Consider the following 57,671-nt stretch of genomic DNA (forward strand, 5'->3'; position numbering starts at 1 on the left):
ATACGGTAGCGCTCGGGTCACGCAGATGGTCGAAAGTTCTGCGTTCCTTCGGTCGACTGGGTAAGGTTGCCCCGCGAATCTGGTTGGTGGGATCGTGCTACCGAGGTAGTGCCGATCCTTCCGATTCTTCGTGGATCGATGAAGGGGAATCTCGAGTGTCGAAGGCATTGACGAAAAATGGCTCCGCAGTACGAGTTGCAGCAATATTCATGGGTGTTGCCGCGACCGCCGCTTCGGTGGCGGGCTGTAGTACGACGGACACAGCTAGCGAGGGGTCGCTCCTGGAGCAACTCCAAGCAGAGGGTGCGGTAACTGTTGGGTTCGCCGGCGAAGCGCCGTACAGCTTCGAGGAGAACGGACAGTTGACCGGTGCGACGGTCGCGCTCCACCGCGAGATCTTCAAGAATCTCGGAATCGATAACGTTGAAGGTGTGAACACCGACTTCGGTGCGCTGATCCCGGGGCTGCAGGCCCGGCGTTTCGACGTGGTCAGTGCCGGGATGTCGATCCTCCCGCAGCGATGCCAGCAAGCCGCGTTCAGTGAACCCGAGTTCAACTACACGACTGCGCTGATGGTTCCGGAGGGCAATCCCGAGGGCCTCACCGATATGCAGTCGGTAAACGACAGCGGTGTACGGTTGGCCACCATGACCGGTGCTATCGAATCGGACTACGCGCAGGCGCTGGGTATCGATGCCATGCAGGTGGCGTCACCGCAGGACGGAATGGACGCCGTTGCCAACGGGAGGGCCGACGCGTTCGCCCTTACGGGCATCTCGTTGAACTGGCTGGATAAGAACAGCCCCACGGTCCCCGTGGATGTCACCGAATCCTTCGTCGCAGTGATCGACGGCGTCCCCCAGGTCGGCGCCGGTGGTACGGTGTTCCGCACCGAAGACACGGAACTGCGCGATGCCTACAACGAGGAGCTAGCAAAGATTACCTCTGACAAGGGCAAGTACCTGTCTATCGTCGGCGAGTTCGGGTTCACCGAGGCAGAGTTGCCCGACCCGGCATTGACGACCGCCAAATTGTGCGACGGAGTCAGCTGAGGTCGCCCGGAGGCTTAGGTAAGTGAAGGACAATTTCGACGCTCTCCTGGATGCCTGGCCAGGCATCTGGGAGGGCCTCGTCGTTACGCTCGAACTGACTGTCGGTGGCGCGCTCGTCGCCTTCGTACTGGCCGTGGTCCTCGGACTGGCGGCCCGCGCACACAACGTGCTGATCAGAGGGTCCGCTAGGGCCTTCATCGAGTTCTTCCGCGGGACTTCCCTGTTGGTTCAGCTCTTCTGGCTCTTCTACGTAGTACCGCTGTTTGGCGTCCTGATTGAGCCCCTCGTCGTGGGGATCTTGGCCTTGGGGCTGAATTACGGCGCGTATGGCGCGGAAGTGGTACGTGGCGCGGTGAATTCGGTTCCTCAGCCACAGTGGGAGGCGGCAACCGCGCTCGATTTCAGTCACTGGCAAAGACTTCGGCGAGTTATCCTGCCGCAGGCATGGGCCGAGATGATCCCGTCGCTGACGAATCTCTTGATTCAGCTCCTCAAGGGCACGGCCTTGGCAAGCTACATCCTTCTGCAGGACCTGACATTTGAAATCGATCAGCTCCGGCGAACCACTGGAAATACACTTTTCGCATTCGGCGTCGGACTCGTCATCTACTTTGTCGTCGGATATCTCCTCACGCTGTTGATGAACGCACTAGAGGTGCGGGCAAAGAACCGTCTGGGAATCGGGCCGTCCTTGCGTGAGGTCTTCAGCCTCGCACCGAGTGATCCTCGCGGAATGGAGGTCGCGGAACGATGACCGCTCAATGGAGTTGGGACCGTGCGTTCGAGGCTTTGCCGATGCTCCTCGACGGATTTAAGATCACATTGCTGGCAACTGTCCTTGGGTTTGCCATCGCCGCGGTCCTCGGACTCGCGATCGCGCTGATCCGGCAGTCAGCCCCGTGGTGGGTCAGCGCACCGGTCCGTGCAGTCAGCGAGTTCATCAGGTTGACACCGCTGGTGGTGCAACTGTTGTTCGTCTACTATCTGCTCACGGACTTGTCCGCCCTCCAAATCGGTGTCGTGGTTCTGGGGATTCACTATTCGACATACATGGCCGAGGTCTACCGGGCGGGAATCGATGCCGTACCGGTCGGGCAGTGGGAAGCGGCCCGCGCGCTGTCTCTTGCTCCGGCCCGAACATGGCGTGCGATCGTGTTGCCCCAAGCTATTCGGCGGGTGGTTCCAGCACTGGGCAACTACGCGGTGTCGATGTTCAAGGACACCCCCTACCTATTCGCGATCACCGTGGTGGAAATGGTCACGGCGGCCCAGCAGTTCGGTGCGAGGAACTTCCAATATCTCGAGCCGTTGACGTTGGCCGGTGTGATTTTTCTGATCGCCAGCTATCCGACCTCTCTGTTGATACGGCGATTGGAGAAACGCCTTGCCTGATGATCTGAGTACCGATATGCCGATGATCCAATTCGACAATGTTGTGAAGCAATTCGGGGATCACGTCGTCCTCGACCACCTGAAGTTCGAGGTTGCGCGCGGCGATCGTGTCACCTTGATCGGGCCGAGTGGGTCAGGAAAGACCACGATTCTGCGCCTGCTGATGACGTTGGAGACAGTGAACCAAGGAGTCATCTGGATCGAGGGCGATCGGCTGACGCACGAACAGAAGGGAAGCAGACTCGTTCCGGCTTCGGAGAAGTATCTTCGGAAAGTTCGACGTCGGATCGGTATGGTCTTCCAGCAGTTCAATCTGTTTCCGAACATGAACGTGATCGAGAACATCACCGAAGCGCCCATCCATGTCCTCGGTCTCGACAAGGCAGCGGCGACGAAGCGTGCCCGCGAACTGCTCGATATGGTCGGACTCTCCGACAAGGAGACCGCTCATCCGACGCAACTGTCTGGCGGACAGCAGCAACGGGTCGCGATTGCCAGGGCGCTGGCGATGGACCCCGACATCCTGTTGCTTGACGAGGTCACGTCCGCGCTGGATCCGGAGTTGGTTGCCGACGTCCTCGATGTATTGAGGAATGTCGCTGAAACGACAGACATCACCATGCTGATCGTGACCCACGAAATGCAGTTCGCAAGGGACGTCTCGAACCGCGTAATGATGTTCGATAAGGGCCGGATCGTGGAAGAAGGCGATCCCACAACGATTTTTACCTCACCGCAGAACGAGCGGACCAGAACCTTCCTGAAGGCGGTGCTGGCCGACTAATTCTAGTTGCTAGACGGTCACTCATACCGTCTAGCGGGATGCTGTCGCGAGTTCCGCCTCGGCGGCGGCCCTGCGGCCCAGTCGGCCCGCCATCCATGCGCACACCATCAACTGCAGTTGATGAAACAGCATGAGCGGCAGCACTATCAAGCCAATCGGCTGGCTGGCGAAAAGTACCGTCGCCATCGGAAGTCCGGTGGCGAGGCTCTTCTTCGAGCCGCAGAAGGTGATAGTGACCTGGTCTTCTCTACTGAACCCGAGACGCTTCGATCCGAACCAGGTGACAGACAGGACGATCGCGAGCAGTATCGCGCAGACGGCGAGCAGCGCAAACAGTCGGCCGACAGACAGCGTGCCCCAGATCCCTTCGTTCATTCCTTCGCTGAACGCGACATAGACAACCAGCAGGATCGATCCACGATCGACGAACTTGAGGGGTGCGCCGTGTTCCTTTATCCAGGTGCCGATCCAACGTTGTACCACCTGGCCGGCGATGAAGGGGAGTAGCAACATGAAGAGGATGCCGACCACTGCGGACGTGTCGAAGCCAGACCCCTCACTTGTCATCAGTAACGCCACGAGCAGTGGCGTGACGAAGATGCCGAGGATGTTGGAGAACGAGGCGCTGACTATTGCGCCTGGGATGTTGCCGCGGGCGATGGACACGAAGGCGATCGAGGACTGGACCGTTGACGGCAAGAGGCAGACGTACAGGATTCCCAAGTACAACGGTTGGGTCAGGATCGATGGGACCAGTACACGGGCCGCGATTCCGAGGATCGGGAAGAGCACGAACGTTGCCGCGAGAATGGTGATGTGCAGACGCCAGTGGCGGAGTCCGTGAAGTGCCTCCCGTGAGGACAGCCTTGTTCCGTAGAGGAAGAACAGGAATCCGATGGCCACTTTGACGGCCCATCCGAACGCCGTCAATGCTGTACCGTCTGCGGGCATCAGGCTGGCAATCGCGACGGTAATCAGGATCCCGAGAATGAAGGGGTCGAGCCTTCCGAGTAGCGGGATCTTTGTCAGCATGGTTCGACAGTATGGAACTTTCGGATATTCCGAAAGGCGATATTCGCGTTTACTGTGATTCGAAATTGTGATAACAAGAGGTATGTTCGATCCCGTTCATCTTCGAAGTTTTCTCGAGGTCGCACGAAGCCGAAGTTTCACAGCGGCGGCCCGGCGACTGAATTTGCGGCAATCGACCGTCAGTCAACATGTGGGAAAGCTGGAACTCGCCGCCGGACGCCGTCTGTTTCTACGTGATACACACTCGGTGGAGTTGACCTCGGACGGTTCCGTCATGGTCGGTTTTGCCACCTCGATACTCGAGCGGCACTCGGATGCCGAACGCTACTTCACGCAGTCCGGTGTCCGAGGCAGGGTGCGGTTCGGTGCGTCGGAAGATCTGGTTCTACACGAACTGCCTCGAATCCTCTCCGAGTTTCGCCGTAGCCATCCGCTCGTCGATTTCGAACTCACCGTCGGCTTGAGTGAGGTGCTGTTCCGTCAACTGCATGACGGGAAATTGGACTTGGTCTTCGGGAAGCGTCGTACAGGCGAACGCCACGGGGAACCGGTATGGACCGATCGGCTGGCGTTCTTCGCGGCGCCCGATTTCGTCCTGGATGCCGGGGGTCCGGTTCCGTTGGTGACGTATCCGCCGCCGTCGATCACGAGGGAAGCGGCACTAGATGCTCTGGAAAAGTCCGGCCGCGGCGCGCACGTGGCCTGCGTGACGGGCAGTTTGAACGGATTGCGGGCAGCTTGCCTTGCCGGTCTGGGCGTCGTATATCACGCCGAGACGCTTCCACCTGCTGGATTGGTGCCGGTACGGACTCGGTTGCGCGAAGAATTAGGTCCTGCGGTAGATGTCGAATTCGTGCTGGAACCCCGGCGCAGTGTCCTCAGCGAACCGGAGCAGGCGCTGCGCGCGGTCATCCTCGAGAATGCGGATCGATTGCGCGCGTGACCTGTTGGTCTTGCCGTCTACCTCCACCGCTGGACTGAGGCATACCCTGAAGAGGCAGATGATCGAGAAGGCTATGGAGCCACGGGTCTCAATGGGAAGGTATCCGGTCGATGAACGAAACGGTCAGAACTTCGACGAGATCGACCCGGACGGCACCAGTTCGTTTCCGCGCCGGCGTGCCGCGCGGTGGTGCGCGAATATGAACCAGCGGCCTGTGACACTCTCCGTCGACGGAATGGTCTCGTCGAGTCATCCAGCGACGAGCACGGTGGGAGCCCGAGTACTGACCGACGGAGGCAACGCGATCGATGCAACCCTGGCCATGGCCTCCATGGGCTGGCTGACTTTGCCGGGGCGATGCGGAATCGGCGCCGACGCTTTTGCCGTCGTCCGCGAGCCCGATGGCTCGGTGTGGACAGTCAGCGGCAGCGGCTTCGGGCCTGATGGCGGCGATATGGGGTTCTTTGCGGATCGGGGTATTCGGTCGATCCCGCTCGACGGCGCACTGGCCGTAACTGTTCCCGGTGCCCCGGCTGCCCTGGGTGCGCTCCACGCTGGTGGGGCTAGTCGCCCGCTCATCGATCTCTGGGCACCGGCGATTCGGGTCGCGGAGCGCGGTCTGCCGTGCTCCGCCAGTACCCGGGCGGACATCCGAGAAGCAGAGAGGGCCATCTCCGCCGATGCCGAACTTGGCGCCGCCTACCTACCGGGTGGGCGGTTGCCCCAGGTAGGGCAGTTGCTGCCGCTTCGCGAACTGGCCGAGTCGATCCGCGCGCTGGCCCGTGACCCCCTAAGCTTCTATTCGGGCTCTTTCGCCGAGCGAGCTGTCGACGCATTGTGCGCGGGCGGTGCACCGTTCAGTGGTGACGAGTGGGCGGCCGGTGCGCAGGTGCAACCAGAAGCCGCGATCAGCGGACACTACGCGGGTGCGGTGATCCATCAAACCCCCCTGCCTGCACCCGGGTGGATGGTGCTGCAGCAAGCAGCGCTGTGTGACGGAGTGGTGGGCGCTTCGCCGTGGCTTACGGCGCCGGCCATTGATCGGATGGCCTGCGCGGCACGGTTGGCCTTCGAGGATCGGTTCGCGACCTGCGGCACGAGCAACGACGCCTGGAAGAAAGTTCTCGAGCCCGCTGCGATCAAGGCGGCGAGAAACACGCTCGACGGACGTGTGGCATCGACGGGCACCTTCGGTGTGAGTGACGGGGACACCACGTCGACCGTCGCAGTCGATTCGGAAGGCCGGGCGGTGAGTTTCATTCACTCGCTCGCTTTCACCTTCGGTTCCAAGATGACCGTCCCTGGCACCGGGGTGGTTCTGAACAACCGATTCGGACGAGGGGCATACCTCATTCCGGGGCATCCCAACTCTGTAGCTCCGAGGCGTAAACCATTGAACACGCTCAATGCCTGGGTAATCACCGATATGTCGGGGAATCTGCTGCACGTCGGGAACACCCCGGGCGGCGACGGTCAGGCGCAGTGGAACATGCAGCTGATCTCACATCTCCTCGACCACGGTCTCGACCCAGCCGAGGCTGTTGCGGCGCCGCGGTTCACAGTGTTCCCCGGCAGTGACGCCAATGTTGTGGGTAGTCCGGCCGAACTGCGATGCGAGTCGAGGATTCCGGAACGTGTGCGTGGCGAACTGCGCACCCTCGGACACGACATCGCCGTGCAGGGTGCGTGGGAGGCAGGAGGAAGCGCGCAGATCATCTCGGTCGACAACGCGCGCGGTGTGCTGTCCGGTGCCGCCGATCCTCGTCAAGAAGGAATAGCTCTCGGTGTCTGAACGGCTGACGCAGATCGCTCCGAATGCGCAGGTGTGCAGAGAAATCACGAGAAATAGCTGCAGAAGTGCGCACTCAGCGGGGAGCGACGGGAAGGGTCTTCTCGCCCAGCCAGGTGTCCCAGAGGTGGCGCAGCGAGTCATCGGTGTAGTGGGCGGCCAGGTCCGTGAACTGCTCGGCCGTGACGGTGGAGTGCAGATGAGTCTGCGTCCACTCACGTAGGAGAGCGAAGAAGTGGTCGTCGCCGAGTCGGCGACGCAGCGCATGCAAGGTGAGCGCGCCGCGCTTGTAGACGCGGTCGTCGAACATCAACTGTGGCCCCGGATCCCCGACAATCAGATCCTGCGGTTTGCGGGCCAGACCCTGATGTGCCTGTAGGGCGAGTTCGTGTGCAGAGGGCCCGCCCGAGTTCTCGGACCAGATCCATTCGGCGTAGCAGGCGAAACCCTCATGCAACCAGATGTCCTTCCAACGGCCGAGCGTCAGGCTGTTGCCAAACCACTGATGGGCGAGTTCGTGCGCAACCAGACGCTCGGATTCGTGCTGACCGCTGCAGTGGTTGGCGCCGAAGATCGAGAGTCCTTGTGCCTCGAGCGGGATCTCCAACTGGTCATCGGTCACGACCACCGTGTACTCGGGGAACGGGTATGCACCGAACAGTCGGCTGAACACATCCATCATCTGAGGCTGCCTGCCGAAGTCCACGTCGAACGCCGATCGCAGCCGCGGTGGGTGGACGGCGAACATCGGAACGCTTCCGGAACCGATGTCGCGGCGCTCGTACGGTCCGATCTGGATGGTTGCCAGGTAGCTCGACATCGGCTCGGTCTGCTCGTACACCCACGTCGTCTGGCTTGCCCGAGTCCGCTTGCTGACCAACGCACCGTTTGCCACTGCGTAGTACGGCGAATCGGCGGTGATCGAGATGCGGTAGCTGGCTTTGGAACTCGGGTGGTCGTCGCACGGAAACCAGGAAGCTGCGCCGTTCGGCTGATTGGCAACCAATGCGCCCTCGGTCAGTTCCTCCCAGCCCACCTCGCCCCACATGCTGTGGATCGGTTTCGGAGATCCCCCATATTGGACGGTGAGAACCAGCGCTCCGCCCACGGGGATCTTCTGCGCAGGCGTGACGATCAGTTTTCCGCTCCTGTGTAGCCACTTGGTGTTGCGGGAACCGTTGGTGACAACCTTCGTCACGTGCAGGTTTGACGCCAGATCGATTGTGAACCGGGAGCGCGGCTCAGTGGTGACCGTCGTGATCGTGGCCTTACCTGTCAACCGGTTGCTGTGCACCTTGTAGGTGAGGTCGAGTTCGTACCGCGACACCCGGTATCCCCGATTGCCGTTCTCGGGGAGGTAGGGGTCGATTGGGTCATCGTCGATCCCCTTGCTGGACTTCACGTCGATGCCCACGGTGCGATCGGGTTGCCCTGCCAGCGTGTGGACGGTGGCACGGTATCGCCGCGCATGACGAGTGAGGCCGGACCGACTGTGCCGCCCGCACCTATTCCGGCGGCAGGCAGCGCGACGCAGTGCGGGCCGAGTGTCGCGCCGGCTCCCAGAGTGACGGTGTCCATGGACATGATCCGATCATGGAACAGGTGAGTTTGCACTACGCACCCCCGTTCGACGGTCGCGCCGTCTCCCAGCGTCACGAGATCAGCCTCGGGGAGCCAATAGGTTTCACACCACACACCCTTGCCGATGGTTGCGCCGAGTCCGCGTAACCAGAGGTTCAGAACGGCGGTCCCGGTGGCTGCGCGGGCGAACCACGGGGCGGCGACGGTCTCGACGAAAGCATCCGACACCTCGTTGCGCCACACGAACGAACTCCACAGCGGATACTCGGTCTTGCCGATACGGCCGACCACAACCCATTTCGCGATCACGGAGACCAAGCCCGCGACAGCCCCAGCGAGCAGGAGGACGATTCCGCCGGTCAGCGCCGCGAGCCAAAAGCCTACGCGGCCGGCCATCACTTCCAGGGTGAACAGCACACCGAGTCCGATCCCGAACGTCACCATCACAGGGAGCAAACGGCAGGTCTCCACGAGCGCCCGCGCTACCTTGAGCCGAGACGGCGGACGGAACGTGCGGGAGGCGTCCGTGTTCGTGGGGGCCCGGCGCAGCCGAACCGGTGGACTGCCCAGCCAGGATGAGCCGGACTTGGCCTTCGAAGGCGTCGCCGAGAGCACTGCGACCAGGCCGTTCTTCGGGACTCGACGACCCGGGCCGGTCATCCCGGAGTTTCCGAGGAAGGCGCGTTTGCCGATCTTGGCGTGCTCGATGTGCATCCAGCCGCCGCCGAGTTCGTAGCTCGCCACCATCGTGTCGTCTGCGAGGAACGCGCCGTCCGCCACGGTGGTGTACTTCGGCAGCAGCAGGACCGTCGACGCCTCCACGTTCTTGCCAATCTTGGCGCCGAGTAGCCTCAACCATCCCGGCGTCAGCAGGCTGGCGTAGAGCGGGAATAAGAATGTACGCGCGGAGTCCATGAGCCGTTCCGTCGCCCACACCTGCCAGCCGATGCGACTGCGGACGGGGTGATATCCCTCGCGCAGCCGGAAAGACAGCAGTCGAACGGCGGCGACGGTCAGGATGGCGAACACGCCAAGACTGACGACAGTGGCGACAGGGAGGATCACCAGCGACGCCGTGATTGCGGCGCCGATCGTGTCGGCGTTGCGGATCCACCAGCCGATCACGGAGATGCCGGCGACGAGCGCGACGATCGGTAGTCCGGCCAGCAACATCGACGTCACGCCGAATGTAGGCACCCAGTAGGAGGCACGGCGGGGAGGTTCGTCCGGCCACGGATGAGCGGCCTTTCCGACCTTCACGGCCGGGGAACCGGCCCACTGTTGTCCGGACTTGACCCGGCCGAATACCGCCGAGCCGGCCACGACCTCGGCGTTGCGTCCGATGCGGGCCCCGGGCAGCAGTGTGGACCGCGCGCCGACGGTGGCTCCGGCGCCGATCTTGATCTCGCCGATGTGCACGACATCGCCGTCGATCCAGTGCCCGGACAGATCGACCTCTGGCTCGACCGAGCAGCCGTCGCCGAGTTCGAGCATGCCGGTGACTGGCGGCAGTGTGTGCAGGTCGACGGCCTTGCCAACCGTCGCGCCGAGCGCTCGGGCGTAGTAGAGCATCCAGGGCGCACCCGACAGGTTGGCCGCACCGCTGGCCTCGTTGAGCCTCAGCGCCACCCACAGTCGAAGGTGCTCGCTGCCGCCGCGGGGATACGTGCCGGGCTGGAGGCCGCGGAGGAGGATGCGCGAACCCGCCACCGAAATCGCCATCCGTCCTACCGGGCTGATAAAGGCGACGAATGCGATCAGGATCCACCACCATGACACGGTCGGCGCCCAGGGAACGTGCGTGAACCACGAGAAGACGTTGTTCGCGATCGCCAGCCACGTGACCCACTGGAGTCCGGTGAGCGTTGTGAGCGGAACGGTGGCCGCGATCTGCAGTAGTTGGCTGCTGCGCGGTGTGGGCGCGACGATGCGAGGTTCGACCGTGTCGGTAGGGGCCAACTCGTCGAGGTAATCGGCGAGGGAACCGAGTCGGGGATGGTCGTAGAGTTGCGCGACCGTCACTTCGGGGAACCGCTCGCGTAGAGCCGTCACCAACTGGGCGGCAGAGAGGGAACCGCCGCCCAGTTCGAAGAAGTCGTCAGTCGAATTCGTGATCCGAGCACCGAGGATCGACGCCCACAACCCCGCCACCCACGCGGTCGTACCCTCGAGCCCGAGTTTCTCCGCGGCGTCGTCCACTCCCGGCGGAGGCCAGGGGAGAGCATTCCGGTCGACCTTGCCTGACGTGCGGGTGGGAAGGTCCTCGACGAGGACGAGACGCGGAACCAACGCCGCCGGAAGCTGTTCGGTGAGCGTCGCGTGCGCGGCCCTCAGGTCGAAGTCGGGTTGGGTACCGGCCAGGTAGCCGACGAGGATCTGTTGTCCGGCACCGGACCTGCGCACGGCCGCGGCCGCGCCGCCGACGCCGGGAAGGTTCTGGAGCGCGTTGTCGACCTCGCCGAGTTCGATCCGCCGGCCGCCGAGCTTTACCTGGTCGTCGGCGCGGCCCTGAAACAGCAGGCCACCCGGGTCGAGTCGGACGAGGTCGCCGCTGCGGTAGGCGCGATCCCAGCCGAGCGTCGGCATCGGCGCGTACTTCTCGGTGTCCTTCACGTGGTCGAGGTAGCGGGCCAGACCGACACCTCCGATCACCAGTTCGCCCACATCACCCTCGGTGACGGGTGCACCGGAACCGTCGACCACCGCGAGATCCCACCCGTCCAGCGGCAGGCCGATGCTGACGGGACTCTTCCCGTCCAACAACGCTCCGCAGGCGACGACCGTGGCTTCGGTCGGTCCGTATGTGTTCCACACCTCGCGTCCGTCGACGGCCAAGCGTTCCACCAGTTCGGGTGGGCAGGCCTCACCGCCGAAGATCAACAGGCGCACGGCCTCGAGTGTCTCTGCGGGCCAGAGGGACGCGAGGGTCGGTACCGTCGACACGATGCTGACGTCGCGTGCGACGAGCCACGGGCCGAGGTCAGTTCCGCTGCGGACCAGGGACCGGGGCGCGGGAACGAGGCAGGCTCCGTGACGCCAGGCAAGCCACATCTCCTCGCAGGATGCGTCGAATGCCACCGACAACCCGGCCAGTACCCGATCACCGGGCCTGATGGGGTCTGCCTGCAGGAACATCCGGGCTTCGGCGTCCACAAAGGCTGCGGCGCTGCGGTGACTGACCGCGACACCCTTGGGGGTGCCGGTAGATCCGGAGGTGAAGATGATCCAGGCGTCGTCGTCGACTGTCGGTGGACGTGTGGTGGGAGACTCAGCTCCGGCTGGGGCGGTGCCGGCAATGACTCCAGTCCCGGTCACCACGCATCGAACCTGAGCCTCTCCGAACACGAGTTCGGCGCGTTCCTCGGGGTCGTCCGCGTCGACTGGCACGTAGGCGGCGCCGACTGCGAGAGTCGACAAGATGGCTACGTACAACGAGCAAGATCCGGAGGGCATGCGGATGCCGACGCGGTCACCGGCCCCGACTCCCGACTCCACCAGGACCTCGCCCGTACGCCGGATCTCCTCGACTAGTTCCCGGTAGGTCAGCGATGTCGTTCCGTCGTCGATCGCCGGAACGTCCGGGTGCGCGTCGGCGGTCGTGAGCAGAATGTCGACGAGCGTGCGTGGCGCCGGTGCAAATTCGCGGCGGAGGTGTTCCCGGGGGATGCGGAGCGAGATGTCCGTATTCGTCGGTGACTGGAGAGGCAATCCAAGATTCCTTCTCTGAGCGGGTGGTGGTGCGTACTGCTGGCTATCTCACGATCGAGTGACCAGACGTTTCCATCATTCTTCCCCAGTCGTGTCGAAGTTGTCCGGGCCTGGAGGCTTTCGGTGTTTCCTGGCCAGTTCGAGTGCACCCATCGCCGCACCTTCTCACGTACGAACGGTCGTCGAAGGCGCGCGATCCTGGCTCTGCCGCTCAGCGTGACGTTCTCCGCGTGTTCGAGCATCAGGCGTAGTGTCTTCGCGATGGCGATGAATGATCTCGCCGACAAACTCGGTGAGATCATCGACGGACTCATCGATCGGATCGCGGTTGCCGAGATCATCGAGGCTGCGGCCGGAGAGGACACGCTTCGTTGACGAGCGCTCTGACAGTTCTGGACGACGAACGCTGTTCGTCGGGTGAACCGAGCGAGAACGGTGACCTCTTCCGCGAGTGGTCGGCCGACCGATCGGAGTGCCGGGTCGTCTTCGTCGTCGCGAAAGAAGCAGGGGTCGCGGCCATGGTCGAGCGAGAGATGTGGCTCGCCGAGGCCGCCGGGTACGGGTTGGAGTGGAAGACCTACGCACACGACAAACAGGCGGACGTCGAGGCCGCTCTGATCCGATGTGGATTCGAAGCGGAACCGATTGAGGCGGTTCTCGTCCGGACCGATCCGATTGCGCAGGCTGGCCTGCTGCCGGATCACCGACTTCGGGTGGTGGCCGACTCCGACGCCGATCTGTCCGACATCGTCGACATCTGGACGGCAACCGGCCGCGGCAACATCGACACTGCAACCGACGCTCTGCGCGCGCAGCTCGACGCGGGGACGGTCACGACCCACGTCGCCTATGTCGACGATGTCCCTGCGTCATGCGGCCGTCTACTCCGCGGAACGACGCAGGGTTTCGCCGAGCTCGCGGGCGGTGTCAGCAAGCGGGAGTTCCGCCGCCGTGGCCTGTACACCGCGTTGGTGAGTTCGCGGCTCACCGCGGCGTTCGCGCGCGGGGACACGCATGTCTTCGTCGACGCGCTGCCCACATCGGCACCGATCCTGGGCCGGCTCGGCTTCCGCGCGGTCACGCAGACCACTCCGTACACCTATTCACCGAAGTAGTTATCGGCCTTCGCTACTGCTCTGGCGCAAAAAATGTAGTACGCACGCGGCCTCCTTCGACACCGTCCATGGACGAACTCACCGGTGAGGACGGGCTTCCCGCTCACCCGCACCACATCCCGGCTACCCACCTGTGAACTGAGGGTCCGCTTCTCACGCACCGCTCTTCGAAGACAACGAGGTCGGACGCAAGGAGGCTCGGGTTGACAACGACGCCTCGATCCTGCAATCTTCGGAACAGGTCACGAGTACCAGCGTCAAGCCCCGGCTTGCTGGTCGGCAACCCTCCACTGCGGCGGGGTGCTCCGGGTGACGACCAGGCTGAGGTTCGATACCGGAACCGGCAAGCGCGGACTCCGAGGGCATCCACCCTGTGATGAGTCCCTGACTACGAGGGATATCGTAATGACTGCTGTATTGACCGCTGGCGAATGTGTCGCTCCCCTGGCCCGGGTTTCGGGCTCCGACTTGCGGGTTCCGCTGGTTCAGGGTGGTGACCGTACTTACGTCAACTTCGACTGTGCGGCCAGCGCACCGGCCTTGTCGCAGGTGACCGACCGCATCGAGGCCTTGCTGCCGACGTACTCCAGCGTCCACCGCGGCGCCGGTTACGCGTCCCGGGTGTCGACCGACTGCTATGAGAAGGCCCGCGAGTCGGTTGCCAGGTTCGTCGGAGCGGGTGACGAACAGGTGGTGGTGTTTACCCGGAACACCACGGACTCGCTGAATTTGCTCGCCGGCTGTGTTCCCGGCAGTACCGTTGTTCTCGATATCGAGCACCACGCGAATCTACTGCCTTGGAAGAACTCTCGTGTGGTCCGCGCCGCGGACACGCTCGCCGAGACCGTCCGGCTCCTCGTTGCCGAACTGTGCTCGAGACCCTCCGCTCTGCTCGCGGTGACGGGTGCATCCAATGTCACTGGCGAGGTGCTGCCGATTGCTGCCCTCGCGGAAGTTGCACATCGTTGCGGCGCAAGGATTCTCGTTGATGCGGCCCAACTCGCACCGCACCGTCGGATTGACCTCGAGGCGTGGGGTGTCGACTATCTGGCGTTCTCCGGGCACAAGCTGTATGCCCCGTTCGGGGCCGGTGTGTTGGTGGGCCGCCGGGACTGGCTCGACGACGCAGAGCCATACCTGGCGGGCGGCGGCGCGGTCCGAAACGTGACTGTCGAATCCGCCCAATGGGTTTCTGCCCCTGCCCCAGAATGGGCGTCAGCGCCCGCGCGCCACGAGGCGGGAACACCCAATGTGCTCGGGGCCGCGGCCTTGGCCGCGGCGTGCGATGCGCTGTCCGATCTGGACTTCGACCGGGTTGCCGAACACGAGGCCGTTCTGAGGTCACGGATCCTCGATGGACTCGAGTCAGTCGATGGACTGGAGTTTCTCAGGCTGTGGTCGGATGCGCCCGACACGGTCGGGATCGTGACGTTCACGATCGACGGATTCGAACCGGGGGAGATCGCCGCCTATCTGTCCGCAGAACACGGAATCGGAGTACGCGACGGTCGTTTCTGCGCGCACCCGTTGCTGGAACGACTCGGCCGGCCCGACGGTGCGGTGCGCGTGAGTCTGGGGCTGGGGAGTTGTTCCGAAGACGTGGATCGACTTGTCGACGCCGTGCGCACTCTCGTGGGCGGCAACCGGACGTGGATCTACGCCAAGGAGGGCGGTCAGTGGAATCCGGTGCCAGAGAGACGATTCTTGTTGGATGCGCAGAGATGACCACAGGTCGCCCGTTGGGAGCACAATGATTGGTCACAGTGGGCTGGGCCGGTAGTAGCGGCCCTCATGGTAAAGCAACGGAGACGAAGCGGAGTCGTCGTCGTCGGCCTCGGCGTGGACTCGGGTGACGAGGCCGATCACGAGTGTGTGATCCCCGACGGGAATCAACTGGTCCATGGTGACCCGAAGCCAACTAGGCGTGCCGTGCAACACCGGTTCACCCGTGTCGAGCCTCGCCCAGAGCGACTTGTCTGCGAACCGTTGGTCGGCGCTACGAGCGAACCGCTGAGCCAGGTGTCGTTGATGTTCGCCAAGTAGGTGGATCACCAGCGAATCCGCGGAATGCAGAGCCGTGATGCTGGACGAGGAGTGCGCGATGTTGAACGACACCAAGGGCGGGTCCAGTGAGAGGGAGGCGAAAGAGGTGGCGGTGAAGCCGACAGGGCCGGACCCCGAGTCGAGAGTCACGATCGTGACTCCCGCAGGGTGACGGCGCAGGGCAGCGCGATAGTCCACCGCGCTGATGCCGGGCGAGAGTTCGGGGTCGCGGGGGAGACCCGAACGGTGGATGGTGTCGGCATTCTCGACTGAGTCGGACAAAATACTCTCCGGATCGGCCCGTGCATTGGTTCACGAGATCTGCAGTCAACTATAGAAGGCGGATGCAGGATTCAGTCGACGTCGATCGCGAAGCCGGCGGTGATACGCACCAACTCCGAGAACGACGTGCGGAAGACGGCATTCGGTTGTCCCGCCGCCGCCCACAGTTCGGGGTACTCGGCCAGGGCGTTGTCGACGTAGGTCGGCAGATTCGTGGGATGTCCGAGCGGCGCGATACTCCCGATTGGCTGACCGGTCGCGATCTGCACCATATTCACGGGCGCGTGAGTCAGATTTCCCTGCAGTCGCTTGCCGGCGTTCGCGAGATCCACCTCGTGGGCTCCCGACACAAGGAGCAGGATCGGGTCATCGTCCAGCATGAAAACGAGAGACTTGGTGATGGCTCCGATATCTACCTCGAGAGACTCCGCTGCCATGGCGGCGGAGTGAGTGGACCCGGGTTGAGTCACGATCACCCCGTGATGTCCTCTCGCGATCAGGGTTTCGGCGACGTGCGCGGCGTGGGGATGCAGGGACATCGGCATGAACCAAGAGTAGGGCGATTCACCGCGAAGGACTTCAAGAAGCGCCGTTCGATACGAGATCGGAACGGGGCGTACTCGATTCCGACTTCCGGTCGCGCCGGGCGGTGGAACCGAAGAGCAGTCCGAGTCCGATGAGCGAGTAAAGGGTGAGGGCAAGGGCCGGTTGACCCAGTCCGACGTGGTCGAAGTACAGGATGCTCCGGATTCCTTCGGTGCCGGCACCAGGTGTGATCCAACGTCCGATGGTCGCATAGAAGGAGGGGATGACGTTCGAACCGAACGCGCCGCCGGCGCTAGGGTTGCCGAGGATCACAAAGACGGCGATTGCCAGGGGAACGGCAACGATGCCGACCGCTGCGCGTAGCCCGAGTGTGAACATGGCGGTGCCGAAGACGACGCCGGTCCCAAGGAGCCATAGCGGGAACCAGTGCCCTGAGAACGTACCGAGCACGTATGTCGTGATCAGGGCGCCCAGGGCGCCTGAGAGAACGGAGTAGCCGAAGAGAACGGCTGCGTGGGCACCCGCTTGGCGCAGGGTCCGCGGTGCGCCGATGAACAGGCCGATTGCCGCCGCGAGGAGGTAGCCGCCGACCACCCATCCGACTGCCAGGTAGAAGCCGGACAGTCCGCGGTTGTCGTGCACGCCGACGGGGATCTCGTCCCGAACCGTGAACTGGTGCCCTCGCTCGTTCTCCACCTGCGTGAAGACCGTTTCGAGCGCGCTCGAGATGGAGCTACCGCCCGCACTTGCCGTGACGAGGATGTCGGTACCTGTGGGATCGACAACGAACGCACCCTGGATCTCGCGATCGCGGAGAAGTTGGCGCGCTTGCGCCGTGTCCATGACGACACGCGCGTCGAGCGGACGACCCTCGATCGCATTGAGCCGGTCGGCGATCTGCTGATCCATGCCGGCAGGTAGTCCTCTGGCCGCGATGACTGCGATCTCGATTTCGCGGGGAGTGGGCTGATGGAACGCGGCCACGTAGCTGAGGATGAAGCCGAGCTGGAGGAGTAGGACGCCGAACACCAGCACAACCATCTTCATTGTGGGGCCGTACTTGGACACCGGGCGGTCGTGATGCTCAGGAGTCGGGGTGGTGGTTTCGCTGTCGGTGAAGGTCATGGTCATCGGGCGTTCTCAATCCTTGTCGATACCGGAGGTATTGAATACTCTAGGTATCATGACTGATGATCGTCAACCTGACAGTGGTCACACCGAATGGACGCCGACGCCGCGTCCAGGCCGTGATGTCGTGCGTCAGCGACTGCTCGATGCGGCGGCGGAGGAATTCGCCGAACGCGGCTTCAGCGCCGCGAGGCTCGCGGAGGTCGCGCGGCGGGCCGGGTTCACCAAGGGGGCCGTCTACTCGAATTTCGAATCGAAGCAGGATCTGTTCGCCGAACTCTTCGCACAGCGCTCACTCGATCTTGCGGGACGAGTCCTCGCCGAGATTGCCGGGATGAGTCCTTCGGATGCAGCAGGAAAGGGAGGGGAGGCGATCGCCTCGTGGATGGTTCGTGAGCCGGGGTGGGCAATGTTAGTGCTCGAATTCGGTGTCCTCGCGGTGCGAGATCCACAGATCGCCCAGGCCTACCTGAGGGAGCGGCGGCAGTTGCGCGGCCGGCTCATCGAATTGATCGGCGAGCGGGCTCGCGAGTGGGGCGTCGAAGACAGGTTCGACGTGCGCACGACGGCCATTTCGCTGATGGCGCTCATCTCAGGCCTAGTGCTCGAATACTGGGTTGATCCAGAGGAAGTGGATCAGCCGACGATGGGTGCCGCGGTCACGGCGCTGTTCGCGGGCGCCGTCGCCACGGCCGGTCTGGCCTGAATTCAGGCGGTTCGGGCTACGACCCCGCCGAGAAAACGGTCGATGTGTGTCCAGGTGGAATCCTTCGCCTTGGGGCCGGCGACCAGACCCAGATGACTGCCCGGCACGGTTTCGAACTGCACGGCCGGCGAACCCGTCAGCACGTCCGTGGCAGCTCGGACTGATTCGATCGGCGCGATGACGTCCTCTGTGCCACCGATCGCGAGAACCGGGACCGTCAGATCGGGGAGGTGGACAGTTCCGCTCCGAGTCTGGAAACTGCCTGCGGCAAGAGCGTTCCCGAGGATCAATTGCGTGCAGACCTGGTGGAAGAAGCGCGCGGGGTATCCCGGCATGTCGGCCATGAACCGGTCGATCGATTCCATGCGGGCGAGGGTCTCGGTGGCGTGTAGGTTCTTCGCGATGAACCAAGGCTTGATCAGTTCGCGCTGCAACGCGGTGAAGCGGTAGCTGGCCTGCACCAATGGTGCGGGAAGGCCGCCCATCGCACCAGTTGCAATGGTCAGGGGGCGATCCCCGGTAAAACGACCGACGGCTCGCAGTGGGGCGAGGACTGAAATTGCCTCGTAGTCGATCGGTGTGCCGATCGCCGTCACAGAGCCGATTGGGAGGTCGTTTCGAGCGGCCGCCGTGAGTAGCGACAGCGTCCCGCTGAGGCTCCAGCCGATCAGGTCGACGGGTGCGCCGTGGTGGCGCCTGGACACGCGCTCGATGGATGCGGGAATGATGCGTTCGATCCAGTCCTCGAATCCGAGACCGCGGTCTTCGTAGCCCATCGTGCCGTAGTCGACGAGATAGGTCGCCTTGCCGGTACCGGCGAGATGCGCGGCCAGGCTTTGTCCGGGCCGGAGATCGAAACACCGAGAGGGCACCGCCAACGGGGGCACGAGGAGGACGGGCCGATCACCGCGGGACTTGGCGGTGTCGAACCGATAGAGGTTCTGGTGGGGTGCTTCGTCGATGAGGGTCGACGGGGTCCGCTGGACCGGTGCGATTCCGCCGCCGAAGGACAATCGCCAGGCATTGCGGGTCAGTGTGTTCAGTGTCGGGCTCCAAGCAATGTCGAGCACAGTACCCTCTCGTGGCGGCGCAGATCCCTCCAGGTATCTGTTACGCAAATATATAGGCAATCCTGCGCGCGGAAGTCAGTGGGTGCCGGGCCGATCGGCCAGCAATACCCGCAGCACCGTCGACGGTCGGAGCAACTTGCGCGGACGGTCGAGAAGATGTGTCACTCGGAGGAATGCCGATCCGACGACTGGGTCGACGGCCGCAGCCCGGTCGAGTCGGGACGCGTAGGCGTTGGCGAACCGGACACGCACCGATCGTCTGCCGGGGACCGCTGGGAGTCGGAGGTCGTTGTCGACAGTGAGGTTCCAGGCTGCGTCGATGCACCGATTCGCCTCACGCAGAAACTGCCGGGGGAGGTTCGTCGTCGATTGCAGGCAGTTCCGCAGGATTGTCGCCTCCACCGCGGCGACGCTCATACCCTGGCCGTAGATGGGGTTGAAAGAGCAGATGGCGTCAGCGAACGGCACGTAGTTCGACGGTAGGTCATCTGCCGAATAGTGGTGGCGGATCGTGGTTGGAATCCGATAACGGACTCCGTCGCCCAGGGGTTGCGCGGTGGCCAGCGCGTCGTAGATGTCCGGGGTGGGGAACGACCGCGCGAAGTCGAGGAACCCGTCCGGGTCGAGCGGCGGTACGTCGTCGCCGTATCCGGCGAGAGTGACAATCCAGTTGCCGTCCTCCTGTATGCCCATGAATCCACTTCGCGGGCTCGACGGTCCCGGTGCCATCCCAATACCGGAGTCGCCGTCCAGGCGAGATGCGTCAAGGCGGAAGTGCCGCGTTGCGTAGGTGACGTCGACGGCCAGTTGCGACTCGCGTGGGGGTGTGAACCCCAACCTGCCGAGCCAGGCAAGGCTCTGCGAACTCCGACCCGACGAGTCCACGACGAAATCGGCGGGTACGACCTCGGTCGGGGGGCCACCGGACCGGTGCTGAACGCTCACACCCGTCACCGCGTTACCGTCGGCGATCAGCCCGGTGACATCGCTGCGGTCTAGTATTCGAACATTTGGCAAAGCTTGAACACGTTGCCGCACATGCCATTCAATGAGATCTCGACTCGCAAGGATACCGGGTACTCCGCTGATGCCGCCAGCCAACCGGTGCCCGTCGACGACCCACCGGATGTCGCCCAGCGCGTCTCCCGCAATGGCGCCGAGCTCGAGCAGTTGGTCGACGAAACCGGGGAGAAGATCATCCATCGCCGCTTGCCCACTGGCGAGCAGGGCGTGCACGTGGCGAGCCTGCGGCACGCACTTGCGGGCGGTGGCAGTCGCTGGCAGGATATCGCGCTCGAGGACGAGAACACTCCGGAAGGTCTTGCTGAGAGCAGCGGCTGCCAGAAGGCCACCCATTCCGGCGCCGACCACTGTGGCGTTGCTGCCAAGGGGCTTCGAGTGTGTCCGTTCGCAGGCAGTACAGATACCTTGAGCCTACTTCGTCGGGCCGTCGGGCAGGGGTTACTCTCTCGTAATGGCAGAGCAGAAGACATGGAATGCATTTACCGTCGAGCACAAGGATCACGTTGCGCAGGTAACGCTCGTCGGACCCGGTAAGGGCAATTCGATGGGCCCGGATTTCTGGGCTGAACTCCCGGAGATCTTCCGTGATCTCGACGCCGACCCCGAGGTGCGGGCGGTCGTGATCGCCGGGGCGGGCAGGCACTTCTCGATCGGGCTGGACCTGGCCGCCATGAGCGGCGACTTGGGCGCCGTCCTCGCCGGCACCGCACTGGCCGGGCCCCGCACAACGTTCCACGGCAAGATCAAGCTGCTGCAGTCTGCGATCACTGCGGTTGCCGACTGCCGTAAGCCCGTGATCGCGGCCGTGCAGGGTTGGTGCATCGGCGGAGGCGTCGACCTGATCTCCGCCGCCGATATCCGGTACGCGAGTACCGACGCGAAGTTCAGCATCCGGGAGGTCAAGGTTGCGATTGTCGCGGATGTGGGCAGTCTCGCGCGCCTGCCCGCGATCATCAGTGACGGGCACCTGCGAGAGCTTGCCCTCACGGGTAAGGATATCGACGCGGCGCGTGCCGAGAAGATCGGACTCGTCAACGAGGTCTTCGAAGATGCAGACGCTGCATTGGCCGCAGCGCACGCCGCCGCGGCGGACATTGCCGCGAACCCGCCTCTCGTGGTGCAGGGGATCAAGGATGTCCTCGACCACTCCCGCTCGGCCGCCGTCGCCGACAGTCTTCGCTATGTTGCCGCATGGAACGCTGCGTTCCTGCCTTCGCAGGACCTGACCGAGGCGATCACCGCCGTCTTCGAGAAGCGCACACCCGAGTTCAAGGGTGAATAGCCGAAACCTTTTCGGAAAGTAAACCACTGTTCAGCAGTTGCCCCGGTCCGCGATGCGCTCGCATACTTAGTGAGTACAAATAAACTCTTAGGCGCATCGAGGACACAGTGTCGCATTCGGTTGAAACGCCGGTGGCTTACTCCCACCGGCAAATTCTTGTCATTATTAGCGGTTTGATGCTCGGCATGTTCCTTGCTGCGCTCGATCAGACCATCGTGTCGACGGCGATCCGCACGATCGCCGACGATCTCGATGGCTACTCGCTGCAGGCGTGGGCCACCACCGCCTACCTCATCACCGCGACCCTGGCAACGCCGCTTTACGGCAAACTGTCCGACCTCTACGGGCGCAAGCCGTTCTTCATGTTCGCGATCTCGGTGTTCGTGATCGGCTCGTTCCTGTGCACGTTCTCGACGTCGATGTACATGCTCGCGGCCTTTCGTGCGCTGCAGGGACTCGGTGCGGGCGGTTTGTTCTCGTTGGCGCTCACCATCGTCGGTGACATTGTCTCCCCGCGTGAACGCGCCAAGTATCAGGGATACTTCCTGGCGACGTTCGGCACGTCCAGCGTCATCGGACCTGTCCTCGGAGGTGTGCTAGCGGGGCAGGACACGATCCTCGGAATCGCTGGCTGGCGCTGGGTGTTCTTGGTGAACGTGCCGGTCGGACTCATCGCGCTGGTGGTAGTTTTCAAAGTTCTGAACCTCCCGAAACGCCCGATCGATGACCAACGGATCGACTGGTGGGGCGCAATCGCCCTTGCGGTTGGTGTGGTGCCGTTGCTCGTGGTCGCCGAGCAGGGGCGCGAGTGGGGATGGGGTAGTCCGCAATCGTTGGTGTGTTATATCATCGGCGTGATCGGGGTGCTGGCATTCGTCCTGGTGGAAGTGGCGATGAAGGACGCCGCTCTCATCCCGATGCGCTTCTTCCGCAACAGCACCTTCACGCTCGGTGTTGTCATCAGCGTTGTCGTCGGCGCAGCTATGTTCGGCGGCCTCATCCTGCTTCCGCAGTACCTGCAGGTGGTGAAGGGCTCGAGCCCCACTATCGCCGGATTCCAGATCTTGCCTATGGTTCTCGGTCTCATGGTGGGCTCGGTGGTCAGCGGTCAGATTATTTCGCGGACCGGGCGGTACCGGTACTTTCCGATCGTGGGTACGGCCCTGGTCGTGATCGGTGGGTTCCTGTTACATACGGTGGCCGCTGATACGCAGATGCCCCTCCTCATGGTCTACATGTTGATCGTTGGCCTCGGGCTCGGGAACTTGATGCAGCCGTTGACTCTCGCCATTCAGAACGCGCTGCCGCCCCAGGACATGGGAGTGTCCACCGGCGCGGCGACGTTCTTCCGGCAAATCGGCGGAACTGCGGGGGTTGCGATCTTTCTGTCGATCCTCTTCTCCAAACTGACCCCGGCCATCGGCGAGCGCGTGACCGACGCGGCGGGTACTCCCGAATTTCAGCAAGCCGTGGTGACGGCCGCACAGAGCAATGACCCGGCTGAAGCTGCCCTGGCTCAGGGCATACTCAGCCCGGATCATGCCGCCGTGGGCGGGGTGCTCTCAGACAGTTCGATTATCGGCAGACTGAGTGACGTCTTGGCGCTGCCGTTCCGCGAAGGATTTGCCGACGCCATCGGGTCGGTCTTCCTGATCGTGTCGATTCTCGCGGTCTTCGCCTTCCTCTTGACCCTGGTGTGGAAGGAAATGCCACTCCGGACCGAGTCCGGTCTCCAGTCCTCGGCGCGCGAGCAGTCGGACCCAGCACAAGAGGATGAAGCGCAAGACGACGAAGCGCGGGAGGAGGCGCGCGTTTCCGCGAAGACCATCTCAGGGACCTCGCAGAGCCTAGGGACCTCGCAGAGCCTAGGGACCTCGCAGAGCCCAGGGACCTCGCAAAGCCATAGGGCCCGTCACAGGGCATAAGCCCCGTCACAGAGCATTAGGTGCGAGAACGGCGCCTCTCTCACCCCATTTTCGGGGAGAAGGGCGCCGTTGCCGCGAATGTCGTCGAACGCTGCTGAATGCCGTTCTACTCAGTGGCTGCTGCTGTCCTTCAGGCGCTTGATCGAAGCCTCGATCTCTGCTTTCGCCTCGGCAACACCGACCCAGTCGGCGCCTGTGACGTGCTTGTTCGGCTCGAGGTCCTTGTAGTGGACGAAGAAGTGCTCGATGGCGTCCAGTTCGAACTTGGGGACGTCCGCAATATCCTGGATGTGGTCCCAGCGCGGGTCGCCCGCGGGCACGCACAGCACCTTGTCGTCGCCGCCGGCCTCGTCGACCATCTTGAACATGCCGACCGGGCGAGCCTCGACGATGACGCCGGGGTAAACGGACTCGGGGAGCAGCACCAGCGCGTCCAGCGGATCGCCGTCTTCGCCGAGGGTGTTCTCGATGAAGCCGTAGTCGGCCGGGTAACCGAACGAGGTGTAGAGGTAGCGGTCCAGCTTCACGCGGCCGCTCACGTGGTCGACCTCGTACTTGTTTCGCTGTCCCTTGGGGATCTCGATGGTGACGTCGAACTCCACGCCGATTCCTCGCTGTCGTGTCGATGATGATTCTCCTCCGAGAGGATATCGGGTCGAGGATAAGGTTGGTTGTCTGACCACCCACGAACAGCACAGTGAAGGCGGAGGCGCATTGCCGGGCCAGGGAAAGAAGAAGATCGGCTCGTTGGCCGAACGTCATCGTCGGAACAGGCGCCTGCTGGTCGCCTCGATCGTGGTGGTGTTTGCGATGGCGGGAGGCTTCGTGATCGTGGTGTCGACGCAGGCCGCATCGGCGGGCCGTGATCATCTGACGAGAGCCCCAGAACCTGCCCGGATCACTGCCGCGCCGAATCTCATACCGGTCCCGGACGACGCACCGATCCCGACCCCGCAGGGGATTGCTGCGGCGTTGGGTCCGGTAGCTGCCAACCCGGGTTTGGGCGTTTTCAGTGGAACGGTGGCCGACGCCCTCACCGGGCAGGTGCTGTGGAGTGTCAATCCACAGGTGCCGGCGACACCCGCTTCCAGCACTAAAATCCTCACGGCGGGGGCCGCATTGCTGTCGCTGCCGTCCGACCATCGTGTGACGACCAGGGTGGTGCGAGGCGCTCCCGGCGAGATCGTGCTCGTCGCCGGTGGTGATCCCACCCTCACTGCCATGCCGGTCGGCGAGAGCGGGTACTACCCGGGTGCGGCACACATATCGGAGCTTGTCGATCAGATCCGTAAGGCCGGGATCCAGGCGACGAGAATAGTGGTCGACACCAGCATTTACTCCGGCGCAGCAATGGCGCAGGGGTGGTATCCGGACGACATCGGTGCGGGATTCATCACGCCGACCGAGCCGATCATGATCGACGGTGGACGAGAGGACCCGTTGGTGGACGAGTCACCGCGCAGTGCCACGCCCGCGATCGACGCCGGTCGGGTGCTCGCCGCTGCACTTGGTGTGGACCCGTCTGCGGTCAGTCCCGGAGTCGCATCGCCTGATGCGGCCACGGTCGCGAGTGTCCGGTCCGCGCCGTTGCGCGACCGGCTGCGGCAGATGATGGAACACTCGGACAATGTGCTTGCCGAAGCAATCGGACGGGAGGTGGCCATGAATGCCGGCGCGGAAGCATCGTTCGCGGGAGCCGTCGCGGCCATTTCCCAGAAACTGACTGCGGCTGGATTCGACCTGTCGGGACTGACTCTGCACGACGCGAGCGGGTTGTCCGTCGACGACCGCATCGCTCCACAGCTGCTCGACCAGGTATTGACGTCGGCAGCCGGAGTCGGCATGCCCGTTCTGCGCCCGATGCTCGACTACTTGCCAGTGGCCGGTGCCACGGGCAGCCTGTCCGACCGCTACGCCTCCGGCACCCGGGCGGGCGCCGGGTGGGTGCGCGCGAAGACCGGCACCCTGGACATAGCCAGCGCTCTGGCCGGCTATGTCGTGGATCAGGACGGGCGTGTCCTGACCTTTGCGCTGATGTCCAACGACAGCCCGCCGGAGGTCAGTCGCCCCGCACTCGACGCGCTGGCGGCAACGCTCCGCACATGCGGGTGTCAGTGATGGCTACCGAGGGAAGTGCTTTCAGCGGTGCAGTCGACTGGGACCTAGCCGCCAGGACAGGCGTGAAACTGGTTCGCAGCGGCCCGGCCACATCGCGGTATACGGCGGAGACGGTCGTTGCGGAACTGTCCGAGGCGTCGATGCGGGCAGAGGTTCCTGTCCGGGAGGTGACCGGACTCGCCGACGGACTACCGGTGCCGACAGCGCAGATCCTCGACCGGAGTGGGTGGATTCACGCTGCCGCGCATTCGATGGAACAGCTCACCGGTGGTGGTGCCGCAACGGGGCTTCTGACCGGCAAGCCCGCAGGCATTCAGGTGGGTGCGATGCTCGCCTACCTGTCTTCGGCGATTCTCGGCCAGTACGACCCGTTCACCGGTGACAACGGAACCCTGCTGCTGGTGGCACCCAACGTGGTGGCCGTAGAGCGTGCGCTGAGAGTGCGTCCCAGCGACTTTCGGCTCTGGGTGTGCCTGCACGAGGTGACGCACCGGGTGCAGTTCTCGTCGTCACCGTGGCTCACGGGATACATGCAGGAATCCGTGGAAACCCTCGGATCCTCGGTCGACGAATCGGTCTCGGACCTCGCCGGACGGCTCTCGTCGGCACTGCGGGACCGCGGCCGGAGCGAGTCGGACGTGCCCGGCGGCCTCGTCGGGTTGATGCGTGCGACACAGGCAGAACCGCAACGCGAGGCGCTCGACCGTTTGCTGGTGCTCGGAACTTTGCTCGAGGGTCATGCGGATCACGTGATGGACGCGGTCGGGCCGACTGTCGTGCCGTCGGTGACAACGATTCGCGCAGCATTCGACAGTCGGCGTCGCCGCAAGAGCAACCCGGTGCATCGACTGATCCGGGCTCTTCTCGGAATGGACGCCAAAATGGCGCAGTACGTGCGTGGCAAGGCGTTCGTCGATGCTGTTGTAGAGAGGGTGGGGATGGACGGGTTCAACACGATCTGGACCGGCCCCGACACCCTGCCCAGGCTCGCCGAGATCGACCGGCCCGAAGCCTGGGTGTCGCGGGTGCTGGGCTGACGGCAGAGAGGCGGAGTCGGCGATGTTGCTTCCCGAGGAACCGGCGATCCTCGACCTCCGTCACGCCGTGCGGCGCTGGATCGCTGCGCACCGCCCGGATGGTGATGTCGCGGTGGCGTTGTCGGGTGGCGCGGACTCACTGGCGTTGGCGGCGGCGGCTGCCGCCGAGGCGCGCACGGTCCGAGCGCTGGTCGTCGACCACCAACTACAGTCCGGGTCGGCGGACGTGGCTGAGGCGGCAGCAGAGCGGGCCCGTGCGCTGGGCTGTGCGAACGCCGAGGTGCTTCCAGTCGATGTGAACGGATCGGGTGGACTCGAGGCGGCCGCTCGCCAGGCCCGCTACACAGCACTCGACCGCGCGCGCGGCAACCGCCCGGTGCTGTTGGGCCACACGCTCGACGATCAGGCCGAGACAGTGCTGCTGGGGCTCTCGCGCGGGTCGGGTGGTCGATCGATCTGGGGTATGAGTGAGTACGAAAGCCCTTGGGGGCGACCATTTCTCGAGGTGCGACGCGCGGTGACACATCAGGCCTGCGAGGAGCTAAGGCTGAGCCCACACGAAGATCCGCACAACGCGTCGCCCGACTTTGTTCGGGTGCGGTTGCGCACAGAGGTGCTGCCGCTACTCGAGGAGGTTTTGGGCGGTGGCGTCGCCGGAGCCCTCGCCCGTACCGGGGAGCAGTTGCGGGAGGAAGGGGCTGTCCTCGATGCGGTGGCGGCGGATGCCGGATCGGAGGCGGTGGTGGACCGAGAGATCGATGCGGTAGTTCTCGCCCTATCGGCTCCACCCGTCCGACGCCGGGTGTTGCGTGGTTGGCTTCTCGCCGCGGGTGCGCGGGGGCTCGGCAACAGACAACTGCGGGCCGTGGACGACCTCGTTGCGCGGTGGCGTGGGCAGGGGCCGGTGGCGATCGGTGGTGGAACACCGGATGCGAGGTTGGTGGTCTGGCGTAGACGTGGCAGGCTGAACGTCGGATTGGACGACCAACGAAGGGTTTGATCGCGTGTACGAGGGCGACATCGCATCGGTACTGATCTCCGAGGATGAGATTCGTCGACGTACCGTGGAACTGGCCGAGGAAATCGCCAAGCGTTACCCGGAGGGTGCTCCGGAAGGAGATCTGCTCCTGATCGGCGTCCTCAAGGGTGCGATCTTCTTCATGACCGATTTCGCACGGGCCCTGCCCATCCCCACTCAGCTGGAGTTCATGGCCGTCAGTTCCTACGGTTCGTCCACGTCCTCCTCAGGCGTCGTACGTATCCTGAAGGACCTCGACAAGGACATCGCCGGCCGCCACGTGCTTATCGTCGAGGACATCATCGACTCCGGTCTGACGTTGTCCTGGTTGATGCGGAACCTCTCGACACGTAACCCGGCGTCGCTCGATGTGGTCACACTGTTGCGCAAGCCCGACGCGGTCAAGGTCGACATCAACGTCGCGAACGTGGGCTTCGATATTCCCAACGAATTCGTGGTCGGGTACGGCCTCGACTACGCGGAGCGCTACCGCGACCTGCCATACATCGGAACCCTCGAACCATCCGTCTACGGCGGCTGAATCTCGCGGGAATCGCTGGTCGGCGTTTCCGGTCAGTGGGCGGGCTTGTGCGACACCGCGAGTTCGAGCGCCCGTAGGTCCTTCTCGAACTGGCGGAACAGCCAGAAGATGCCGATGAACGCGAAGATCGACCCGACACACAGGATGCGGACCGCGATGATGACGAGGGTGATCTCGTCCGGCGAAAGAAACGTCACCCCGGCCACCCCGGCCAGCGGAACGGACGCGGCCAACGCGAGATAGAACGTGCTACGGCGATCCAAGCCGCGAAGCTTGTGCGCATCGGCGCTGCTGGCGATGTCCTGCGGTAGCAGGGCGGGGTAGATGTAGCGCACTGCGAAGAAGGCGACCACGAAAAACGGGTACGCCACCGACATCGCACCGCACACTATGAGTGACGCGATGAAGTGCACGTACGCGCCAGGGGGCACGTTCCCCGCCGCAAGTTGCAGGGAGATCGGATAGGCGACTCCCGCGACGAGCCACAACCCGAACACCACCAGCACCACGCGGTCGCCGAGCAGCAACGTGTCGGAGCGGGCGCGGGCGAGAAGGTGACGGTCGTACGTCCGCCCCTTGCGCAGACCCCACGGTACGACTAGCGGATAGCGACACCAGTAGAGCAGCACGATCGCGCCCAGCGGGAATGCGATCGAGTTGATCACCATTTGGATATTGCCGAACGAGTGCTGGGCTTCCGGCGTCAGTGCGCTGATGATCAGTATCTTGTTGAGGTTGTAGTTGTAGGCTCCTGCGAGAGCGTTCGGCACCGCGATTCCCGCGACCAGGATGGGGAGCGCCCAGCGACGGAGCCGCATTCGCGTGCTGTTCGGCGGTGGATCGACCAGGTCGCGGGCCCGAGTGTTGAGGCACAGGTCGAACTGCTGGGCCAACTCGGTTCCGGAGGACCAGCGGTCCGCGGGCTTCGGTGAGAGACACTTCAGCAGAACTCGTCGCAGTGACGCCGGGCAGTCGTCCGGCAGTTGGTCGAGGAACTCAGCGTCGATGTCGCGGCTTCGCCGATCGATCATCGCTTCGAGCGAGGCGAGAGACTCGCCCGGAACTTCGTCGTCGTCGTACGGCCGTCGGCCACACATCAGCTCCCACAGCATCACTCCGAGCGCGAAGATGTCGCTACGGGTGTCGAGATCCGCGGCCGTCCCTGGCTTCTCGCGGTGACACGCCTCGAGTTGCTCAGGGGACATGTAGGCGAGGGATCCGCCGAAGTATGCCAGCGGTGACGCACCGGCGACGGTATCGCTGAAACTGATGTTGAAATCTGCCAGCTTGGGCACCCCCTCTGCTGTCAGCAGGATGTTGGCCGGTTTTATGTCACGGTGCAGGACGCCGCGCTTGCCCGCGTAGCCGAGGGCTTCGGCGAGTCGTCGCCCGAGCCACGCGATCGTCTCCGGCCACGTCAGCGACGCGATCTCGTCGCGAACACTCGAATCGGTGGGCCTGATCTCGCCCTTCTCCCGCATTTCCTCGTCGATGACGTCCAGCAGGAGGCTCCCGGTTCGTTCGCGTTCCGGCGTGACGCGGACTCGGCGCAGGACCCGCAGCAGGGTGCCGCCCGGTAGGTACTGCATGTAGAGCAGCCGTAGTTTGCGATCCTCGAGCAACCGCTGGTCGAACACCCTCACGATGTAGTTGTGGTCGAGTCGAGCGAGGGTTTGTGGTTCGTTTCCATGATCGCGCGAGATCTTCACAGCGACGAGTCGCTGCATCGACCGCTGGCGCGCCAGGAACACCCGGCCGAACGCTCCGCTGCCCAGACCCATCAGCAGATCGAAGTCGTCGACCTGCTGTCCGACCTCGACGTCGTCGAGGTCGGCGCTCGGTGGTTTCGTTACGAGCGTGTCCTGCTGCCGGGCGGTCGCAGTCGGCCCAGCCGCCGCGGTCTGCTCCGTACTGATTGTCGCGGTCTGCTCCGTGTTGACCGTCGGAGCCAAGACCGTGCGATCAGCATTTGAGACTGTGTGATTTGGGCTGACCGCGAGTGCCGGGTCGCTGCTCCCGTGGACGGAGGTCGGCGCTCCGCCGGTTCGTTCGGCAGAGTCCGATTCGTTCTTACCCGACCTGATACGTCTGGTCATTGCACATTGAAGGTTCTACTAGGCGATTGTCTGAATGCATAGTGGGTTGCCTGGAGCTGCGTCATCTGGAGTTGGGCGAAAAGTCCCATTCGGGGATATGTGAATCGTAACCCGGCAGACCTATCGTATCCAGCACAAATGCTCGAAATGGTTGGGACGAGCGCCGCACCGAAGGGACTCGACCTGAGGCAACTGCAATCGAGGCCCCGGCGTTGCCCCGAGGTGAGGTGCGGCGCGGGCCGGTCTGTCGCGCCCGTAGTTCAACTCCCGTACATTCGGCCTGATCGTAGGCTGGGGGAACCGATAGACCCCCGCAGGCGTTGACAGAGAAGAGACCGCTCCCACGGGCGGTTGGCTGCTAGCTGGAGTAGCCGGAGTAGCCGGAGTGCCCTCGCGGTAACCTGGTATGTCCGGTTTGCAGCCGGAAGGCCCGGAAGACCCGCACTCTCGAAAGGACCGGCCATCTCGGTCGACCTGTATGAACCGTAAGACTGTGTTTCGAAACCTGGCGATCGTTGCCGGCATTCTCTTGGTGATCTATGCCTTCAGCTACTTTGGCAATGACACGCGCGGATTCAAGGGTGTCGACACGTCGGTAGCGATCGCGCAACTTGATGCGAACAACGTCGACAAGGCGCAGATCGACGACCGGGAACAGCAGGTGCGCCTGTGGCTGAAGTCGGGCAACGACGCTACCGAGGGCCAGACCGAGATCCTCGCGAAGTATCCGGAGTCGGCATCGGAGACGATCTTCAACGAGGTCTCCAGCAAGGGTCTCGAGAGCTACAACACCACTGTCACGCAGGAGAGTTGGCTCAGCTCGATCCTGCTGTTCGTGCTGCCGATGGTGATCCTCCTTGGCATCTTCTTCTTCGTGATGAGTCGCATGCAGGGCGGCGGGCGCGGAGGCGTCATGGGCTTCGGCAAGTCGAAGGCCAAGGAGTTGACGAAGGACAGGCCGAAGACGACCTTCGCCGACGTCGCGGGTGCGGACGAGGCCGTAGAGGAGCTTTACGAGATCAAGGACTTCCTCCAGAGTCCGGCGCGTTACCAGGCTCTGGGCGCAAAAATTCCCAGGGGCGTCCTGCTCTACGGTCCCCCCGGAACCGGTAAGACCCTGCTCGCCCGCGCGGTGGCAGGTGAGGCTGGTGTCCCATTCTTCACGATCTCAGGTTCCGACTTCGTCGAGATGTTCGTCGGCGTGGGTGCATCCCGCGTGCGCGACATGTTCGAGCAGGCCAAGCAGAACAGCCCTTGCATCATCTTCGTGGACGAGATCGACGCAGTCGGCCGCCAGCGTGGCGCGGGCCTCGGTGGCGGACACGACGAGCGCGAACAAACTCTCAATCAATTGCTCGTCGAGATGGACGGCTTCGGCGACCGCACCGGCGTCATCCTGATCGCAGCCACGAACCGGCCCGACATTCTGGATCCCGCTTTGCTGCGTCCCGGCCGCTTCGACCGGCAGATTCCGGTCGGTGCCCCCGACCTCGCCGGTCGCCGCGCCATCCTGAAGGTCCATTCCCAGGGCAAGCCGATCGATCAGAACGCGGACCTCGAGGGACTGGCCAAGCGCACCGTCGGGATGTCGGGCGCCGACCTCGCCAACGTCATCAACGAGGCCGCGCTGCTCACTGCGCGCGAGAACGGCACCGTCATCACAGAGGTCGCGCTCGAGGAGTCGGTCGATCGCGTTGTCGGTGGTCCGCGCCGCAAGAGTCGCATCATCAGCGAGCACGAGAAGAAGATCACTGCTTACCACGAGGGCGGGCATACGCTCGCGGCGTGGGCGATGCCCGACATCGAGCCCGTCTACAAGGTCACCATCCTCGCCCGCGGCCGCACCGGCGGTCACGCGATGACGGTGCCCGAGGACGACAAGGGCCTGATGACGCGATCCGAGATGATCGCTCGCCTCGTGATGGCGATGGGCGGCCGCGCGGCCGAAGAACTTGTCTTCCACGAGCCGACCACCGGCGCTTCTTCGGACATCGACATGGCGACGAAGATCGCCCGGTCAATGGTCACCGAGTACGGAATGAGCGCCAAGTTGGGTGCGGTGCGATACGGACAGGAGGGGGCAGACCCGTTCCTCGGCCGGACGATGGGTCAGCAATCCGACTACTCTCACGAGGTCGCTCGAGAGATAGACGAAGAGGTCCGGAACCTCATCGAGGCCGCTCACACCGAGGCGTGGGCCATCCTCGACGAGTACCGGGACGTGCTGGACATCCTGGCCACCGAACTCCTCGAACGTGAGACTCTCACACGCAAGGACCTCGAGAAGATCTTCCACAGCGTCGAAAAGCGTCCGCGTATCACCGCATTCAACGACTTTGGGCAACGGACCCCGTCTGACAAGCCGCCGGTCAAGACTCCGAGGGAACTAGCAGTCGAGCGCGGCGAGCCGTGGCCGAAGCAGCCCGAACCGGTGTTCACTCAGCAGCAGTCGCAGCCGGCGCCCGCCAACGGCTATCCGCAGCAGGCAGCGTCTCGCCCGCAGGGTGGGCCTGTGCAGTCGAGGCCGGACTACGGTGCGCCTGCGGGATGGTCGGCTCCGGGTTGGCCACCACGTGACCCGGGGAACCAGAATCCAGAGGGCCAGTTCTCCGGTAGTCAGGGTCAGGGTGGTAGTCAGGGTCCGAGTAGCCAGTGGAACCAACCGCCGTACGAGCAGCGTGGCACTGGGGACGACGACGCACAGTCAGATGCACAGTCAAGGGCCTGGAAAGGACCGGACGGATCGAACTGATCCACCGGGCACTAGGTTGTTGCTTCGGGACGGTTGGTCTCGGTACTGGAGGAGTTCGGTTGTCGGTGAATCATCTCGATAGTGAGCTTGTGGCACTCAAGACAGGCCGGGTGTTCGATCAGCCCCGTGCCGAGGCTGCTGTGCGCGAACTCTTGATCGCTGTCGGTGAAGACCCGGACCGCCCGGGACTTCTCGACACGCCCGCCCGGGTGGCGCGCTCGTACCGCGAGGTCTTCGCGGGCCTCTATACCGATCCTGACGCCGTACTGAACACGACGTTCGACGAGGGGCACCAGGAACTTGTGGTGGTGCGCGACATTCCGCTGTACTCGACCTGTGAGCATCATCTCGTGTCTTTCCACGGGGTCGCGCATGTCGGGTACATCCCCGGTGTGACCGGCAGGGTGACGGGGCTGTCGAAACTGGCCCGGGTGGTCGATCTCTACGCCAAGCGCCCGCAGGTTCAGGAGCGTCTGACCAGCCAGATTGCCGATTCCATCATGCGCAGTCTCGATCCGCGCGGAGCGATCGTGGTGATCGAGGCCGAGCACCTGTGCATGGCGATGCGAGGGATCCGCAAGCCGGGCGCGAGCACTACAACTTCCGCGGTGCGCGGTCTGCTCCAGTCCAGTCCCGCCTCACGTTCGGAGGCTCTGGACCTCATTCTGCGGAAGTGACCGTGATCCTGCTTCCTTCACCCGGTCGAACCGTGGTGATGGGCGTACTGAACGTCACCGACGATTCCTTTTCCGACGGTGGACAGTTTCTCGATCGTGACGCAGCGCTGCAGCGCGGTCTCGACCTGTTGCGTCTCGGTGTCGATATCGTCGACGTCGGCGGTGAGTCCACGCGGCCGGGCGCGACGCGAGTCGACCCCGATGTCGAGGCGGGGCGGGTTGTGCCCGTGATCGCGGACCTGGTGGCCGAGGGCATTTGTGTCAGCGTCGACACCATGCGGGCATCCGTCGCGAAGGCCGCGATCGCGGCGGGCGCGTCGATAATCAACGATGTCGCCGGTGGCCGTGCGGATGCGGCAATGGCTTCGGTGGTCGCGGAAGCGGGTGTTCCGTGGATTCTGATGCATTGGCGTTCGGCCGGCGATTTCGTGCATCGCGGCACCGTCGATCACTACGACGACGTGGTCCGTGAGGTTCGGGACGAGTTGATGGCGCAGGTCGATCTTGCAGTGAAGGCCGGTGTCGATCCAGGTTCGCTCGTGTTGGATCCGGGTCTGGGTTTCGCGAAGAACGCCGATCACAATTGGGCCTTGCTGAAGGCGCTGCCCGAATTCACCGAACTGGGCTTCCCCGTCCTCATCGGCGCTTCGCGCAAACGTTTCCTGGGTTCGCTGTTGGCGGATGTGGAGGGCGTGAGTAGGCCACCGGCGGGGCGCGAAGTGGCGACCGCCGTCGTCTCGGCGCTCGCGGCGGCGCACGGCGCCTGGGGTGTTCGGGTGCACGACGCGCAGGGATCCCTCGACGCCATCGCGGTGGCCGAGGCTTGGACGAAGGGTGTATCGGGACGTGAGTGACCGAATCGAATTGCGAGGATTGCGGGTTCGCGGAAATCACGGTGTCTTCGACTATGAGAAGCGGGACGGCCAGGACTTCTTGGTCGATATCACCGTCTGGATGGATCTCGCCCCGGCGGCAGACTCCGACTACCTCGAGGACACGCTGGACTACGGTGGACTGGCCGAACGTGCGGCCGCGATCATCGCGGGACCGCCGCGGGATCTCATCGAGACCGTCGCCGCGGAGATCGCGGATGGAGTGATGACCGACCCTCGCGTCGAGCGCACCGAGGTGGTGTTGCACAAGCCTTCCGCCCCTATCCCGCTTACCTTCGCGGACGTGGCGGTGGTTTCGCACAGGTCGCGGCCATGAGTCGCGCGGTGTTATCGATCGGGTCCAACGTCGGCGACAGCCTTGCCCACCTGCAATCCGTGGTCGATGGGCTGGGCGATCGCGTTCTGGCCCTCTCCCCGGTCTATTCGACCGCACCGTGGGGGGGCGTCGAGCAGCAGGACTTCCTCAACGCCGTGATCGTCGTAGACGATCCGGCTGCCGACGGCTACGGCTGGCTGCGGCGCGGACAGCGGTTCGAGGCCGAAGCCGACCGCGTCCGGGTTGAACGCTGGGGACCTCGCACGCTCGATGTCGACGTCGTGACGTGCGATGAGGTCCGGAGTGATGATCCTGAACTGACGTTGCCGCACCCGCGTGCACACGAGCGTGCCTTCGTGCTGATCCCGTGGCTGGACGTGGAACCCGAGGCCGTGCTGCCGGTCGACGGGGAGATCATCCGGGTGGAGGCATTGCTGGCGTTGCTGGACGAGCACGAACGGGCTGGTGTTCACCGCACCCGACTTGCGCTGAAGCGGCGGTCGCGGTGAAACCGGAACCGACCGGCACCATGAAGCCCACACGCATCTGGGATCTGCTAGTCCTGGCTGCTCTCGCTGTCGCGGTCACTTGGATTCTCGTCCGCGTGTTCTACGGATCGTTTCCGCCCATTCCGGTCTATGCGGGGGCGTCGCTGTATCCGCTTGCGGTGATCGAACTGGTTCTTGGGTTCATGGTGCGTTCCCGGATCAGCAGTCATCAGGTGGGCGACGGACCCCGTCAGCTGCACCCGATCACCGCGGCTCGCATCGCGGCGCTGGCCAAGGCATCCGCACTGGTCGGTGCGGCGACCGCGGGTGTGTGGGGCGGATTCCTGCTGTACCTGCTTCCGCAACGGTCTGTGCTACGTGCTGCGGTCTTGGACACTCCGGGCGCGTGGGCGGGTCTCGTGGCGGCGCTGGCGCTCGTCGGCTCCGCACTGTGGCTGGAACACTGTTGCCGAACTCCGGACGACCCTTCCGACGAGCCTGCTCTATAGGAAATCAGCAATCGCGCGGCCTGTGCGGAATGGGCCGTGCAGCCTTCCTGCCCAAGTACCCTGGCACTATGACGAATCCTGGTCGCCTCAGGTCTGCGCGCCGCAACCAGCGCAGCGCGAGCCAGATGATCGTTGCCGGTCTGCTGGCGCTCGCGGTGGTTGCGTCCCTGTTTCTGATCTTCAGCGAGAGCGTCCAACTCTTGCGAGTGGGATTGATAGCCGCACTGTGGGCCGCCACCGTGGGCGCCCTCGCCATGACGAAATACCGGCGTGAGTCGGCGCTCGACAAGGCGAAGGTCGGCGATCTGCAGATGGTCTACGAGTTGCAACTCGAGAGGGAGATCTCGGCTCGGCGTGAGTACGAACTCACAGTCGAGCAGCGTGTGCGTACCGAGGTGCGCGCCGACTCAGACGAACTCGCAGCGTTGCGCACCGAACTCGGATATCTCCGCATGAACCTCGAGGCTCTGTTCGACGGCAGTCTGCAGACCGAACGGATCGCGCTGCGTGCTGACTCGACGCGTGTGCAGGAACTGGGGGGTGGCTCGAACAGTAGTCATCCGCCTGCCACCCCCGATCAGCACATCCCGGGCGCGGGACACATCGCGGACAGCAGAGATCAGAGCGGCGACAACCAGTATTCCGCCGTTTTTGCTGATGAGGGTGACGATCCGGTCACCGCGGAGACGTCCATCGTGGAGTCTTCACACGTCGGATACGCTGACTACTCCCCACCCGAGGTTCAACCGGAACCAGTGCCCGCTCCCGAACCGCAGCCTGTCCAAGAGTTCGAGCCGGCGACCGTGTCGCGTCACGGTCGCCGCCGCGAATTGGAGGACGAAGAAGCATCAGGTGCCCACTCGAACGGACTCTCCGTGGCGGAGATCATGGCCAACATGGCGTCAGAGTCCGGGTCGGCCCAGCGAACAGGTCGCCGCCGTCGCGCCGAGTAGTCGGTCGGGCACGACGAGGGAACAGCGCCGCGTGCGTCACGCCTGCACGGCGCCGCGTGCGTCACGCCTGCACGGCGCCGTGTGAGGCATACATCACTTGGCGGGTGGATGGCGGTGTGTGTTCGCGCCAGGCTATTGTCACTCGAGAACGTCTGGTACCCGCAGAGCGGGACTGGAACGAACGAGAGGACGAAGGTGACCTCTGTCGGGATCACTCATGACCCTGCGCCTGCGCGTTTGGCGGTAGGAATCGTCTCCGCCGGCCGAGTCGGTACGGCTGTGGGCGCGGCGTTGGAGCGGGTGGGTCACATCGTCGTCGGCTGTTCTGCGGTATCCGAAGCGTCACGTCATCGGGCACGTACGCGACTCCCCGAGAGCGAGATTCTGCCGGTAGCGGATGTTGCAGCCCGCTCCGAACTGCTAATTCTCGCGGTACCTGACGCGGAACTCGCATCCCTGATTGCAGGGCTGGCGTCCACTCGCGCGGTCTCGGGTCGGACGATCGTGGCCCACACGTCGGGGGCGAACGGCATCGAGATTCTAGATCCCCTCACCGAGCAGGGCGTCGTTCCGCTGGCGATTCACCCGGCGATGACGTTCACCGGGCACGACGAGGACATCGTGCGACTCGCCTCGGCGTGCTTCGGCGTCACTGCCGCCGACGCCATCGGCTACGCGATCGCGCAGTCGTTGGTCCTCGAGATCGGTGGCGAGCCGTTCCGGGTGAGCGAGGGTATGCGGCCGCTCTACCATGCGGCCCTCGCGCACGGCAGTAACCACCTGGTGGCGCTCGTCGTCGACGCTGTGGCCGCACTGCGAGTCGCCCTCGAAGGCCAGGAACTACTCGGTCAGGAGTTGATCGGCGACGAGCCGAACGGCCTGGCCGAACGAGTTCTCCAGCCGCTACTCTCTGCGGCGCTCGACAACGCCCTGCGGCGCGGGCCGACCGCACTCACGGGTCCGGTCGCGCGAGGCGACACGGAGGCTGTTCTCACTCATCTACGGGTGCTCGAGGATGTCGATCCGCAGATCGCGGACAGCTACCGCGCACTTTCGCTGAGGTCGGCCCAACGCGCCGGCGCGAATTCTGAACTGCTTGACATTCTGGAGGACCGGAGATGAGTTCGATGAGCGAGCTGCAAGGCGGATACAAGCGCGGGGAACTGACCGTGCATCATGACCCCAAAGTACTGACCCGGGTCTCGAAGGCGTTGCGCGGCGTCGGCCGCCAGGTGGCGTTGGTGCCGACGATGGGAGCCCTCCACACCGGTCACATGGAGTTGGTGCGTCAGGCCAAGCTCACCGGTGCGGTGGTGATCGTCTCGATTTTTGTCAACCCGCTGCAGTTCGGCGCGGGTGAGGATCACGACACCTACCCACGCACCCTTGGTGCCGACCTCGACCTGCTGCGCGGTGCTGGGGTGGAGCTGGCGTTCGTGCCCACGGCCGCGACGATGTACCCGGACGGTCGACGGACGATGATCCATCCGGGACCGCTCGGTGCCGAACTCGACGGCGCGTCCCGGCCGACGCACTTCGCGGGCATGCTGACCGTGGTCGCCAAATTGCTGCAGATCGCCGCTTCCCACGTTGCGTATTTCGGCGAAAAGGACTATCAGCAACTGACGCTGATCCGGCAGATGGTGACCGACCTGAACGTCGATGTCCGAATTGTCGGCGTGCCCACGGTCCGTGAGCACGACGGTTTGGCGTTGTCCTCACGGAACGGTTACCTCGACGAGGAACAGCGGAACGCGGCCACCGCACTGTCCGCGGCGTTGATCGCTGGGGCGCATGCCGCAGCCGGGGGTGCCGAGGCCATCGTGGCCGCCGCTCGCGAGGTGTTGGCCTCGACACCGGAAGTGGACGTCGAGTATCTCGAGGTGCGGGGCGTTGATCTGGGTCCCGCGCCCGGACGCGGCGACGGCAGACTTCTCGTGGCGGCGCGAGTCGGAACCACCCGCTTGATCGATAACGTCGGTGTTGCTGTCGGTACCGGCTTCCTCGAACGTGACGACCAGCCACCCGCCTCGTCCTCCGACGAACTCACTTCAGCTGGAGAGTAAGGACCGGAACATGTTTCGCACCATGATGAAGTCGAAGATTCACCGCGCTACCGTCACGCACGCTGACCTGCACTACGTGGGCTCCGTGACGGTCGACCAGGATCTGATGGACGCCGCCGACCTTCTCGAGGGCGAGCAGGTGTGCATCGTCGATATCAACAACGGAGCGCGGCTCGAAACCTATGTGATCGCCGGTGAGCGCGGTAGCGGCGTCATCGGAATCAACGGTGCGGCTGCACATCTGGTCCACCCCAGCGATCTCGTCATCCTCATTGCCTACGGAGTCATGAACGAGCAGGAAGTGCGCGAGTACGAGCCGCGAGTCGTGTTCGTCGACGCCGCCAACAAGCAGGTCGAACTCGGCTCCGACCCCGCGCATGCGCCGGAGGGCTCCGGTCTGGTCACGCCGCGAATGGTCGCAACGCCCGGCGCCGACCGCGAATCCAGTCTGGTCTGACGGTGCTCCTCGCCGTCGATGTCCGGAACACCAACATCGTTCTCGGACTGTTCACCGGGTCGGGTGAACACGCGAAGCTGGTGCAGGACTGGCGAATGCGGACCGACGCCCGGATGACCGCCGACGAGCTGGCACTGATGTTCCGAGGGTTGCTCGGCGGACACGCCGACCAAATTACCGGTGTGTCGGCGCTGTCCACCGTGCCGTCTGTACTGCACGAGATTCGCGTGATGCTGACTCGGTACTGGGGTCACGTTCCCCACGTCGTCGTCGAACCCGGAGTGCGGACCGGTGTCCCGCTGCTGGTGGACAACCCCAAGGAAGTGGGCGCCGACAGGATCGTCAACAGCCTTGCGGCACATCATCTCTACGGCACTCTATGCATCGTGGTCGACTTCGGGACATCCACGTGCGTCGACGTCGTGTCGGGCAAGGGAGAGTTTCTCGGCGGTGCCATCGCACCAGGGCTCGAGATCTCCTCGGACGCGCTGGCGTCGCAGTCGGCGGCGCTGCGCAAGGTCGAGTTGGTGCGTCCGCGTTCGGTGGTCGGCAAGAACACCGTCGAATGCATGCAGTCGGGAGCGGTGTTCGGTTTCGCGGGACTCGTCGACGGGTTGGTTCGCCGCGTTCGAAAGGAATTGCCCGCGTTCTCAGGGTCCGACGTCGTGGTCATCGCGACCGGCGACAGCGCGCCGCTGATTATCTCGGAAAGTGAGACCGTCGACGAGTTCGAGCCGGACCTCACGCTCGAAGGACTTCGACTGGTCTACGAGCGAAATCAGGTGCGCCGGGGAGATCGCCGCAGTCCGCTCGGATGATCGGTTCCATCTGCGCGGAAGTTATGCCAGAATGGTTGGCGTGAATCTCTGCACGAGTGCTCGGGAGTGTTGTCGAGGCTGAATGCTGCCTTGACCAATTTTACACTCCTGGAGTCTCTCTCGTGTTCGAAACACATTCTTCTGCATCTGTATCCACCAATTTCGTATCCACTGATTTCTGCTCGTCTGACCGCATGTATGCGATCGAGCTACCCGGGGCTGTGGCGCGCGGCGCGATCGTCGTGGACATTCGTCCGCAGACGCAGCGTGCCGAGGAGGGAACGCTGCCCGGCGCACTGGCCATCGCACGCGACGTTCTCGAAAGGCGTTGTGATCCTGAGAGTTCGGCTCACCTTGCGCTGGCAGTGGACCAAGAAGTCGAGTGGATCATCGTCTGCTCCGATGGGTACGCGTCCCGCCTCGCGGCGACCGCACTTCAGCAGCTAGGTCTGCGCAAAGCCACCGATCTCGCCGGCGGGTACACGGCGATCAAGGCGGCAGGGCTACTGGGATCGCTCATCGTCGCGCAGCATTGCGCGCGGGAGTTGGCGACCGTCTCAGCCCACTGACGGTGGCGACCGTCTCAGCCCACTGACGTCGGGGTTCCCGACGCCAGAATGGGAGACTGGTGGGCCGTCGATTACGCTGGTGACCCGTGAGTGACGCAGCAGCCCAGCCAGTCGACGACACCCCCGAGCAGCTTCGGATCCGCAAGGAAAAGCGCGAGCGGATCCTTGCTGAGGGACGCGAGGCCTACCCGGTGTCGGTTGCGCGTACCCACTCGCTGGCAGAGATCCGGGCCAGATACCCGGAACTCGAGTCCGATACGGCCACGGGCGACGAGGTCGGCGTGGCCGGTCGAGTCATGTTCGTGCGTAACACGGGCAAACTCTGCTTCGCGACGCTACAGGAGGGTGGCGGTACCCAGTTGCAGGCGATGATCAGTCACGCCGCAGTCGGCGAGGACGCGCTCGCCTCGTGGAAGTCGGATGTCGACCTCGGCGATTTCGTGTTCGTCCACGGGGAGGTGATCAGTTCCCGCCGCGGTGAACTGAGCGTGATGGCCGATTCGTGGCAGATCGCCTCCAAGTCGCTCCGGCCACTGCCGGTGGCACACAAGGAGATGAACGAGGAGTCGCGGGTGCGGCAGCGCTACGCCGACCTGATCATGCGGGCCGAGGCAAGGGAAAATGCGCGCAAGCGGGTCGCTGTCGTCCGTGAACTCCGCAACGCGCTCGAGCGACGCGGATTTCTCGAAGTTGAGACCCCGATGCTGCAGACGCTACATGGAGGCGCCGCGGCCCGGCCTTTTGTGACCCGTTCTAATGCGCTCGACATCGACCTTTATCTGCGCATCGCACCCGAGTTGTTTCTCAAGCGATGCGTTGTCGGGGGTATCGAGAAGGTTTTCGAGATCAACCGAAATTTCCGCAACGAGGGCGTCGATTCCACGCACTCGCCGGAATTCGCGATGCTTGAGACGTACGAGGCCTACGGTACGTACGACGATTCGGCTCGCATGACCCGTGAACTCGTCCAGGAAGTGGCGCAGGCGGCTTTCGGTTCGCAGGTGGTCACTCTCGCAGACGGCAGTGAATACGACTTGAGCGGCGAATGGAAGACCCTCGAGATGTATCCGTCGCTGTCCAAGGCAATCGGTGTCGAGGTAACGCCCGATACAACGGTCGACGAATTGCTGCCCCTTGCCGAGAAGGTGGGGCTGGAAGTCCCGAAGGACAAGGGGTACGGGCATGGAAAGCTCGTCGAAGAACTGTGGGAGCACCAGTGCGGTGACCAGTTGTTCGAGCCGACCTTCGTCCGTGACTTCCCGGTCGAGACGTCACCCCTCACCCGTGACCATCGCAGCAAGCCGGGCGTTACCGAGAAGTGGGATCTGTACGTCCGCGGATTCGAGCTGGCCACGGGCTATTCGGAGTTGATCGATCCGGTCATTCAGCGTGCGCGGTTCGTTGATCAGGCGCGCCTCGCATCGGCCGGAGACGACGAGACGATGGCTCTCGACGAAGAGTTCCTCGCTGCAATGGAGCAGGGAATGCCCCCGACTACCGGTACCGGAATGGGAATCGACCGCTTGCTCATGGCTTTGACTGGATTAGGAATCCGGGAAACAATCCTCTTTCCGATTGTTCGGCCTTCGGTTCGCTGATTCATGCAGGTGAAAATGCACGGGTAATTTTGATCCATTCTTCATATTCCAATTTGGAAGAAAAGGGGTTATGGTTACCTCCGGATAGCAGATCACGTTGACGATGTGACGACGATTCATTCGAGAGGAATTTTATCCCATGGCTAAGAAGGTCACTGTCACCCTGATCGACGATGTCGATCAAGAGGTGTCCGCCGATGAGACGGTCGAGTTCGGTCTCGATGGTGTTCAGTACGAGATCGACCTTTCTTCGGAGAATGCGGCAAAATTACGCGAGCAATTGGACATGTGGGTTTCCCATGCCCGCAAGGTGAGTTCACGTAAGCGTGGGAGAACTTCTGCGGTTCCGGCCGCCACCAAGTCTCGGATTTCGGTGGATCGGGAACAGAGTGCCGCAATCCGTGAATGGGCGCGCCGGAACGACAAGAAAGTTTCTGCGAGAGGTCGCATCTCTGCAGAAATTATTGATGCGTACAATACGGCTAACTGAAAGATTGCAGAGAACAGAATCCGCTGATTCGCTGCGCGGCGCAACCAACGCTGTTATCGTGCCGGACTGATTCGATATTCGGCAAATTGGGGGTAGTTGTGCGGCGGGGAGCAGTAGTACAGCGCTGGCGGGTCGTTTCAGGGATTCTGTTCCTGGCACTGACAATGGGGGTCGGGGTGGGTACGGCATCCGCCCAGTCCATCCTTGCTGTGCCGGATTCCTTTCTCGCAGGAGTGCCGCTGGAATTGGGGAACCCGGGTGGTTCTGCTCCCGGTTCCAACGACTGGTCCTGTCGCCCAAGTGACGCGCATCCGGAACCGGTGGTCCTCCTACACGGAACTGGCGGCGGGCGCCAGACCAACTGGGCGGTGTATGCGCCCCTCCTCGCCAACGAGGGCTACTGCGTGTACTCCCTCACCTATGGAAACCTCCAAGGCCTGACGTGGCCGCTGAATGCGATCGGCGGTATGACGCCCATCGACGTCGGCACTGCTCAGATCTCCACGTTCGTCGATCTGGTGCTCGCGAGTACGGGGGCCTCGAAGGTCGACATTGTGGGCCATTCCCAGGGAACAATGCAGGCGAACAACTACGTGAAGTTCTTTGGCGGTGCGGACAGGGTCGCGAAAATCGTTTCGCTCGCCCCGCTGTGGCACGGCGCGTATGGGACCGAGCAGGTCAGCGTCGGACGGTCGATGCGATCACTGGGAATCGACGACGAGGTGCAAGCCGGCATTCCGGCATGCAAGGCCTGCGTGGAGATGATCCATGGCTCTGCATTCATCGATCACATGCGCGCGGACGGGGTCTACGTCCCCGGAATCGACTACACGAACATCACCACCCGCTATGACGAAATCGTCGTCCCGTACACCAGCGGCATCGAACCGGGGCCGAACGCCACCAGCATCGTCGTCCAGGACGGGTGTGAGCGGGACTATTCCGACCATCTTGCCTTGGCCGGTTCGGCCCGGGGCGCCGGTTTCGTCCTGAACGCCCTCGATCCCGACCACCCGCGCGAAGTGCCATGCCGCTTCGTCGCACCGATTGCGGGGTAGTGCGCTATTCCCAGCTCAGGTGGGATGCAACCACCCCGGCCAGGTGGTGTCTGGCCGGGGTGGTGTCAGGTCAGTGCGGGTATTCGGTGGGCTATCACATATTCGCGCACATGTCGCACATCTGACCGCCCGCCATCATCATCTGGCAGTCCCACCAAGCCTGAAGGTTCGCCATTGGATCCATTGTGAACTCCTTGATTTCGTGTGCTCGGAGATTCTCTCGAATGATCTACGGTCTCCGTACGTAGATAGTATCTGAGATTGATCAAACTGTCGTTCGGCAGCCGAATACCCACTCCGACCACCGCAGACGCGTGCGGTGAAGGTATTGGGAGTGAGTGCTGTGGCGTAGCCTTGACGGGTCGACGGTGGACGAGTCGACAGTGGGAGGATTGCAGTGCGCGTGCGTGGATTCGGGGAACTCGAAGCGGTCGTGATGGACCGGATCTGGGACCGTGAGGCTGCGACCACGGTCCGAGAGGTGTTCGACGAACTCAGCGAGCACCGGGAGCTGGCATACACCACGGTGATGTCGACGATGGACAACCTCCACCGGAAGGGCTGGCTCGCCCGGGAAAAGACGGGCAAGGCGTTCAGCTACTGGCCCACGCTCACCCGCGAGGAGCACAGTGCCCGGTTGATGCGCGACGCCTTCGACGGTGGTGGGCGAACCGATCTCGTGATGGCCCATTTCGTTGAACAGATGAGTGACGAGGAGTCCGCCAGTCTCCGCGCGGCTCTGCAGCGCCTGGCTGCCGAGGATGCGGGATGACTGTCGCGGCTTGCCTGATTCTCTACAGCTTCGTGGTGGCGGTTCTTGCTCAACCCCTGCTGGTGCGGTTGACGCATGGCGGCGTTGCGCCGGGTCTCGGTGTGGCGGCGTGGATGGCCGCGATCGGCAGTATTGCGTTGTCGTGGGCGACCGCAGCGGCCTTGGTCGTCGTGGAATTGGTGCGCAACGGCGGACGGCCGGCCCGGTCGCTGCTCGGATCCTGCTTCGCGAGCCTTCATGCCGTTGTCAGTGGCCGGGTCGGACTTGTCCTGCAGATGACGCTGCTGCTGTTGACGGTGTTGGCCGTGCTTGCGTTCTCGGTGGTCGTATGGCGACTGGGCGGCCGTTTGCGGCGTATGCGCAGCAAGACTCACGGGCACGCGAAAATGACACGCATGGTCGGTCACCATGTCGCGGGAGTCGATGCGGTAGTCCTCGAGGCTTCCCAACCGGCCGCGTATTGCGTTGCCGGCAGGCCGAGCGCGATCGTGGTCACCACAGCTGCCCTCGGTGCACTCGATCGTCGCCAACTCGACGCGGTCCTGGCCCACGAACGCGCTCACCTGACCGGACGGCACCTACAGATCCTGGCCGTGATTCGGGGACTGGCCGCGAGCCTGCCGCGGATCTCCCTGTTCACCGTCGCCGAGGCGGAGATCGCCCGACTGTTGGAGATGTGCGCCGACGACCGTGCCGCCCGGGCCCACGGCTCTCGCACCGTGCTGAGTGGGCTGATCGCGCTGTCCGCGACCAGCCCCTTGCCCAGCGGCGCAATTGGTGCCACAGGCATCGCCGTGCTCGACCGGGCGGAACGCCTCGCCTCGCCGGCATCTGCCACCGACCGCACGCGTGTCCGAACGTCCCTCGCCGCGGTGAGCGCACTTATTGCGATCGGGCCTCTGGCCACCGGACTGCTGGCAGCCGCCGGCGTGATGCTGTGCGGACCGATCGCCATGTAGGGCCGGGGTGGAGGCGTCAGTTGGTCGCGGAGCGGATCCCTGACGACGATCGCCGAAGCCGCATGGGTGGCGAACTCACAGCCCATCGACTTACGCTGTTCGGACACGCAGGTGTTGCTCGAACTGGAGCGGGTCGGTCATGAAAGCCCGTCGGGCATATCGACTGATTTCACCCATCTCGACGGATACGTGTTCGACGGATCCGGATCGTCGGGTTTGCCGAACGCGAACCGGGTTGTCGCTATCGGCGCCGCCGGACCTGTTCGCTTCAGGCGTACAGCGACCGGGAAACGATTGCCAGAACTGGGGCGTTGAGTAAGGGTAAGCGGGCTTGGTCCCCACCTAAAGGGGTGGAGGGGCAGCAGCGCTATCGGCAGCCAACTAGAGTATTAGGTGGGGTCGTGGAACTTTCGTCGCTTCGGGGCTGGTGCCTTCGGAGTAGGCGTTGGCGATCTACTTGTAGTGCCGGAGCGAAAACGCGACGAATAGGGACGAGACACCCGGTCTCGTAACTGAACGTCGGAAAGTGTGAGGGAGAGCGATGTTCGAGAGGTTCACCGATCGCGCACGGCGCGTTGTCGTCCTGGCTCAAGAAGAAGCCAGGATGCTCAACCATAACTACATCGGTACGGAGCACATCCTGCTCGGCCTCATTCACGAGGGCGAGGGTGTTGCTGCCAAGTCGCTGGAGTCGTTGGGTATCTCCCTCGAAGGAGTGCGCAGCCAGGTCGAGGAGATCATCGGCCAGGGTCAGCAGGCCCCGTCCGGCCACATCCCCTTCACCCCGCGTGCCAAAAAGGTCCTCGAGCTCAGCCTGCGCGAGGCATTACAGCTCGGACACAACTACATCGGAACCGAGCACATCCTGCTCGGTCTCATCCGTGAGGGTGAAGGCGTCGCAGCGCAGGTGCTGGTCAAGCTCGGCGCCGACCTCAACCGCGTGCGTCAGCAGGTCATCCAGCTGCTCTCCGGGTACCAGGGCAAGGAGCCCGCCGAGGCGGGCGGAACTCGTGGCGAGGCGGGCACTCCGTCCACGTCGCTGGTGCTCGACCAGTTCGGTCGCAATCTGACCCAGGCAGCTCTCGAAGGCAAGCTTGACCCTGTCATCGGCCGCGGGAAGGAAATCGAGCGCGTCATGCAGGTGTTGTCGCGCCGCACCAAGAACAATCCTGTGCTGATCGGTGAGCCCGGTGTCGGTAAGACCGCGGTCGTGGAGGGTCTCGCTCAGGCCATCATCAATGGTGAGGTTCCCGAGACCCTCAAAGACAAGCAGCTGTACACGCTCGACCTCGGGTCACTCGTGGCCGGCAGCCGCTACCGCGGTGACTTCGAAGAGCGCCTGAAGAAGGTCCTCAAGGAGATCAACACACGCGGTGACATCATCCTGTTCATCGACGAACTGCACACCCTCGTGGGTGCCGGAGCGGCCGAGGGTGCCATCGATGCTGCCTCTATCCTCAAGCCGAAGCTCGCCCGCGGTGAGCTGCAGACAATCGGTGCCACCACCCTCGACGAGTACCGCAAGTACATCGAGAAGGACGCCGCTCTCGAGCGTCGTTTCCAGCCGGTGCAGGTCGGCGAGCCGACCGTGGAGCACACCATCGAGATCCTCAAGGGTCTCCGCGATCGTTACGAGGCACATCACCGGGTATCCATCACGGACGGTGCTCTCGTGGCGGCCGCGACCCTGGCCGATCGCTACATCAACGACCGCTTCTTGCCGGACAAGGCGATCGACCTCATCGACGAGGCTGGAGCCCGGATGCGCATCCGCCGGATGACCGCACCGCCGGACCTGCGCGAGTTCGACGACAAGATTGCCGACGCCCGCCGCGAGAAGGAGTCCGCGATCGACGCGCAGGACTTCGAGAAGGCCGCGAACCTGCGTGACAAGGAGAAGACCCTCGTCGCGCAGCGCGCGGAGCGGGAGAAGCAGTGGCGTTCCGGTGACCTGGACGTCATCGCCGAGGTCGACGACGAGCAGATCGCCGAGGTCCTGGGCAACTGGACCGGTATCCCCGTGTTCAAGCTCACAGAGGAGGAGACCTCGCGTCTGCTCCGGATGGAGGACGAGCTGCACAAGAGGATCATCGGTCAGGAGGATGCGGTCAAGGCGGTCGCCAAGGCGATCCGTCGTACCCGCGCCGGCCTGAAGGACCCGAAGCGTCCGTCCGGTTCGTTCATCTTCGCCGGTCCGTCCGGTGTCGGTAAGACCGAGTTGGCCAAGTCGCTCGCGAACTTCTTGTTCGGCGAGGACGATGCGCTCATCCAGATCGACATGGGCGAGTTCCACGACCGCTTCACCGCATCGCGCCTGTTCGGTGCCCCTCCCGGCTACGTCGGCTACGAAGAGGGTGGCCAGCTCACCGAGAAGGTACGGCGCAAGCCGTTCAGTGTCGTGCTGTTCGATGAGATCGAGAAGGCACACCAGGAGATCTACAACACTCTCCTGCAGGTGCTCGAGGACGGTCGTCTCACCGACGGTCAGGGCCGGACCGTGGACTTCAAGAACACGGTGCTGATCTTCACCTCGAACCTCGGTACCGCGGACATCTCCAAGGCCGTGGGCCTGGGCTTCACCTCCGGCAAGGGCGACGAGTCGAACTACGAGCGGATGAAGCTCAAGGTCAACGACGAGTTGAAGAAGCACTTCCGTCCCGAGTTCCTCAACCGTATCGACGACATCGTTGTGTTCCACCAGCTCACCACCGACCAGATCGTTCAGATGGTGGACCTGATGGTCGCGCGTGTCGAGGTGGCATTGAAGAACAAGGACATGACGATGGAGGTCACGGAGAAGGCCAAGTCGTTGCTGGCCAAGCGTGGCTTCGATCCGGTCCTGGGTGCGCGGCCGCTGCGTCGCACCATCCAGCGCGAGATCGAGGACCAGTTGTCGGAGAAGATCCTCTTCGGCGAGGTCGGCCCCGGACAGATCGTGTACGTCGACGTCGAGAACTGGGACGGCGAAGGCGCGGGCGAGGATGCCAGGTTCACGTTCCGCGGCGAGGACAAGCCGGTTACCGTGCCTGACGAAGTGCCGGTGGACCTGGCCAAATCCGCCGCCGTCGAATCGGAGTAGACAGACAGATCACGCGAACGGGCCGCCGATGGAAATCCACCGGCGGCCCGTTCGTCGTATACGGACTAACTCTTGCGGCCCGACCAGTTGGCGAGCCGCTCGGTTGGTCCGGCAGTCGGCAGCGGCTCGACCACCGCGGCGAACGGCATCTGCCCGCCTCGCGCTTCCGCCGGGAGCGCGTGGCGGGCGACAGCGAGCACCGACTCAGCCAGTTCGGGACGGGTCTCCGGGGGCTGGCCCGTGGCAGTTGCAAGATCCCAGCCGTGCACGAGGGTCTCGTTGATGTAGACCCAGATCGCGACCCGGCCGGGGACGGTGCCCCACGGCGCGATCACGTCGGTGTCGAGGCCGGCGTCGGTCCAGGTGGGAAACATGCGGTCGGCGGCAGACCGATACGCGTCCGCAAAGCCGTCCTCCGGGATGCCGGTGACGACGTCTGTGATGGTTGACGGGTCGCCGCCTTCCGCGATGGCCCGAGCTACCTCCACAGTTGTCACGAGGTGGCCGAGGAGGGCGCGGACGTCGAATTCGGTGCAGGGGGTCGCCGCCGTCAACTGGTCCGGGCGAATTCCGGCGATAAGGCCGGTAGTCCAGGTGAGCGCTTCCCGGTATAGGGGGCGCGGATCTGTAGTCGTTTGGGTCATGAGACAACTATCGCTAGACATACATGACATCTTGTGTCATGTATGTCTGACAGACTTTCTTCGTGCGCGCCGATCGTCTCCTCTCTCTCGTCCTGTTGCTGCGCAACAGGGGGCGTATGTCGGCTTCGGCTCTTGCCCGCGAACTCGAGGTGTCACCGCGCACGGTGCTGCGCGACATCGACGCGCTGTCGACGGCAGGCATACCCGTCTACGCCCAACGAGGCCGTGACGGTGGCTTCGAACTACTGCCGGGATTCACCACCGACCTCACCGGTCTGACTGCCGACGAGGCCAAAGCGCTCCTGGCGGCCGCTTCGGCCGTGACGTCGGAATCACTGGGAATGGCGCCGGCCTTCGCATCGGCGATGCGCAAGGTGGTGGCGGCGATGCCGGACGCGCATCGCGTGGCGGCGACGAAGGTGGCCCAGCGAGTATTGGTCACCCAGGGGGCTTGGCTGACCGACCCGAAGCAAATCGACCCGTACCTCGGGCTGATCCAGCAAGCGGTGTTCGTGGGCCGACGGCTGAGCATCCACTACGCATCGCAGGGTAGCGGTCCCACGTGGCGGACCATCGACCCTCTCGGACTCATCCATGCGTCTGGTCGGTGGTATCTCGTGGCAACGAACGCCGGCAGGGAACGAGCCTATCGAGTGGAGCGGATCGAGGACGCGCGCCAACTCGACGAACCAGCGGTGCGCCCGTCCGAGATCGACCTGGCCGCAGTCTGGGAGCGGCTTCGCACCGCGTTCCGGTCGCGAAGAGAACCGCTGGTGGTCGTCGTTCTCGTGCGCGTAGAGCATCGAGACGATCTTGCGGAGCGAACGTTAGGGGTGCTGTCCGAGTCGCTGTTCGACGGCGAACGGGTGCGCCTCGAGGTGGCGTTCGGCGGCGTCTCCCACGCCGGCGAAGTGTTGTGGACTATGGGTGAGGACGCCAAAGTGTTGGCACCGGAAAGTCTGCGGGACTCGCTGCGATCTCGGGCGCTGCGGATGGTCGATCGGTACGAGTACGTTCGAGACGTACCCGAACAACCACGAGAGGATGTGGCATGCCCACACGTACCGCACGGACCGCATGGAACGGAACACTCGAACAGGGAAGTGGGCAGGTCGAACTCAGCAGTTCCGGGGCCGCCACCTTCGACGTCTCGTTCCCCAAGCGAGCAGCCGAGGACGCCGGCGGAACCACCAGCCCGGAGGAGTTGATCGCGGCGGCGCATTCGTCCTGCTTCGCCATGCAACTGTCCGCGCTCATCGCGGAGGCCGGCGGAACCCCTCAGAGCCTCGAGGTGAAAGCCGATGTGTCACTGGGGCCGGACAACCCAGGCTTCAAGCTCACGGGCATCAAACTGACGGTGCGCGGTGAGGTGGAGGGGCTCGACGCCGACGGCTTCGCGAAGGCGGCACACGCGGCTAAGGAGACGTGCCCGGTGAGCAAGGCCCTCACCGGCGTGGAGATCACACTGGACGCCGCGCTCGAATCCTGAGGCTCGTTACCGGCACTAGTTGTGGCCTGGAGTATCGGCGTGCTGCGATCGCTTCTCGCTCCGGGCTCGTCGTCGCGTGTGAGACCAGCCACTGAGCGCGTGGTCGTCGAGCGAGTTGGAACAGAATCCGGCACTGATCTGTTCAACTGGGCTGTGACGACACAACAGAACGACCACGTCGACGGCGCCATCGAGATCGAGATCTGGTCCGATGTGGCCTGCCCCTGGTGCTACATAGGCAAGCACCGCTTCCTGTCCGCGCTCGCGGACTTCGATGGGCGTGACCGGGTGAACGTGGTGTGGCGCTCGTATCAACTGGCTCCGGATTCGCCGGTGGGGGAGCGGCGCAGTGAACTCGAGGCCCTCATGCAGCACAAGGGGATGTCGGCGGAGCAGGTACGCCAGATGTTCGGACACGTTGCGGGCCTGGGGGTCGACGAAGGCATCAAGTTCGACTTCGACAACGTGATCGCGGCCAATACCTTTGACGCGCACCGGCTGATCCACCTCGCAGGTGAGAGTCGAGAGGCCTTGATGGAGGCCCTGTTCCGTGCGCACTTCAGCGACGGCGCGGTGATCGACGACCGGGCGGAACTGGTGGAGATCGCGTCCCAGGTCGGACTGGACGCCGACATCGTGCGGGCGTGGCTCGAATCCGACGCAGGCGCCGACGAGGTCCGCGCGGACCTCGACACTGCCCGCCAACTACGGGTGTCGGGGGTGCCGTTCTTCGTCGCCAACCGTCGCGTTGCCGTATCCGGTGCACAGCAGAAGGATGTGTTCCTGCAGTTCCTGAGTCAAGCGAGCGAAGCACCGGTGAGTTAACGCGGGCCAGCCGTCGCAGCCGCGGACGTTTCTGTTCGACAAAGGTCATCTGGGAGAGCGGTCCGTGCCCTACCACTTGCCAAAACCCCGGACGACAGAGCACATTGAGACGACAGAGCACATTGAGATGGACACGTCTTCGTCAGGAGGCACCGTGCGCGAGCAGACACGACCTCGAGAGCAATGGCCTGCGTTGAGGGTGGACGAGTGGGCGCAGACGCGGAACACGCTGCACATGTGGACACAGATCGTCGGGAAGATCCGCATGGCCCACGAGCCCATGCTCAATCACTGGTGGCAGGTGCCGCTGTATGTGAGCCCGCGGGGTCTCGCGACGTCGACTATTCCTTATGGCACCGACTGTTTCGACATCGAATTCGACTTCCACGACCATGAATTGGTCATCCGCACCAGCAAGGGTTCCACAGGAAAGGTCGCCCTCGAACCGAAGACGGTCGCGCAATTCTATTCCGACGCCATGGATACCCTGTCGGGACTGGGCCTGGCTACGACTATCCGGGCGCAGCCGACCGAGGTCGAGCCTGCCATCCCGTTCGCGCAGGACACCGAGCACAAGGCGTACGACGCGGAATCGGCGCATCTGTTTTGGCGGCAGCTCGTGCAAGCGGACCGGGTGATGCACGAGTTCCGCTCGCGTTTCATCGGCAAGGTGAGCCCTGTGCACTTCTTCTGGGGCGGGATGGACCTGGCATGCACGCGATTCTCGGGTCGGACCGCGCCGACTCACCCTGGGGGAGCTCCGAACTGCGGGGATTGGGTGATGGTCGAGGGCTACTCGCACGAGCTGAGCAGCTGCGGATTCTGGCCGGGCGGAGACGGCGAAGGCATGTTCTACGCGTACGCCTATCCGGAGCCGGAGGGATTCGCCGAATACCCTGTTGAGCCCGACGCCGGGCTCTACAGCAAGGAAAACGGACAGTTCCTGCTGCCGTACGAGGCTGTCCGCATGGCGGACGATCCCGACGCGGCGCTTCTGAAATTCCTGCACAGCACGTACGAGGCGGCGGCCGACAGAGGGAAGTGGGATCGGGCCGTCCTGGAAGCAGACCCGACCCGCTGGGACCATCTCCGGAGCTGAGGCAGCCCCGGAGATGGTCAGAACTCCCGGAGTGGTTTATCGAAGGTTTCTCGGACGATGAAGGCGCCGACGAGGGTGAACAGCATGGCCGCTCCGCAGTAGTAGACGACGACGAGTGAGTTCCCGGTGATGCCGACGAGCCAGAGCACCACGAAGGGTGCGGTGCCGCCGAAGAGCGCGTTGGCGAGTGTGTAGGCGACGGATAGTCCGCTCATGCGAACTGTGGTCGGGAAGAACTCCGCCAGCAGAGTGGGCACGAGGCCCATGATGGCTGCGGCGGAGACTCCGAAGAGGGACTGGCCGAGCGCGATCGCGGGCAGCGTCCCGATCTGGTCGATCAGGACGATCGGGTAGATCAGGACGAGCAGGGCGACACTGCCGCCGATGATGAACGGTTTGCGCCCGTACGTGTCCGACAGACGCCCCCAGAGCAGGGTGGACGCGGAGTAGACGACGAGACCGATCAGGTTTCCGCCGAGTGCCACGTCAAGATCGACCCCCAGTTCGGTATTGAGGAAGGCCGGGATGTAGTTGTGGAATGTGTAGGTGCTGACGGTGCCACCGGTGACAATCGCAGCGCCGAGCAGGATCATGCGCCAGTGGTGGCGCATGGCTTCGACGACCGGGACGGCGGGCTTGACCTCGAATTCCTGCTGGAGGTCCTTGACCCGCTGGTAGTCGGGGGTGTCCTCGAGCTTCATTCGCATGACCAGGCCGACCACGCCCAGGGGCAGGGCGATCATGAAGGGGATTCGCCAGCCCCACGAGTCCAGTTGCTCCTGTGAGAGGACGGTGGTGAACATCAGCACGACGGCGGTTGCGGTCGCGGATCCGAGTCCGACAGTCGCCGTCTGCCAGGACCCATACCGACCACGTTTGCCGGGTGGGGCGTATTCGACGATGAACGCAGCGGATCCGCCGAATTCGCCACCAGCGGTGAAGCCTTGCACGATGCGGATGAGCAGCAGCAGCAGCGGGGCGAGGACGCCGATCTGGGCGTAGGTGGGTAGCGCGGCGATCAGGGCCGTGCCGAGCGACATTATGAGCACGACGGCGGCGAGGACGTTGCGGCGACCGATGCGGTCGCCGAGGTTGCCGAGGATGACGGCACCGAAAGGTCGGGCGACGAACGCTATCCCGAACGTGGCGAACGTCGCCAGTAGTGCGGCGTGGGGGTCGTCGTTGGAAAAGAAGACGCGTGCCAGGATCGGGGCGGACGCTCCGTAGAGGACGAAGTCGTACCATTCGACGAAATTGCCGATGGCGCCGGCGACGAGTGCACGTTTGGAGGCGTTCCCCTCGGATGTGACGGCACTCGGGGCGTCGAGCCCGGTCTCGGGCGGACTACTTGAGGCCATGGGCGGAACTCCCTTCGGGATTTGCAGGTAACAAGTGATCGGGCCATAGATGACGACACGAAGATCTGGCCTGCCGGGTAGGGAATCAGTAGGACCAGGAGTGCGTGTGGCGCAGGTCGCTGATGCGGCCACTCGCGGCGACGCGAGCGAAGGCGTAGGCGCTGGACTTGGGGGCGCGGGCGAAGTCGCGTTTCCGGTCGACGGCGATCATCCCGAATTTAGGACCGTAGCCTTCGGACCATTCGAAATTGTCGAAGGCGGACCAGTGGATGTATCCGCGGATGTCGACGCCCTCACGGAGGGCCTGTGCGATGGCGGAGAGGTGGGACTCGATGTAGTCGATCCGCTCGTCGTCGTCCTCGGTGGCGATGCCGTTTTCGGTGACGTACAGGGGAAGTCCGGTCTCGGCGGCACGGTGCAACATGAGCCGAAGCCCGTCGGGGAACACCGCCCACCCCATCTGGGTCGTCTGGGTTCCGGCGGGTGGCGCTGCGAACAGTGTGGGGGAGGACGGGTCGACCCACTGCTTGCGGTAGTACTGCACTCCGAGCCAGTCACCTCTGTCCGGGCCGGTGAGGCCCTCGAGGTACAGGTCGACGATCTCGGCGCGCATGGCCTCACAGAAGGCCCACGTCGAATCGTCGGGGCGGGCGGGAGCGAGTAACGGGAGTTGGACGACGAGACCCGACTTGGATGAGGGTGCTTCTGCGCGGACCGCGCGGACGGCGGCCTGGTGGGCTTCGAGAAGCACACGGCCGACGCGTCTCCACAGGATCGGGTTCGTCATCGCGGGCGGGTGGTATCCCTCGAGGTATCCGTGCAGGGCAATCATCTGCGGTTCGTTGATCGTGCACACATACGGCATCAGGTCACCCAACTCGGCGGTCACGACGCGGCAGTAGCGCTCGAATGTGGAGATGGCGTCAGGTGCCAGCCAACCGCCTCGCTCGGAGAACCAGGTGGGAAGCGTGAAGTGGTGCAGTGTCACGAATCCGATCAGCCCGGCGTTGGCCAGTTGGGTGAGTACCCGCCGGTAGTGTGCGATTGCCGCTTGGCTGAATTCGCCAGGGGCCGGTTCGATCCGGGACCATTCCAGTGACAGACGGTGAGTGTTGTGGCGCAGGGCCTTCAGGAGGACGAAGTCTTCGGAGTAGCGGTGGAACTGATCGATTCCGTCGCCCGAGGATTCGCGGGCCGCGGTCGAAGGGTCGTGCTCGAACGCCCACCAGTCGTTGTTGATGTTTCCGCCCTCGACCTGGTGTGCGGCGGTCGCGCAGCCCCACAGGAAGTCAGATGGGAAATCGCGGGCCTCTGAAGCGGACTTTGGTGTGGAAGCTTCGGGGCGGTCGAGTTCGGGGATCGCAGTCACGGGGATCTCCTCAATGAAAGCGGCACCAGGATCGGGCCGCAGTAGCTGACCGCGGTTTTGCGCCCACTGGAACCTGACGGATATGTAGTGCATCACTCAACTTACATACTTTAGGTATATAAGCAACACCAAAAGTCATTAAAGAGATCCTTGGGTAAATGATATGTCCCAATTGAACGTCTTCCTGTTCCGGATCTCGTAAGATCGTTGCCGCCGGGAACTACCTTCAGGGTGATACCGGACCGGACTGGGCGAGCTGCCGCCCGCGGAGGAAGGAACGTAATGACTCGACACCTCGGACTCGTGCCGACCGACACCGCGTTTCCGGTCCTGAACCTGTTGCGATCTGCCGGCCAGATAACACGTACCGAACTCGTCGAGCGCACCGGCCTGACCAGGAAAGTGGTCACCCAACGACTAGAGGAACTTATCCGCGCCGGCTTCGCAGAGGACGGCGACGTCGGACGCTCCACCGGCGGCCGGGCTCCCCGCGAAGTGAAGTTCCGCGCAGACGGCGCTCACATCCTCGTCGCCGAACTCGCCGCGACCAGCATCGCTGTCGGTCTCACCGATCTGGCGGGAACCGTTCTGAGCGAGATCCGCGCAGAGGCCGACCCGCACTCGGGTCCGGATGCGACCCTCAGCCACGTCGAATCGATCTTCGACTCCTTGATTGCCGACCGGCTCGTCGACAGCCCGTCCATCTACGGCATCGGAATCAGTATCCCCGGCCCGGTTGAGATCTCCAGCGGGCGACCGGTCGGCGCACTGTCCGCCCCGGAGTGGGCCGACTACCCGGTCCGTGATCGCTTCACCGCTCGCTACAACCTTCCGGTGTGGGTCGACAACGATGCGAATCTGATGGCCCTTGGTGAACTACGTGAGGGACTGGCCCGTGGGCTCGACGACGTTCTCTTCGTCAAGATCGGCGGCGGGATCGGTGGTGCCGTCATCTCGTCGGGCACGCTGCAGCGCGGTTCGCAAGGTTCCGCCGGGGAGTTCGGGCACGTGTTCGTCTCCGAAGACATCACTGAGCGGTGCTGGTGCGGGCACACCGGTTGCCTTACCCAAGTCGCCGGAGGCCCCGCGCTCGGCGAGTTCGGGCAGCACGCCGCGACTACGGGCGAGAGTCCCATCCTCGCCGCAATCTCGGCCCAAGGCCGTGCGATCGGCGCTGCTGAAGTATTCACCGCTGCTGCCGCCGGTGACCCGGTGAGCACCGACATGCTCACCCGCGCCGGACATACCCTCGGCTCGGTGGTCTCGGTCCTGGTCAGTGGACTGAACCCCGCACTGATTCTTCTCGACGCAGGGCTGGTCCGCATCGACGACCCGTACATGACCGCATTCCGAACCACCGTCCTCGACCGCTCACTTCCCAGCGCGGTAAGTGAGATTCAGTTCGCGATCTCATCCCTGGGAAACTCGGCAGGTCTGATCGGTGCGGCGTACATGGTCGTCGACGAGCTACTCTCTCCACGTCGACTCGGCCTGTGGAGCGAACGCGGATCCCCCGTCGGCCTGGCGGATCTCATCCACCGGGCAGCAGAACGGACCACCTGACCTCTGACCAACGAGCGACGGCGTCAGACAGTAGTTTTCGTCGCCTTTGCCGGCGTATTCGACCTGGCGGCACGTTCGGTCAGGAATGCGAAGACCAGTCCGAGCCCGAGCCACAACGTCGCCTGGGTCGCAAGCGAAGACAGGCGGAATTCCCACAGCAGCACAGCCGGGAAATCGTCGCCCACCTCGTTGACGGTAGGAAGAACGAGGTATCCGAGCGTCACCACGACGAGAAACGTGACCACTGGCGCGACGATCCGCACCGTCAAGAACTCCTGAGCCGCGACAGCCCTCGCCGCAAACGCGGCCGCGACCACCGCGAGCAATCCGAGTGCGACGGAGGCGAGCCACAGCCACGTCCGCTGGGTCATGGTGTCAGGGTCACCGACGGCCGGCGGGTTGGCGGGGTATTTGAAGAACGGAACGGCCTCGATCGCCAACCAACCGAACGTTGCCAACGTCAGGGCGAGCAACGGTCCGGGCAGAGGTAAGACCCTCCGCGCATAGTGCGCGACGACGGCGAAGATCGCGCCGAGGGCCATGCCCATGAGGGATGTGGCGAGGAACAGGCCGAAGCGTTGTCCGTCACGGCTGACCAGTGCGTCTCCCTCACCATGCGAGTGATCTGTCGCTGCACCGGCCGGAGCGGCATCGTGGTG

General features: G+C 63.8%; 51 protein-coding genes, 1 pseudogene and 1 riboswitch (1 of these 53 running past the window's edge). Of the genes and pseudogenes, 38 read left to right on the top strand and 14 right to left on the bottom strand.

Going from position 1 to position 57,671, the window contains the following annotated elements; genetic code table 11:
- The first annotated feature begins 209 nt into the window (after positions 1–209).
- Genes ehuB through ehuA form a run of 4 tightly spaced genes read left to right on the top strand, consistent with a single transcriptional unit; the run spans position 210 to position 3,228 of the window.
- Complete coding sequence (gene ehuB / locus RM2_RS00005; RefSeq protein ID WP_072686813.1) at positions 210–1,052, top strand: ectoine/hydroxyectoine ABC transporter substrate-binding protein EhuB; 843 nt, start codon at positions 210–212, stop codon at positions 1,050–1,052.
- A 22-nt stretch (positions 1,053–1,074) separates the two neighbouring features.
- On the top strand, positions 1,075–1,806 hold the full coding sequence (gene ehuC, locus RM2_RS00010) for an ectoine/hydroxyectoine ABC transporter permease subunit EhuC (protein WP_072686814.1): 732 nt from the start codon (positions 1,075–1,077) through the stop codon (positions 1,804–1,806).
- Positions 1,803–2,444, top strand: a complete 642-nt coding sequence (gene ehuD, locus RM2_RS00015; RefSeq protein WP_072686815.1) for an ectoine/hydroxyectoine ABC transporter permease subunit EhuD — start codon at positions 1,803–1,805, stop codon at positions 2,442–2,444. Before ehuC ends, ehuD begins: the two co-directional genes overlap by 4 nt.
- Before the next feature lie 22 nt (positions 2,445–2,466).
- Positions 2,467–3,228 (top strand): ectoine/hydroxyectoine ABC transporter ATP-binding protein EhuA, encoded by a 762-nt coding sequence (ehuA, locus tag RM2_RS00020; protein ID WP_072687169.1) that lies wholly within the window; start codon positions 2,467–2,469, stop codon positions 3,226–3,228.
- Between the two features lie 30 nt (positions 3,229–3,258).
- Here ehuA and RM2_RS00025 read toward each other — a convergent pair whose 3' ends face one another.
- Positions 3,259–4,260, bottom strand: coding sequence for a bile acid:sodium symporter family protein (locus RM2_RS00025; RefSeq protein ID WP_072686816.1), 1,002 nt, complete (start codon positions 4,258–4,260; stop codon positions 3,259–3,261).
- An 82-nt stretch (positions 4,261–4,342) separates the two neighbouring features.
- Here RM2_RS00025 and RM2_RS00030 point away from each other — a divergent pair, with 82 nt between their 5' ends.
- A complete protein-coding gene (locus RM2_RS00030) occupies positions 4,343–5,203 on the top strand; it encodes a LysR family transcriptional regulator (protein WP_072686817.1) in 861 nt (286 codons plus the stop codon).
- 199 nt (positions 5,204–5,402) lie between these two features.
- Positions 5,403–6,995 carry a gamma-glutamyltransferase family protein gene (locus RM2_RS00035; protein ID WP_072687170.1) on the top strand — a complete coding sequence of 531 codons (1,593 nt, stop codon included), beginning with the start codon at positions 5,403–5,405 and terminating at the stop codon, positions 6,993–6,995.
- Between the two features lie 73 nt (positions 6,996–7,068).
- Here the strand turns inward: RM2_RS00035 and RM2_RS00040 are convergent, their stop codons facing one another.
- Positions 7,069–8,394, bottom strand: coding sequence for a M1 family metallopeptidase (locus RM2_RS00040; protein ID WP_084721594.1), 1,326 nt, complete (start codon positions 8,392–8,394; stop codon positions 7,069–7,071).
- A complete protein-coding gene (locus RM2_RS00045) occupies positions 8,391–12,281 on the bottom strand; it encodes a Pls/PosA family non-ribosomal peptide synthetase (protein ID WP_072686819.1) in 3,891 nt (1,296 codons plus the stop codon). The genes RM2_RS00040 and RM2_RS00045 overlap by 4 nt, the downstream gene beginning before the upstream one ends.
- Positions 12,282–12,652: 371 nt before the next feature.
- Between RM2_RS00045 and RM2_RS00055 the strand changes: the two genes are divergently transcribed.
- Together RM2_RS00055 and RM2_RS00060 are read left to right on the top strand one after the other, a co-directional pair.
- Positions 12,653–13,396 carry a GNAT family N-acetyltransferase gene (locus tag RM2_RS00055; RefSeq protein WP_084721571.1) on the top strand — a complete coding sequence of 248 codons (744 nt, stop codon included), beginning with the start codon at positions 12,653–12,655 and terminating at the stop codon, positions 13,394–13,396.
- A gap of 240 nt (positions 13,397–13,636) precedes the next feature.
- Positions 13,637–13,752: riboswitch (SAM riboswitch) on the top strand.
- Between the two features lie 49 nt (positions 13,753–13,801).
- The gene (locus tag RM2_RS00060) at positions 13,802–15,121 is read left to right on the top strand and encodes an aminotransferase class V-fold PLP-dependent enzyme (RefSeq protein ID WP_072686821.1); all 1,320 of its coding nucleotides are present in this window, start codon (positions 13,802–13,804) and stop codon (positions 15,119–15,121) included.
- 33 nt (positions 15,122–15,154) lie between these two features.
- Here RM2_RS00060 and RM2_RS00065 read toward each other — a convergent pair whose 3' ends face one another.
- The 3 genes from RM2_RS00065 to RM2_RS00075 form a co-directional block, all read right to left on the bottom strand.
- A complete protein-coding gene (locus RM2_RS00065; protein ID WP_072686822.1) occupies positions 15,155–15,721 on the bottom strand; it encodes a flavin reductase family protein in 567 nt (188 codons plus the stop codon).
- A 71-nt stretch (positions 15,722–15,792) separates the two neighbouring features.
- Entirely contained in the window at positions 15,793–16,266 is a 474-nt protein-coding gene (locus RM2_RS00070; protein ID WP_072686823.1) for a YbaK/EbsC family protein, read from the bottom strand.
- A gap of 34 nt (positions 16,267–16,300) precedes the next feature.
- Positions 16,301–17,392 (bottom strand): ABC transporter permease, encoded by a 1,092-nt coding sequence (locus RM2_RS00075; RefSeq protein WP_072686824.1) that lies wholly within the window; start codon positions 17,390–17,392, stop codon positions 16,301–16,303.
- 58 nt (positions 17,393–17,450) lie between these two features.
- Between RM2_RS00075 and RM2_RS00080 the strand changes: the two genes are divergently transcribed.
- Positions 17,451–18,101 carry a TetR/AcrR family transcriptional regulator gene (locus tag RM2_RS00080; protein WP_174553806.1) on the top strand — a complete coding sequence of 217 codons (651 nt, stop codon included), beginning with the start codon at positions 17,451–17,453 and terminating at the stop codon, positions 18,099–18,101.
- Between the two features lie 2 nt (positions 18,102–18,103).
- Here the strand turns inward: RM2_RS00080 and RM2_RS00085 are convergent, their stop codons facing one another.
- Together RM2_RS00085 and RM2_RS00090 are read right to left on the bottom strand one after the other, a co-directional pair.
- Complete coding sequence (locus tag RM2_RS00085) at positions 18,104–19,171, bottom strand: alpha/beta fold hydrolase (RefSeq protein WP_072686826.1); 1,068 nt, start codon at positions 19,169–19,171, stop codon at positions 18,104–18,106.
- A gap of 75 nt (positions 19,172–19,246) precedes the next feature.
- Complete coding sequence (locus RM2_RS00090; RefSeq protein ID WP_245813671.1) at positions 19,247–20,542, bottom strand: FAD-dependent oxidoreductase; 1,296 nt, start codon at positions 20,540–20,542, stop codon at positions 19,247–19,249.
- A 103-nt stretch (positions 20,543–20,645) separates the two neighbouring features.
- Here RM2_RS00090 and RM2_RS00095 point away from each other — a divergent pair, with 103 nt between their 5' ends.
- Together RM2_RS00095 and RM2_RS00100 are read left to right on the top strand one after the other, a co-directional pair.
- A complete protein-coding gene (locus RM2_RS00095) occupies positions 20,646–21,476 on the top strand; it encodes a crotonase/enoyl-CoA hydratase family protein (RefSeq protein WP_072686827.1) in 831 nt (276 codons plus the stop codon).
- A gap of 107 nt (positions 21,477–21,583) precedes the next feature.
- A complete protein-coding gene (locus tag RM2_RS00100; protein WP_084721572.1) occupies positions 21,584–23,401 on the top strand; it encodes an MDR family MFS transporter in 1,818 nt (605 codons plus the stop codon).
- Between the two features lie 110 nt (positions 23,402–23,511).
- On the opposite strand, the gene RM2_RS00105 is transcribed toward RM2_RS00100, so the two are convergent.
- Positions 23,512–24,003 carry an inorganic diphosphatase gene (locus tag RM2_RS00105; RefSeq protein ID WP_072686828.1) on the bottom strand — a complete coding sequence of 164 codons (492 nt, stop codon included), beginning with the start codon at positions 24,001–24,003 and terminating at the stop codon, positions 23,512–23,514.
- A 136-nt stretch (positions 24,004–24,139) separates the two neighbouring features.
- Here RM2_RS00105 and dacB point away from each other — a divergent pair, with 136 nt between their 5' ends.
- From dacB to hpt, 4 genes are read left to right on the top strand one after another with little or no spacing between them, the layout of a single operon-like run.
- Positions 24,140–25,519, top strand: coding sequence for a D-alanyl-D-alanine carboxypeptidase/D-alanyl-D-alanine endopeptidase (gene dacB / locus RM2_RS00110; protein ID WP_084721595.1), 1,380 nt, complete (start codon positions 24,140–24,142; stop codon positions 25,517–25,519).
- Complete coding sequence (locus tag RM2_RS00115; protein WP_072687173.1) at positions 25,519–26,556, top strand: Rv3626c family coenzyme F420 biosynthesis-associated protein; 1,038 nt, start codon at positions 25,519–25,521, stop codon at positions 26,554–26,556. Before dacB ends, RM2_RS00115 begins: the two co-directional genes overlap by 1 nt.
- A 22-nt stretch (positions 26,557–26,578) precedes the next feature.
- The gene (tilS, locus tag RM2_RS00120) at positions 26,579–27,556 is read left to right on the top strand and encodes a tRNA lysidine(34) synthetase TilS (RefSeq protein ID WP_072686830.1); all 978 of its coding nucleotides are present in this window, start codon (positions 26,579–26,581) and stop codon (positions 27,554–27,556) included.
- A gap of 4 nt (positions 27,557–27,560) precedes the next feature.
- The gene (hpt, locus tag RM2_RS00125) at positions 27,561–28,115 is read left to right on the top strand and encodes a hypoxanthine phosphoribosyltransferase (protein WP_072686831.1); all 555 of its coding nucleotides are present in this window, start codon (positions 27,561–27,563) and stop codon (positions 28,113–28,115) included.
- Positions 28,116–28,147: 32 nt separating this feature from the next.
- Here the strand turns inward: hpt and RM2_RS00130 are convergent, their stop codons facing one another.
- Positions 28,148–30,211: a serine/threonine-protein kinase gene (locus tag RM2_RS00130; protein WP_072686832.1), complete on the bottom strand. Its 2,064-nt coding sequence runs from the start codon at positions 30,209–30,211 to the stop codon at positions 28,148–28,150.
- Between the two features lie 478 nt (positions 30,212–30,689).
- On the opposite strand from RM2_RS00130, the gene ftsH reads away from it, so the two are divergent.
- From ftsH to RM2_RS00225, 18 genes are all read left to right on the top strand, one after another.
- Positions 30,690–32,963 (top strand): ATP-dependent zinc metalloprotease FtsH, encoded by a 2,274-nt coding sequence (gene ftsH / locus RM2_RS00135; RefSeq protein ID WP_072686833.1) that lies wholly within the window; start codon positions 30,690–30,692, stop codon positions 32,961–32,963.
- Positions 32,964–33,022: 59 nt separating this feature from the next.
- Positions 33,023–33,640 (top strand): GTP cyclohydrolase I FolE, encoded by a 618-nt coding sequence (gene folE, locus RM2_RS00140; RefSeq protein ID WP_072686834.1) that lies wholly within the window; start codon positions 33,023–33,025, stop codon positions 33,638–33,640.
- A complete protein-coding gene (gene folP, locus RM2_RS00145; RefSeq protein ID WP_084721573.1) occupies positions 33,637–34,494 on the top strand; it encodes a dihydropteroate synthase in 858 nt (285 codons plus the stop codon). Before folE ends, folP begins: the two co-directional genes overlap by 4 nt.
- A complete protein-coding gene (folB, locus tag RM2_RS00150) occupies positions 34,487–34,849 on the top strand; it encodes a dihydroneopterin aldolase (RefSeq protein ID WP_072686835.1) in 363 nt (120 codons plus the stop codon). The genes folP and folB overlap by 8 nt, the downstream gene beginning before the upstream one ends.
- Complete coding sequence (gene folK / locus RM2_RS00155; protein ID WP_072686836.1) at positions 34,846–35,358, top strand: 2-amino-4-hydroxy-6-hydroxymethyldihydropteridine diphosphokinase; 513 nt, start codon at positions 34,846–34,848, stop codon at positions 35,356–35,358. Before folB ends, folK begins: the two co-directional genes overlap by 4 nt.
- A gap of 20 nt (positions 35,359–35,378) precedes the next feature.
- Positions 35,379–35,846 (top strand): DUF3180 domain-containing protein, encoded by a 468-nt coding sequence (locus tag RM2_RS00160; protein WP_072687175.1) that lies wholly within the window; start codon positions 35,379–35,381, stop codon positions 35,844–35,846.
- 68 nt (positions 35,847–35,914) lie between these two features.
- Positions 35,915–36,799: a DUF6779 domain-containing protein gene (locus tag RM2_RS00165; RefSeq protein WP_174553807.1), complete on the top strand. Its 885-nt coding sequence runs from the start codon at positions 35,915–35,917 to the stop codon at positions 36,797–36,799.
- A 195-nt stretch (positions 36,800–36,994) separates the two neighbouring features.
- On the top strand, positions 36,995–37,921 hold the full coding sequence (locus RM2_RS00170; protein WP_072687176.1) for a Rossmann-like and DUF2520 domain-containing protein: 927 nt from the start codon (positions 36,995–36,997) through the stop codon (positions 37,919–37,921).
- A 5-nt stretch (positions 37,922–37,926) separates the two neighbouring features.
- Positions 37,927–38,865: a pantoate--beta-alanine ligase gene (gene panC / locus RM2_RS00175; protein WP_174553808.1), complete on the top strand. Its 939-nt coding sequence runs from the start codon at positions 37,927–37,929 to the stop codon at positions 38,863–38,865.
- A 10-nt stretch (positions 38,866–38,875) separates the two neighbouring features.
- On the top strand, positions 38,876–39,322 hold the full coding sequence (gene panD, locus RM2_RS00180) for an aspartate 1-decarboxylase (RefSeq protein ID WP_072686839.1): 447 nt from the start codon (positions 38,876–38,878) through the stop codon (positions 39,320–39,322).
- Between the two features lie 2 nt (positions 39,323–39,324).
- Entirely contained in the window at positions 39,325–40,140 is an 816-nt protein-coding gene (locus tag RM2_RS00185) for a type III pantothenate kinase (protein ID WP_072686840.1), read from the top strand.
- 194 nt (positions 40,141–40,334) lie between these two features.
- The gene (locus RM2_RS00190) at positions 40,335–40,709 is read left to right on the top strand and encodes a rhodanese-like domain-containing protein (protein WP_072686841.1); all 375 of its coding nucleotides are present in this window, start codon (positions 40,335–40,337) and stop codon (positions 40,707–40,709) included.
- An 86-nt stretch (positions 40,710–40,795) separates the two neighbouring features.
- Positions 40,796–42,307, top strand: coding sequence for a lysine--tRNA ligase (gene lysS, locus RM2_RS00195; protein ID WP_072686842.1), 1,512 nt, complete (start codon positions 40,796–40,798; stop codon positions 42,305–42,307).
- A 139-nt stretch (positions 42,308–42,446) separates the two neighbouring features.
- Positions 42,447–42,797, top strand: coding sequence for a histone-like nucleoid-structuring protein Lsr2 (locus RM2_RS00200; RefSeq protein ID WP_072686843.1), 351 nt, complete (start codon positions 42,447–42,449; stop codon positions 42,795–42,797).
- Between the two features lie 164 nt (positions 42,798–42,961).
- On the top strand, positions 42,962–43,855 hold the full coding sequence (locus RM2_RS00205) for an esterase/lipase family protein (RefSeq protein ID WP_072686844.1): 894 nt from the start codon (positions 42,962–42,964) through the stop codon (positions 43,853–43,855).
- Positions 43,856–44,252: 397 nt separating this feature from the next.
- Positions 44,253–44,627 (top strand): BlaI/MecI/CopY family transcriptional regulator, encoded by a 375-nt coding sequence (locus RM2_RS00210; RefSeq protein WP_072686845.1) that lies wholly within the window; start codon positions 44,253–44,255, stop codon positions 44,625–44,627.
- The gene (locus RM2_RS00215) at positions 44,624–45,586 is read left to right on the top strand and encodes a M56 family metallopeptidase (RefSeq protein ID WP_072686846.1); all 963 of its coding nucleotides are present in this window, start codon (positions 44,624–44,626) and stop codon (positions 45,584–45,586) included. Before RM2_RS00210 ends, RM2_RS00215 begins: the two co-directional genes overlap by 4 nt.
- 541 nt (positions 45,587–46,127) lie before the next feature.
- The gene (locus tag RM2_RS00225; protein ID WP_072686848.1) at positions 46,128–48,665 is read left to right on the top strand and encodes an ATP-dependent Clp protease ATP-binding subunit; all 2,538 of its coding nucleotides are present in this window, start codon (positions 46,128–46,130) and stop codon (positions 48,663–48,665) included.
- Positions 48,666–48,730: 65 nt separating this feature from the next.
- On the opposite strand, the gene RM2_RS00230 is transcribed toward RM2_RS00225, so the two are convergent.
- Positions 48,731–49,309 carry a TIGR03086 family metal-binding protein gene (locus RM2_RS00230; protein WP_072686849.1) on the bottom strand — a complete coding sequence of 193 codons (579 nt, stop codon included), beginning with the start codon at positions 49,307–49,309 and terminating at the stop codon, positions 48,731–48,733.
- Between the two features lie 62 nt (positions 49,310–49,371).
- Here RM2_RS00230 and RM2_RS00235 point away from each other — a divergent pair.
- The 4 genes and pseudogenes from RM2_RS00235 to RM2_RS00250 form a co-directional block, all read left to right on the top strand.
- Positions 49,372–50,295, top strand: a pseudogene (locus tag RM2_RS00235) (helix-turn-helix transcriptional regulator); the annotation flags it as partial.
- Between the two features lie 65 nt (positions 50,296–50,360).
- The gene (locus RM2_RS00240) at positions 50,361–50,798 is read left to right on the top strand and encodes an OsmC family protein (protein WP_072686850.1); all 438 of its coding nucleotides are present in this window, start codon (positions 50,361–50,363) and stop codon (positions 50,796–50,798) included.
- Between the two features lie 153 nt (positions 50,799–50,951).
- A complete protein-coding gene (locus tag RM2_RS00245; RefSeq protein ID WP_072687177.1) occupies positions 50,952–51,623 on the top strand; it encodes a DsbA family oxidoreductase in 672 nt (223 codons plus the stop codon).
- Between the two features lie 154 nt (positions 51,624–51,777).
- On the top strand, positions 51,778–52,722 hold the full coding sequence (locus RM2_RS00250) for a DUF5996 family protein (protein ID WP_084721596.1): 945 nt from the start codon (positions 51,778–51,780) through the stop codon (positions 52,720–52,722).
- Between the two features lie 17 nt (positions 52,723–52,739).
- Here the strand turns inward: RM2_RS00250 and RM2_RS00255 are convergent, their stop codons facing one another.
- On the bottom strand, positions 52,740–54,080 hold the full coding sequence (locus RM2_RS00255) for an MFS transporter (RefSeq protein ID WP_072686852.1): 1,341 nt from the start codon (positions 54,078–54,080) through the stop codon (positions 52,740–52,742).
- 85 nt (positions 54,081–54,165) lie between these two features.
- A complete protein-coding gene (locus RM2_RS00260) occupies positions 54,166–55,449 on the bottom strand; it encodes a glycoside hydrolase family 1 protein (RefSeq protein WP_218017203.1) in 1,284 nt (427 codons plus the stop codon).
- A gap of 282 nt (positions 55,450–55,731) precedes the next feature.
- Between RM2_RS00260 and RM2_RS00265 the strand changes: the two genes are divergently transcribed.
- A complete protein-coding gene (locus RM2_RS00265) occupies positions 55,732–57,012 on the top strand; it encodes an ROK family transcriptional regulator (protein ID WP_072686853.1) in 1,281 nt (426 codons plus the stop codon).
- 23 nt (positions 57,013–57,035) lie between these two features.
- Here the strand turns inward: RM2_RS00265 and RM2_RS00270 are convergent, their stop codons facing one another.
- On the bottom strand, positions 57,036–57,671 hold the 3' portion of the coding sequence (locus RM2_RS00270; RefSeq protein ID WP_072686854.1) for a CbtA family protein. It continues 162 nt past the right edge of the window; 636 of the gene's 798 nt are visible here — the last part of the coding sequence; its start codon lies beyond the right edge, outside the window; its stop codon occupies positions 57,036–57,038.

Origin of the sequence: Rhodococcus marinonascens NBRC 14363 (assembly GCF_001894885.1) — a bacterium.
In the GTDB taxonomy this organism is placed as follows: domain Bacteria; phylum Actinomycetota; class Actinomycetes; order Mycobacteriales; family Mycobacteriaceae; genus Rhodococcus_F; species Rhodococcus_F marinonascens.

Coding starts and splice junctions, on each gene's coding strand:
- RM2_RS00075 (WP_072686824.1), bottom strand. CDS start 17,392: ATGACCTTCACCGACAGCGAAACCACCACCCCGACTCCTGAGCATCAC.
- RM2_RS00215 (WP_072686846.1), top strand. CDS start 44,624: ATGACTGTCGCGGCTTGCCTGATTCTCTACAGCTTCGTGGTGGCGGTT.
- RM2_RS00205 (WP_072686844.1), top strand. CDS start 42,962: ATGGGGGTCGGGGTGGGTACGGCATCCGCCCAGTCCATCCTTGCTGTG.
- RM2_RS00060 (WP_072686821.1), top strand. CDS start 13,802: ATGACTGCTGTATTGACCGCTGGCGAATGTGTCGCTCCCCTGGCCCGG.
- RM2_RS00095 (WP_072686827.1), top strand. CDS start 20,646: ATGGCAGAGCAGAAGACATGGAATGCATTTACCGTCGAGCACAAGGAT.
- panC (WP_174553808.1), top strand. CDS start 37,927: ATGAGCGAGCTGCAAGGCGGATACAAGCGCGGGGAACTGACCGTGCAT.
- RM2_RS00025 (WP_072686816.1), bottom strand. CDS start 4,260: ATGCTGACAAAGATCCCGCTACTCGGAAGGCTCGACCCCTTCATTCTC.
- tilS (WP_072686830.1), top strand. CDS start 26,579: ATGTTGCTTCCCGAGGAACCGGCGATCCTCGACCTCCGTCACGCCGTG.
- ehuA (WP_072687169.1), top strand. CDS start 2,467: ATGATCCAATTCGACAATGTTGTGAAGCAATTCGGGGATCACGTCGTC.
- RM2_RS00230 (WP_072686849.1), bottom strand. CDS start 49,309: ATGACCCAAACGACTACAGATCCGCGCCCCCTATACCGGGAAGCGCTC.
- RM2_RS00190 (WP_072686841.1), top strand. CDS start 40,335: ATGTATGCGATCGAGCTACCCGGGGCTGTGGCGCGCGGCGCGATCGTC.
- ehuD (WP_072686815.1), top strand. CDS start 1,803: ATGACCGCTCAATGGAGTTGGGACCGTGCGTTCGAGGCTTTGCCGATG.
- RM2_RS00225 (WP_072686848.1), top strand. CDS start 46,128: ATGTTCGAGAGGTTCACCGATCGCGCACGGCGCGTTGTCGTCCTGGCT.
- RM2_RS00255 (WP_072686852.1), bottom strand. CDS start 54,080: ATGGCCTCAAGTAGTCCGCCCGAGACCGGGCTCGACGCCCCGAGTGCC.
- ftsH (WP_072686833.1), top strand. CDS start 30,690: ATGAACCGTAAGACTGTGTTTCGAAACCTGGCGATCGTTGCCGGCATT.
- RM2_RS00265 (WP_072686853.1), top strand. CDS start 55,732: ATGACTCGACACCTCGGACTCGTGCCGACCGACACCGCGTTTCCGGTC.
- RM2_RS00200 (WP_072686843.1), top strand. CDS start 42,447: ATGGCTAAGAAGGTCACTGTCACCCTGATCGACGATGTCGATCAAGAG.
- RM2_RS00160 (WP_072687175.1), top strand. CDS start 35,379: ATGAAGCCCACACGCATCTGGGATCTGCTAGTCCTGGCTGCTCTCGCT.
- RM2_RS00165 (WP_174553807.1), top strand. CDS start 35,915: ATGACGAATCCTGGTCGCCTCAGGTCTGCGCGCCGCAACCAGCGCAGC.
- ehuB (WP_072686813.1), top strand. CDS start 210: ATGGGTGTTGCCGCGACCGCCGCTTCGGTGGCGGGCTGTAGTACGACG.
- RM2_RS00070 (WP_072686823.1), bottom strand. CDS start 16,266: ATGCCGATGTCCCTGCATCCCCACGCCGCGCACGTCGCCGAAACCCTG.
- RM2_RS00115 (WP_072687173.1), top strand. CDS start 25,519: ATGGCTACCGAGGGAAGTGCTTTCAGCGGTGCAGTCGACTGGGACCTA.
- RM2_RS00080 (WP_174553806.1), top strand. CDS start 17,451: ATGACTGATGATCGTCAACCTGACAGTGGTCACACCGAATGGACGCCG.
- RM2_RS00035 (WP_072687170.1), top strand. CDS start 5,403: ATGAACCAGCGGCCTGTGACACTCTCCGTCGACGGAATGGTCTCGTCG.
- RM2_RS00030 (WP_072686817.1), top strand. CDS start 4,343: ATGTTCGATCCCGTTCATCTTCGAAGTTTTCTCGAGGTCGCACGAAGC.
- RM2_RS00130 (WP_072686832.1), bottom strand. CDS start 30,211: ATGACCAGACGTATCAGGTCGGGTAAGAACGAATCGGACTCTGCCGAA.
- RM2_RS00240 (WP_072686850.1), top strand. CDS start 50,361: ATGCCCACACGTACCGCACGGACCGCATGGAACGGAACACTCGAACAG.
- panD (WP_072686839.1), top strand. CDS start 38,876: ATGTTTCGCACCATGATGAAGTCGAAGATTCACCGCGCTACCGTCACG.
- folK (WP_072686836.1), top strand. CDS start 34,846: ATGAGTCGCGCGGTGTTATCGATCGGGTCCAACGTCGGCGACAGCCTT.